Annotated in this window: 56 protein-coding genes, 3 tRNA genes and 4 rRNA genes (2 of these 63 cut by a window edge); 58 read left to right on the forward strand and 5 right to left on the reverse strand. The window is 38.1% G+C overall.

Annotated features, from left to right (window positions below):
* The 13 genes from MKZ14_RS00250 to rsmI all read left to right on the forward strand — a co-directional run.
* Positions 1-568 (forward strand): 23S ribosomal RNA (locus tag MKZ14_RS00250) (it extends 2360 nt beyond the left edge of the window).
* A 69-nt stretch (positions 569-637) separates the two neighbouring features.
* Positions 638-753, forward strand: a 5S ribosomal RNA gene (gene rrf, locus MKZ14_RS00255).
* 104 nt (positions 754-857) lie between these two features.
* Complete coding sequence (locus MKZ14_RS00260; RefSeq protein ID WP_258860518.1) at positions 858-1295, forward strand: SRPBCC domain-containing protein; 438 nt, start codon at positions 858-860, stop codon at positions 1293-1295.
* A 207-nt stretch (positions 1296-1502) separates the two neighbouring features.
* Positions 1503-2936 carry an aminotransferase class I/II-fold pyridoxal phosphate-dependent enzyme gene (locus tag MKZ14_RS00265; protein ID WP_333006342.1) on the forward strand — a complete coding sequence of 478 codons (1434 nt, stop codon included), beginning with the start codon at positions 1503-1505 and terminating at the stop codon, positions 2934-2936.
* 17 nt (positions 2937-2953) lie between these two features.
* Positions 2954-3583 (forward strand): dTMP kinase, encoded by a 630-nt coding sequence (gene tmk / locus MKZ14_RS00270; protein WP_036075713.1) that lies wholly within the window; start codon positions 2954-2956, stop codon positions 3581-3583.
* A gap of 303 nt (positions 3584-3886) precedes the next feature.
* A complete protein-coding gene (locus MKZ14_RS00275; protein ID WP_004229230.1) occupies positions 3887-4216 on the forward strand; it encodes a cyclic-di-AMP receptor in 330 nt (109 codons plus the stop codon).
* A 109-nt stretch (positions 4217-4325) separates the two neighbouring features.
* A complete protein-coding gene (locus MKZ14_RS00280; RefSeq protein ID WP_004229228.1) occupies positions 4326-4766 on the forward strand; it encodes a YaaR family protein in 441 nt (146 codons plus the stop codon).
* A 156-nt stretch (positions 4767-4922) separates the two neighbouring features.
* Positions 4923-5927, forward strand: coding sequence for a DNA polymerase III subunit delta' (gene holB / locus MKZ14_RS00285; RefSeq protein WP_016993814.1), 1005 nt, complete (start codon positions 4923-4925; stop codon positions 5925-5927).
* Positions 5920-6735 carry a stage 0 sporulation family protein gene (locus MKZ14_RS00290; protein ID WP_036075709.1) on the forward strand — a complete coding sequence of 272 codons (816 nt, stop codon included), beginning with the start codon at positions 5920-5922 and terminating at the stop codon, positions 6733-6735. The genes holB and MKZ14_RS00290 overlap by 8 nt, the downstream gene beginning before the upstream one ends.
* Positions 6736-6762: 27 nt before the next feature.
* Complete coding sequence (gene yabA, locus MKZ14_RS00295) at positions 6763-7119, forward strand: DNA replication initiation control protein YabA (RefSeq protein ID WP_004229222.1); 357 nt, start codon at positions 6763-6765, stop codon at positions 7117-7119.
* Positions 7120-7182: 63 nt separating this feature from the next.
* The gene (locus MKZ14_RS00300; RefSeq protein ID WP_339280543.1) at positions 7183-7929 is read left to right on the forward strand and encodes a tRNA1(Val) (adenine(37)-N6)-methyltransferase; all 747 of its coding nucleotides are present in this window, start codon (positions 7183-7185) and stop codon (positions 7927-7929) included.
* On the forward strand, positions 7916-8179 hold the full coding sequence (locus MKZ14_RS00305; RefSeq protein ID WP_339280544.1) for a GIY-YIG nuclease family protein: 264 nt from the start codon (positions 7916-7918) through the stop codon (positions 8177-8179). The genes MKZ14_RS00300 and MKZ14_RS00305 overlap by 14 nt, the downstream gene beginning before the upstream one ends.
* Entirely contained in the window at positions 8176-9051 is an 876-nt protein-coding gene (rsmI, locus tag MKZ14_RS00310; RefSeq protein ID WP_036075705.1) for a 16S rRNA (cytidine(1402)-2'-O)-methyltransferase, read from the forward strand. Before MKZ14_RS00305 ends, rsmI begins: the two co-directional genes overlap by 4 nt.
* A gap of 232 nt (positions 9052-9283) precedes the next feature.
* On the opposite strand, the gene MKZ14_RS00315 is transcribed toward rsmI, so the two are convergent.
* Entirely contained in the window at positions 9284-9562 is a 279-nt protein-coding gene (locus MKZ14_RS00315) for an AbrB/MazE/SpoVT family DNA-binding domain-containing protein (protein ID WP_004229214.1), read from the reverse strand.
* Between the two features lie 349 nt (positions 9563-9911).
* On the opposite strand from MKZ14_RS00315, the gene metG reads away from it, so the two are divergent.
* The 25 genes from metG to MKZ14_RS00440 all read left to right on the forward strand — a co-directional run bounded on the left by metG (position 9912) and on the right by MKZ14_RS00440 (position 34104).
* Positions 9912-11888 carry a methionine--tRNA ligase gene (gene metG / locus MKZ14_RS00320; RefSeq protein ID WP_339280545.1) on the forward strand — a complete coding sequence of 659 codons (1977 nt, stop codon included), beginning with the start codon at positions 9912-9914 and terminating at the stop codon, positions 11886-11888.
* A 252-nt stretch (positions 11889-12140) separates the two neighbouring features.
* Positions 12141-12911, forward strand: a complete 771-nt coding sequence (locus MKZ14_RS00325; RefSeq protein ID WP_036075700.1) for a TatD family hydrolase — start codon at positions 12141-12143, stop codon at positions 12909-12911.
* A 135-nt stretch (positions 12912-13046) separates the two neighbouring features.
* The gene (locus tag MKZ14_RS00330) at positions 13047-14258 is read left to right on the forward strand and encodes a ubiquitin-like domain-containing protein (protein ID WP_339280546.1); all 1212 of its coding nucleotides are present in this window, start codon (positions 13047-13049) and stop codon (positions 14256-14258) included.
* A 221-nt stretch (positions 14259-14479) separates the two neighbouring features.
* Positions 14480-15046 carry a ribonuclease M5 gene (gene rnmV, locus MKZ14_RS00335; RefSeq protein WP_036075698.1) on the forward strand — a complete coding sequence of 189 codons (567 nt, stop codon included), beginning with the start codon at positions 14480-14482 and terminating at the stop codon, positions 15044-15046.
* A complete protein-coding gene (rsmA, locus tag MKZ14_RS00340) occupies positions 15039-15920 on the forward strand; it encodes a 16S rRNA (adenine(1518)-N(6)/adenine(1519)-N(6))-dimethyltransferase RsmA (protein WP_339280547.1) in 882 nt (293 codons plus the stop codon). Before rnmV ends, rsmA begins: the two co-directional genes overlap by 8 nt.
* A gap of 156 nt (positions 15921-16076) precedes the next feature.
* The gene (locus tag MKZ14_RS00345; RefSeq protein WP_004229199.1) at positions 16077-16337 is read left to right on the forward strand and encodes a Veg family protein; all 261 of its coding nucleotides are present in this window, start codon (positions 16077-16079) and stop codon (positions 16335-16337) included.
* Positions 16338-16450: 113 nt separating this feature from the next.
* A complete protein-coding gene (locus tag MKZ14_RS00350; RefSeq protein WP_004229193.1) occupies positions 16451-16630 on the forward strand; it encodes a small, acid-soluble spore protein, alpha/beta type in 180 nt (59 codons plus the stop codon).
* Positions 16631-16851: 221 nt separating this feature from the next.
* Positions 16852-17718 carry a 4-(cytidine 5'-diphospho)-2-C-methyl-D-erythritol kinase gene (ispE, locus tag MKZ14_RS00355; protein ID WP_036075694.1) on the forward strand — a complete coding sequence of 289 codons (867 nt, stop codon included), beginning with the start codon at positions 16852-16854 and terminating at the stop codon, positions 17716-17718.
* Between the two features lie 56 nt (positions 17719-17774).
* Entirely contained in the window at positions 17775-18608 is an 834-nt protein-coding gene (gene purR / locus MKZ14_RS00360; protein ID WP_016993803.1) for a pur operon repressor, read from the forward strand.
* Entirely contained in the window at positions 18605-18979 is a 375-nt protein-coding gene (locus MKZ14_RS00365) for a RidA family protein (RefSeq protein ID WP_004229189.1), read from the forward strand. Before purR ends, MKZ14_RS00365 begins: the two co-directional genes overlap by 4 nt.
* 220 nt (positions 18980-19199) lie before the next feature.
* Entirely contained in the window at positions 19200-19502 is a 303-nt protein-coding gene (gene spoVG, locus MKZ14_RS00370; RefSeq protein ID WP_004229187.1) for a septation regulator SpoVG, read from the forward strand.
* A gap of 261 nt (positions 19503-19763) precedes the next feature.
* The gene (gene glmU / locus MKZ14_RS00375; protein ID WP_339280548.1) at positions 19764-21134 is read left to right on the forward strand and encodes a bifunctional UDP-N-acetylglucosamine diphosphorylase/glucosamine-1-phosphate N-acetyltransferase GlmU; all 1371 of its coding nucleotides are present in this window, start codon (positions 19764-19766) and stop codon (positions 21132-21134) included.
* A 24-nt stretch (positions 21135-21158) separates the two neighbouring features.
* Positions 21159-22118 carry a ribose-phosphate diphosphokinase gene (locus MKZ14_RS00380; protein WP_004229183.1) on the forward strand — a complete coding sequence of 320 codons (960 nt, stop codon included), beginning with the start codon at positions 21159-21161 and terminating at the stop codon, positions 22116-22118.
* 253 nt (positions 22119-22371) lie between these two features.
* Positions 22372-22968, forward strand: a complete 597-nt coding sequence (locus tag MKZ14_RS00385; protein ID WP_066038161.1) for a 50S ribosomal protein L25/general stress protein Ctc — start codon at positions 22372-22374, stop codon at positions 22966-22968.
* Between the two features lie 146 nt (positions 22969-23114).
* Positions 23115-23681: an aminoacyl-tRNA hydrolase gene (gene pth / locus MKZ14_RS00390; RefSeq protein WP_016993791.1), complete on the forward strand. Its 567-nt coding sequence runs from the start codon at positions 23115-23117 to the stop codon at positions 23679-23681.
* A gap of 240 nt (positions 23682-23921) precedes the next feature.
* Positions 23922-24149: an anti-sigma-F factor Fin gene (locus MKZ14_RS00395; protein WP_016993788.1), complete on the forward strand. Its 228-nt coding sequence runs from the start codon at positions 23922-23924 to the stop codon at positions 24147-24149.
* A 144-nt stretch (positions 24150-24293) separates the two neighbouring features.
* The gene (mfd, locus tag MKZ14_RS00400) at positions 24294-27806 is read left to right on the forward strand and encodes a transcription-repair coupling factor (protein ID WP_339280549.1); all 3513 of its coding nucleotides are present in this window, start codon (positions 24294-24296) and stop codon (positions 27804-27806) included.
* A 296-nt stretch (positions 27807-28102) separates the two neighbouring features.
* A complete protein-coding gene (gene spoVT, locus MKZ14_RS00405; protein ID WP_339280550.1) occupies positions 28103-28639 on the forward strand; it encodes a stage V sporulation protein T in 537 nt (178 codons plus the stop codon).
* Positions 28640-28797: 158 nt separating this feature from the next.
* The gene (locus MKZ14_RS00410) at positions 28798-30420 is read left to right on the forward strand and encodes an oligosaccharide flippase family protein (protein WP_339280551.1); all 1623 of its coding nucleotides are present in this window, start codon (positions 28798-28800) and stop codon (positions 30418-30420) included.
* A gap of 9 nt (positions 30421-30429) precedes the next feature.
* Entirely contained in the window at positions 30430-31890 is a 1461-nt protein-coding gene (mazG, locus tag MKZ14_RS00415) for a nucleoside triphosphate pyrophosphohydrolase (protein WP_339280552.1), read from the forward strand.
* A 4-nt stretch (positions 31891-31894) separates the two neighbouring features.
* Entirely contained in the window at positions 31895-32185 is a 291-nt protein-coding gene (locus MKZ14_RS00420; protein WP_004229169.1) for an RNA-binding S4 domain-containing protein, read from the forward strand.
* A gap of 146 nt (positions 32186-32331) precedes the next feature.
* The gene (gene yabP / locus MKZ14_RS00425) at positions 32332-32631 is read left to right on the forward strand and encodes a sporulation protein YabP (RefSeq protein WP_004229167.1); all 300 of its coding nucleotides are present in this window, start codon (positions 32332-32334) and stop codon (positions 32629-32631) included.
* Positions 32628-33119 (forward strand): spore cortex biosynthesis protein YabQ, encoded by a 492-nt coding sequence (gene yabQ / locus MKZ14_RS00430; protein WP_036075686.1) that lies wholly within the window; start codon positions 32628-32630, stop codon positions 33117-33119. The genes yabP and yabQ overlap by 4 nt, the downstream gene beginning before the upstream one ends.
* A gap of 17 nt (positions 33120-33136) precedes the next feature.
* Positions 33137-33541: a septum formation initiator family protein gene (locus MKZ14_RS00435; RefSeq protein ID WP_016993778.1), complete on the forward strand. Its 405-nt coding sequence runs from the start codon at positions 33137-33139 to the stop codon at positions 33539-33541.
* A gap of 134 nt (positions 33542-33675) precedes the next feature.
* Positions 33676-34104, forward strand: coding sequence for a S1 domain-containing RNA-binding protein (locus tag MKZ14_RS00440; RefSeq protein WP_004229154.1), 429 nt, complete (start codon positions 33676-33678; stop codon positions 34102-34104).
* An 86-nt stretch (positions 34105-34190) separates the two neighbouring features.
* Here the strand turns inward: MKZ14_RS00440 and MKZ14_RS00445 are convergent, their stop codons facing one another.
* The 4 genes from MKZ14_RS00445 to MKZ14_RS00460 all read right to left on the reverse strand — a co-directional run bounded on the left by MKZ14_RS00445 (position 34191) and on the right by MKZ14_RS00460 (position 34860).
* A complete protein-coding gene (locus MKZ14_RS00445; RefSeq protein ID WP_339280553.1) occupies positions 34191-34442 on the reverse strand; it encodes a hypothetical protein in 252 nt (83 codons plus the stop codon).
* 179 nt (positions 34443-34621) lie between these two features.
* Positions 34622-34693 (reverse strand) — tRNA-Glu (locus MKZ14_RS00450).
* 4 nt (positions 34694-34697) lie between these two features.
* Positions 34698-34774 (reverse strand) — tRNA-Met (locus MKZ14_RS00455).
* Between the two features lie 11 nt (positions 34775-34785).
* Positions 34786-34860: transfer RNA gene (locus MKZ14_RS00460), tRNA-Gly, on the reverse strand.
* Positions 34861-35277: 417 nt separating this feature from the next.
* Between MKZ14_RS00460 and MKZ14_RS00465 the strand changes: the two genes are divergently transcribed.
* The 20 genes from MKZ14_RS00465 to MKZ14_RS00560 form a co-directional block, all read left to right on the forward strand.
* Positions 35278-37671, forward strand: a complete 2394-nt coding sequence (locus MKZ14_RS00465) for a SpoIIE family protein phosphatase (RefSeq protein ID WP_339280554.1) — start codon at positions 35278-35280, stop codon at positions 37669-37671.
* A gap of 29 nt (positions 37672-37700) precedes the next feature.
* Positions 37701-39107 (forward strand): tRNA lysidine(34) synthetase TilS, encoded by a 1407-nt coding sequence (gene tilS, locus MKZ14_RS00470; protein WP_339280555.1) that lies wholly within the window; start codon positions 37701-37703, stop codon positions 39105-39107.
* Positions 39108-39174: 67 nt separating this feature from the next.
* A complete protein-coding gene (gene hpt / locus MKZ14_RS00475; protein WP_004229145.1) occupies positions 39175-39717 on the forward strand; it encodes a hypoxanthine phosphoribosyltransferase in 543 nt (180 codons plus the stop codon).
* A 282-nt stretch (positions 39718-39999) separates the two neighbouring features.
* Positions 40000-42027 (forward strand): ATP-dependent zinc metalloprotease FtsH, encoded by a 2028-nt coding sequence (gene ftsH, locus MKZ14_RS00480; RefSeq protein ID WP_333006334.1) that lies wholly within the window; start codon positions 40000-40002, stop codon positions 42025-42027.
* 153 nt (positions 42028-42180) lie between these two features.
* Complete coding sequence (locus tag MKZ14_RS00485) at positions 42181-43014, forward strand: aldo/keto reductase (RefSeq protein WP_333006333.1); 834 nt, start codon at positions 42181-42183, stop codon at positions 43012-43014.
* A gap of 247 nt (positions 43015-43261) precedes the next feature.
* A complete protein-coding gene (locus MKZ14_RS00490; RefSeq protein ID WP_004229137.1) occupies positions 43262-44029 on the forward strand; it encodes a type III pantothenate kinase in 768 nt (255 codons plus the stop codon).
* 21 nt (positions 44030-44050) lie between these two features.
* On the forward strand, positions 44051-44932 hold the full coding sequence (gene hslO, locus MKZ14_RS00495) for an Hsp33 family molecular chaperone HslO (protein ID WP_009373570.1): 882 nt from the start codon (positions 44051-44053) through the stop codon (positions 44930-44932).
* A complete protein-coding gene (locus MKZ14_RS00500; protein WP_333006332.1) occupies positions 44916-45887 on the forward strand; it encodes a peptidyl-prolyl cis-trans isomerase in 972 nt (323 codons plus the stop codon). The genes hslO and MKZ14_RS00500 overlap by 17 nt, the downstream gene beginning before the upstream one ends.
* Before the next feature lie 248 nt (positions 45888-46135).
* Positions 46136-47065 carry a cysteine synthase A gene (gene cysK, locus MKZ14_RS00505; RefSeq protein WP_036075678.1) on the forward strand — a complete coding sequence of 310 codons (930 nt, stop codon included), beginning with the start codon at positions 46136-46138 and terminating at the stop codon, positions 47063-47065.
* 127 nt (positions 47066-47192) lie between these two features.
* Positions 47193-48623, forward strand: a complete 1431-nt coding sequence (gene pabB / locus MKZ14_RS00510; protein ID WP_333006331.1) for an aminodeoxychorismate synthase, component I — start codon at positions 47193-47195, stop codon at positions 48621-48623.
* Positions 48620-49201: an aminodeoxychorismate/anthranilate synthase component II gene (gene pabA / locus MKZ14_RS00515; protein ID WP_036075675.1), complete on the forward strand. Its 582-nt coding sequence runs from the start codon at positions 48620-48622 to the stop codon at positions 49199-49201. The genes pabB and pabA overlap by 4 nt, the downstream gene beginning before the upstream one ends.
* Positions 49202-50041, forward strand: a complete 840-nt coding sequence (gene pabC, locus MKZ14_RS00520) for an aminodeoxychorismate lyase (RefSeq protein ID WP_312126435.1) — start codon at positions 49202-49204, stop codon at positions 50039-50041.
* Positions 50042-50054: 13 nt separating this feature from the next.
* Positions 50055-50909: a dihydropteroate synthase gene (folP, locus tag MKZ14_RS00525; RefSeq protein ID WP_036075672.1), complete on the forward strand. Its 855-nt coding sequence runs from the start codon at positions 50055-50057 to the stop codon at positions 50907-50909.
* Positions 50909-51274, forward strand: coding sequence for a dihydroneopterin aldolase (folB, locus tag MKZ14_RS00530; RefSeq protein WP_258860505.1), 366 nt, complete (start codon positions 50909-50911; stop codon positions 51272-51274). The genes folP and folB overlap by 1 nt, the downstream gene beginning before the upstream one ends.
* A complete protein-coding gene (folK, locus tag MKZ14_RS00535) occupies positions 51274-51786 on the forward strand; it encodes a 2-amino-4-hydroxy-6-hydroxymethyldihydropteridine diphosphokinase (protein WP_016993606.1) in 513 nt (170 codons plus the stop codon). Before folB ends, folK begins: the two co-directional genes overlap by 1 nt.
* Before the next feature lie 88 nt (positions 51787-51874).
* On the forward strand, positions 51875-52915 hold the full coding sequence (gene dusB, locus MKZ14_RS00540; RefSeq protein ID WP_036075670.1) for a tRNA dihydrouridine synthase DusB: 1041 nt from the start codon (positions 51875-51877) through the stop codon (positions 52913-52915).
* Positions 52916-53094: 179 nt separating this feature from the next.
* Positions 53095-54597, forward strand: coding sequence for a lysine--tRNA ligase (gene lysS, locus MKZ14_RS00545; protein ID WP_333006330.1), 1503 nt, complete (start codon positions 53095-53097; stop codon positions 54595-54597).
* 210 nt (positions 54598-54807) lie between these two features.
* Positions 54808-55089 carry a hypothetical protein gene (locus MKZ14_RS00550; RefSeq protein WP_036075669.1) on the forward strand — a complete coding sequence of 94 codons (282 nt, stop codon included), beginning with the start codon at positions 54808-54810 and terminating at the stop codon, positions 55087-55089.
* Between the two features lie 669 nt (positions 55090-55758).
* Positions 55759-57311, forward strand: a 16S ribosomal RNA gene (locus MKZ14_RS00555).
* Positions 57312-57493: 182 nt separating this feature from the next.
* Positions 57494-57671: ribosomal RNA gene (locus MKZ14_RS00560) — 23S ribosomal RNA — on the forward strand; it runs 2750 nt beyond the window's last position.
* The 16S and 23S rRNA genes sit together here, the layout of an rRNA operon.

Consider the following 57671-nt stretch of genomic DNA (forward strand, 5'->3'; position numbering starts at 1 on the left):
CACAAGGGAGCTTGACTGCGAGACCTACAAGTCGAGCAGGGTCGAAAGACGGGCTTAGTGATCCGGTGGTTCCGCATGGAAGGGCCATCGCTCAACGGATAAAAGCTACCCCGGGGATAACAGGCTTATCTCCCCCAAGAGTCCACATCGACGGGGAGGTTTGGCACCTCGATGTCGGCTCATCGCATCCTGGGGCTGTAGTCGGTCCCAAGGGTTGGGCTGTTCGCCCATTAAAGCGGTACGCGAGCTGGGTTCAGAACGTCGTGAGACAGTTCGGTCCCTATCCGTCGTGGGCGTAGGAAATTTGAGAGGAGCTGTCCTTAGTACGAGAGGACCGGGATGGACACACCGCTGGTGTACCAGTTGTCTTGCCAAAGGCATCGCTGGGTAGCTATGTGTGGACGGGATAAGTGCTGAAAGCATCTAAGCATGAAGCCCCCCTCAAGATGAGATTTCCCATTACGCAAGTAAGTAAGATCCCTCAAAGACGATGAGGTAGATAGGTTCGAGGTGGAAGTGTGGTGACACATGGAGCTGACGAATACTAATCGATCGAGGACTTAACCAATATGTTTGAAGCATTCAATGCACCGTTTATCCAGTTTTGAAAGAATAAATCTTTCAATTAAATACAAAGTCTAGTGATGATGGCAAAGAGGTCACACCCGTTCCCATACCGAACACGGAAGTTAAGCTCTTTAGCGCCGATGGTAGTTGGGGGCTTCCCCCTGTGAGAGTAGGACGTCGCTAGGCAAAAAAGGAACCACTGAGAAATCAGTGGTTTTTTTGTATGTTTTGAAACCTAGAAATGTTAAAGTTTAAGAAGGTTATCAAAATATTCAAAGGGGGTCAACAGAATGGCAACAGGGCAACATAGTAAGGAAATCAATATACAGAAAAATAAATTAGAGGATTTTATTCATCATAAGGAACAATGGGCTGTTTTAATACCAGGTTACTTACATCATGAACTACTAAATGAAGATGATATGATATGGGTTTTCCAAGGAGATTTTGGCATTATTCAAAAAGCTGTTAAAGTGAAACTTAAAGTAAAAAAATCGGATGCTCATCAATTACAATTTGATTTAGAGGGTTTATCTGATCCAATAAATGGTGATGGTTCTTTTGAAGTAAAACAAAATCAAAATGAATCACCACAGCTGACTGGTAATTTAACAATGAAAGCTAGTGGATTTTTAGCAGGAATGATGAATCCAGTATTAGATAATTTTGTACCTCGACTAGTTGAACAATTAGTGGAAGCAATGGCACTTCAAGCTGCAAAAGACTAGTTGTATGATGGAAAAATTGGAGAACCGATTATTGCTGTTATCTGTAATAATCGGTTTTATTTTGATCTAGCAACTTTTACGTGTGCAAAAAGGGCGATTTAGGTATAGAAGACCCTCCTTTTCGAATAAGATATTTTTGTTGAAAAGGGATAGCTTTTTTCTCTCCTTATAATTTCGTATAATTAAGGGAGAATCTAACGAAAATAGGTGTTTGTTTTGCAAAAGAAAAAGCCAATTATAGAAAGGTTAGAACGCTTTAGACAGCAGCAGAATATTTCTTTTCATGTCCCAGGTCATAAGCATGGCGAACTGTCTCACCTTCCGCAAGCATTTAAAGATGTTATGCGTTATGATGTAACTGAATTATCCGGTTTAGATGATTTACATTACCCTGAGGAAATGATATTAGAAGCAGAAAATTTATTGGCAGATACATATGGGGCAACGAAGAGTTTCTTTTTAGTAGGAGGGTCTACTGTTGGAAATTTAGCAATGATTTATGCTACTTGTAACAAAGGCGATACCATTATTGTTCAGCGTAATGCGCATAAATCGATTTTCCATGCTATTGAACTTACTGGGGCTAAGCCAATATTTGTGTCTCCGCTATGGGATGAACGAACGATGTCGGCGACACATGTAACATATAGAGATTTAAAGGAAGCAGTAGAAAATTATTCAGAGGCGAAAGCGGTTGTTTTAACATATCCTACTTATTATGGGATGACTTCAAATGAAATACAGCAACAAATAGCTTATTGTCATGAAAAGGGGATACCTGTATTGGTGGATGAAGCACATGGCGCACATTTTAATGCATGTACGCTATTTCAGCCATCCGCATTGACATTTGGAGCAGATGTTGTTGTTCAATCAGCTCATAAGACTCTACCTGCTATGACGATGGCTTCTTTTATGCATGTTAAGTCGGAATTAATAGAGGCTGACAAAATACATTATTACTTACGCATGTTACAATCTAGTAGCCCATCTTACTTATTATTAGCATCATTAGATGATGCTCGCTATTATGTACAGACATATATGGAGAGTGATGGGGCATATATAATAGAAAAAAAGAATCAATGGGTAGATGCATTACGATCAATTGGTTCATTGGAAGTAATTGAAGTAGATGATCCACTTAAAGTATTGTTACGTGTTAATGGTTATAGTGGCTTTCAGTTACAGGAGGCATTAGAGGCAAAGCATGTTTATGGGGAACTGGCAGATGCCAATCAAGTTTTATTTGTGTTACCTTTGCTGAAGCAAGGACATACCTATCCATTTGCTGAAATCAGGGTCCGTATAAAAGAGGCTATAACGATGCTATTAAACACAGCTAAAACAGATAGCATAACTGCTTCTCAAACAGCCTATCATTTTGTACCGATTACTGAGCCTATATATACCTTTAATGAGGTTGCATCATTAAGTAAAGAGTGGTTACCCTATATGCGTACAATGGGACGAATTTCAGCAAATATGATTATCCCTTATCCACCTGGTATACCATTATTAGTACCAGGTGAAAGAATAACAGTAGCTAAGTTAAGTCAATTGGAAGAGCTATTAGCAGCAGGTGCAACATTCCAGGGGAATCATCGATTAGCAGAAAAAATGATTCAGGTTATTAAATAGTTGGAGGCAATAACAGCATGAATAGCAATTTATTTATTACATTTGAAGGACCAGAGGGAGCAGGGAAAACAACGGTCATTCAAATGATAGCAGAGCGATTAGCAAAAAATAATATAGAAGTTCTAGCAACAAGAGAACCAGGTGGAATCGAGATTGCGGAAAAAATAAGAACGATCATTTTGAATCCTGCACATACTGCGATGGATGAACGAACAGAAGCATTATTATATGCTGCAGCAAGAAGCCAGCATTATTTTGAAAAGGTACGCCCTGCCTTAGATGCAGGGAAGTTGGTTATATGTGACCGTTTTATCGATTCCTCTTTAGCCTACCAAGGATATGCAAGAGGAATCGGTGTCAATGAGGTGCTTTCTATTAATGAGTTTGCTATTGGGAAGAAATTACCTGATCTGACCATATTATTTGATCTTGCTCCAGAGGTTGGCTTAGCGCGTATTCATGCAACAGGCAATCGGGAAGTAAACCGCTTAGATGTAGAAAGTTTGCCATTTCATCAGAAGGTACGTGAAGGATATTTACAACTAGTAGAGCAGTATCCAGAGCGAATACGTGTGGTCAACGCAGATCAAGATATTGAGAATGTTGTGGAAGATGTATGGTTATTATTATTGGAAGCAATACAGTAAATGCATGAAGTTGTCTACAACAATGTGATATAATGATACTATCCATTAATTTATCTTCGCTAGGATAGCATCAATTGGGAGTATCCATTATGTCGGAGGGCAATTACCGCTGACGCTTCGCTTTCAAGCAGATCTAATTTTAGGTTAACTAACCTGCATTGTATAGGCGGGTAACATTGGTGATATTCCTCAATTTTAATGGATGTTTAAACATCTGCAGAATCAAGATAAAATTTATAAGCTAATGCTTAGGAATAGTATTAAAACCTATATAGGTGAATTTTATAAAAGGGGTGAGTGCGAATGAAGTTAGTCGTAGCTGTAGTGCAAGATCAGGATAGCAGCCGCTTATCAAATGCTTTAACGAAAAATCAGTTTCGCGCAACTAAATTAGCGAGCACAGGAGGATTTTTACGTTCAGGAAATACGACATTTCTTATAGGAACTGAAGACTCTCTCATACCCAAACTTTTAGATATTATTCGGGATAATTGTCGGGCAAGAGAGCAAATGGTTGCACCCGTTTCTCCGTTAGGAGGAAATGCTGATTCCTATATACCTTACCCTGTGGAGGTAGAGGTGGGAGGAGCTACCGTATTTGTTTTACCGATTGAACAATTCCATCATTTTTAAAAAGTAGCCTCCGAAGCTAAATCATTGATTATTTGTTACTATTAAACATTTTATTTAAAATCGATTATGCGTAGGAGAAATAGATGAAAATTGTGGGGGCGAAACCAGCTTGAAAATTAATCAAGATATACGTGTCGGGTTAAATACAAATCGCAAAGAGCCACTACAAAATAATAATCAAAATAACCGATTTGGAGATATGGTCGTCAAGCAAGGTAATAAGTTGCAAACAGAACAACTCACACGTTTGTTAGGGGATATATCTACTGCAGGGGACCGAGTAGCTAGATCACGTAATTTACGAGAACTTGCTAGGTTTAAAATGCTTGTAAAACGATTTCTACAAGAGACAGTAGAACATGGTATGGAGTTAAAACAATCACATACCTGGAATCGTTTTGGTGAAGGAAGACGTCTGAAAATCATTGAGACCATTGATACACGTCTTGTCGAGCTTGCACAGGATCTCTTAGACGAAGAAAAAGAAGCAATAGATCTTCTTGATAAAATCGGTGAAATTAAAGGCTTATTAATTAATTTATATATGTAAAACCCGTGTCTCGTTCTCATATAGGCGCGGGCTTTTTTCAAATGTTGATGTGGCAACTCGCCATTAAAGTAGAACAACGGCAATGTTTCTTTACAGAAAACCAAAAGTGCAAGAAAGTACCACTTTTGTTGTAGAAACAGGAAGGAATTTAAATGTATGGCCAAGAATTTTGAAGAGCTACTCACACTACAACCAGTCGTAATGAAGCAACTTCAAACGATTTTTGACAAGAACAGATTAGCACATGCATATATTTTTGATGGTGAAAAAGGGACAGGCAAGGCAGATATTATGCACTTTTTTGTCAAATTGATGTTATGTGAGCAACCAAATGGAAATGTTCCATGTGAAACATGTCGAAATTGCAAACGTGTAGATTCGGGAAATCATCCAAATATTCATCAAATTTATCCAGATGGTCAATTTATAAAAATTGATCAGATGCGAGAACTCATTGGAGAAATGAAAATGATGGGTGTAGAAGAAGGACGTAAGATTTATGTGCTTCATCATGCAGACCGTCTTAATACAGCCTCTGCTAATATGATACTTAAATTTTTAGAGGAGCCAGATGGAGAGGTAACTGCTATATTACTAACGGAGCAAATGCAGTCAATACTTCCAACTATCCGTTCTCGTTGCCAACATATCAAATTTCAAAAAATGCCACGTCATGTTTTATTGAAGCATTTACAGGAAAATAATATTTCACATTCAATGGCTTCAACAGTAAGCATGATGACAAACGAGCTCGAAACAGCTATATTTTTAGCAAATGATGAGCAGTTTGCACTCGCTCGAAAAACAGTGTTAAAATTAGTAGAGGCCATTCGGCAAAATGTACATGAAGCAATGCTTATTGTGCATGAAGAGTGGTTGCCTCACTTTAAAGAAAAAAGCGAGATGGAACAAGCATTGGATTTACTACTATTTGCTTACCGTGATATAGTGTCAATAAAAGCTAATCCCGAGGCAGCTTGTACTTATCCAGACATGTTACCACTATTTAAAGAAGTTGCGTTATATTCCACTTATGATAAATTGTCAAATCAGCTGGAATCTATTTTACAAGCACGCGCATCTTTACAGCGTAACATGAATAGGACGTTATTGATGGAGCAGTTAATGCTAAATCTGCAGGAGGGATATACATTTGTATAATGTAGTAGGAGTCCGCTTTAAAAAGGCGGGTAAAATATATTATTTTGATCCGGCATCATTTCTACTAGAAGATAATCAATATGTTATTGTAGAGACAGCCCGCGGTGTAGAGTATGGAAAGGTAGTTGTCCCTCAAAAGGTAGTGGGTGATAATGATGTTGTATTACCACTAAAACAAGTACTTAGACCAGCAGATGATCGTGATCGTATACAAGTAGAGGAAAATGCAGCAGAATCAAAACGCGCATTTGAACTCGCTAGTACTAAAATTATAGAGCATAATTTAGAAATGAAACTTGTAGATGTTGAATATACATTTGATCGTAATAAAATTATTTTTTACTTTACAGCTGAAGGACGAGTTGATTTCAGGGATCTAGTAAAAGATTTAGCCTCTGTTTTTAGAACACGTATTGAACTTCGCCAAATCGGTGTGCGTGATGAAGCGAAGCTTTTAGGTGGTATCGGTCCATGTGGTAGAATGCTTTGTTGCTCCACATTTTTGGGTGATTTTGAGCCCGTTTCTATTAAAATGGCTAAAGATCAAAACTTATCATTAAATCCCTCAAAAATATCTGGCCTTTGTGGACGTTTAATGTGTTGCTTAAAGTATGAAAATGATGAATATGAAGAAGCAAAAGAGGGCATGCCAGATGTTGGTGAGATAACAATGACACCAGATGGCCGTGGGAAAGTAGTAGGGATAAATGTGCTGGAAAGACTTATTCAAGTATATTTACACGAGCAAGAACGCACAGTTGAGTATACACTAGAAGAACTGCTAGCATGCGAAAAAAATCTTATTTAAGATAGAGAATTTAACGAGGTGGCTTGGGTGAAGGACCGTAATTTCTTAGATACCGTTATGGAGTTCGAACAACAGCTCGAAGCAATGCAGGAGCAATTTGGTGCATTGAAACAATTTGTAGCGTTAATGATGGAAGAGCATAAGGCGCTTGAAACAGAAAACCATCACCTACGTACACGTCTAGAAGAACTACTTTCTAATACAAACTCCGTACAAGCTGCTGAAGTAAAGAAAGAAAGTCCGCTAGATATTGGTGAGGGATATGATAACTTAGCTCGCCTCTACCAAGAGGGCTTCCATGTTTGCCATGTTCATTTTGGAAGTTCACGTAAGGGTGAGGATTGTCTGTTTTGTCTATCATTTTTAAATAAACAGAATGTGTAATAAAAGGCTGATTCCCGCTACGGTGGTGTCAGTCTTTTGTTTTGTAGCGTAGGAGGAGTAAGCATGGAAAAATGGCTAAAAGGTGATGAGCGGTTAGATTATTTGTTGGCTGAGAATTTACGTATTATTCAAAGTCCCTCTGTCTTTTCGTTCTCATTAGATGCAGTGTTGCTTTCGAAGTTTGTCAGTATTCCTTATCATAAGGGGAAAATTGTTGATTTATGCTCAGGAAATGGTGTGATACCACTTTTTTTAAGTGCACGTACAAAGGGACAAATAACGGGAGTTGAAATTCAGCCACGTTTATTTGATATGGCTGAGAGAAGTATCCGTTATAATCAGCTAGAACAGCAAATACAAATGATTCTTGGAGATGTCAAAGAAATACCGAAACAACTAGGCATTGAAAAGTATGATGTGGTTACCTGTAATCCACCCTATTTTTTAGCACATGAAGCAAGTGATAAAAATCTTAGTGAGCATCATGCCATTGCACGACATGAATTGTATTTAACATTGGAAGAAGCGATTCAATCAGCAAGTAAATTATTAAAGCAAGGGGGCAAGGCCGCATTTGTCCACCGACCAGGGCGATTATTAGATATTGTGACAGCTATGCGAGCAAATCGCTTAGAGCCTAAACGGATGCAGCTCATTTATCCAAAGGAAGGGAAAGAGGCTAATACATTATTAATAGAAGGAATAAAAGATGGAAAGCCTGATTTGAAAATTCTGCCGCCGTTGTTTGTTTATGATGCCAATAATGAATACACGGCAGAAGTGAGAGAAATTCTTTATGGAAAAGAGTAATAATCACTACTTTTATGTGTTAGAGTGTGCTGATCAAACTCTTTATGCAGGGTATACAAATAATATAGAAAAACGTGTTGCTGTACATAACGCTGGTAAAGGAGCAAAATATACAAGAGCTAGAGGTCCAGTGAAATGTATTTATAAAGAAAAATTTGAGACAAAACAAGAAGCAATGCGTACTGAATATGCCTTTAAGCAATTAACAAGAACACAGAAAATTAATTATATAAGGAGGGGTGAATCGTGAAATCACAAAAAAGTACAATACACGATCAGACAGGTTGTTTATATCTGGTAGGAACACCTATTGGAAACTTAGAGGATATGAGTGTGCGAGCACTTCGCATTTTAAAAGAAGCCGATATTATCGCTGCAGAAGATACTAGAAACACCAAAAAGCTGTGCAACTACTTTGAGATTGAAACACCACTGATTAGCTACCATGAACATAATCTAGCCGTGGGTGGAGAAAAATTATTAACATTACTACAAGAAGGAAAAACAATTGCATTAGTAAGTGATGCAGGTTTACCTTGTATTTCTGATCCAGGTGCAGATATAGTTGAAAAAGCAATTGCTCAAAACTTTTCTGTCGTACCAGTGCCAGGGCCTAATGCAGCAATTTCAGCGTTAATTGCATCTGGGTTGTCGCCACAACCATTTTTCTTTTATGGATTTTTGAATCGTGGGAAAAAGGAACGTCGCCAGCAATTAGAACAATTAAAAAAACGCCAAGAAACGATTTTACTATATGAGGCACCACATCGCTTAAAGGATACATTAAAAGATATGGAAGCTATACTCGGGGAACGTCGTGTCGTTTTAGCTCGAGAGCTGACAAAGAAGTTTGAAGAGTTTTTACGAGGTACATTGGCTGAAGCTGTAGAATGGTCACAAACAGAGGAAATACGAGGAGAGTTTTGTATTGTTCTGGAAGGTAATAGCTGTCTAGAAGAGGAAGATCATGAAGAAGCCTATTGGCAAAACATGTCCATTGTTGAACATGTTGATTTCATTATCAATCAATCGAATGTATCCTCAAAAGAAGCCATTAAAGAAGTAGCTAAGTTAAGACAAAAGGCAAAGCGAGATGTTTATAATGAATATCATAGTGAATAATAGTAAAGAGTTACCTTATTAGGGTAGCTCTTTATTTTTATTTTGTTACTGTATCCGAAACTAAAAGTAGAAATGTAATAATTTTGAGACACAATTTTAAATTGATAATAATTGTAAATAATAGTACCCTTAAGTAGCAAGGTCTGACATGTACATTATAAGGGGTCAAGAATTTGGTTATATTAAAAACAGAAACACCTAAATCACTGTGTTGATTTAGGTGAGTAACTAATTATTTTTTTAAGTTAGATTGAATTTCTTTAACTAACATTTCAGCGCCTTCTGGACTTAAAATTAATTTGCCTCCAACTAGACGGAAGTTATCATCTGAAACTTCACCAGTAACAGCACATGTCATATTAGGCATATATTTTTTTAAGATGATTTTATCATCATCCACATAGATTTCTAAAGCGTCCTTTTCAGCAATACCTAGCGTACGGCGTAACTCGATAGGAATTACTACACGACCTAACTCATCGACTTTACGAACAATCCCTGTTGATTTCATAATAGATTTCCTCCTAATTTATAAAAGTTATATTGGTATTTCGTCAAATTTCGACATTATTTCTTTGTCTGATAGTTATCATACCAAGTAATGCCATAAACGTCAATTAATTAATGCACTAATATTATGGTTTTTGAAAAAAATTTTTGAGAAGAATGCAGGTATTTTAATTTTTTTAAAAGGTTTTTAATAAATATTTTTGTTAATAGTAAAAAAGGTTCTTATTTAAGTCATTTAATGGATTAAATATATTATTCGACAATTTTCGCGTTTAATAAACTTTCATTGAAACGAATTTCGTACTTCGTTAGAATAGAAAGTATATTGTAAAACAATGGAGGCAGTTCTTGTGAGTGAACAACAAAAAACATTCTATATAACAACACCCATCTACTATCCAAGTGGGAAATTTCATATTGGTACGGCATATACAACAGTAGCATCTGATACTATTGCACGCTATAAACGTTTAAAAGGTTATGATGTACGCTTTTTAACAGGAATGGACGAACATGGCCAAAAAATTCAAGAAAAAGCAGCTGAAGCGGGTAAACATCCTCAAGATTATGTAAATGAAATTGCAGATGCTGCGAAAAAACTTTGGGGTTTAATGGATATTTCTTATGATGACTTTATTCAAACAACGCAGGATCGACATACGAAAGCTGTCGAAAAGATTTTCCAAAAGTTTTTAGATAATGGTGATATTTATAAAGGTCAATATGAAGGCTGGTACTGTACACCGTGTGAATCATTCTTTACTGAGACTCAACTAGTTGACGGGAATTGTCCAGATTGTGGTCGTCCAGTGCACAAGGTTAAAGAAGAATCGTACTTCTTTAATATGAAGAAATATGCAGATCGTTTATTAGCTTATTATGAAGAGAACCTTGAATTCATTGAGCCAGAATCACGAAAAAATGAAATGATTAACAACTTCATTAAACCAGGGCTAGAGGATTTATCGGTATCAAGAACATCCTTCGATTGGGGAATTAAAGTACCAGGAGATCCAAAACATGTAATTTATGTATGGGTTGATGCATTAACGAATTATATTACATCCTTAGGTTATCTATCAGAAGATGAATCACTATTCAATAAATATTGGCCAGCAGATGTACATGTAGTTGGGAAGGATATTGTTCGTTTCCACACGATTTATTGGCCAATCTTCTTAATGGCATTAGATTTGCCATTACCGAAAAAAGTATTTGCACATGGTTTTATTATGATGAAGGACGGAAAAATGTCTAAATCAAAAGGCAATGTGATTTATCCAGAAATGTTAATCGAGCGTTATGGACTAGATGCGACACGTTATTTCCTATTACGTGAATTACCATTTGGATCTGATGGGGTATTTTCACCAGAATCATTTATTGAACGTACAAACTTTGATCTGGCAAATGATTTAGGGAACTTATTAAATCGTACAATTTCAATGATTAATAAGTATTTTAATGGTATTATTCCGACAGAAAATCTTCAATCGACAGAATTTGATGCAGCTTTAAAAGAGCAAGCTGAGTCAGTACGTATTAAATATGAAGAAAGTATGGAAAAAATGCAATTTAGTGTCGTTCTAGCGGACTTATGGACGCTTGTTTCACGTACAAATAAGTATATAGATGAGACACAGCCTTGGGTGTTAGCAAAAGAGGAATCAGACAAGCCAAAATTAGGTGCTGTTATGCGAAATTTGGCAGAAAGCTTACACCAAATTGCTGTCATGTTGCAACCATTTATGACAACAACTCCGAAACGTATGATCGATCAGTTAGGATTAGATGACAAATTCTTAGCATGGGATACAATTGAAACATTCGGCAATACTATTCCAGCAAACATTAAAGTGGTAGAAAAAGGGATACCAATTTTCCCCCGCTTAGAAAACGAGGTTGAGATTGCTTATATTCGTGAGGAAATGCGTGGTTCTGTGAAAACACCACAAGAGGAAGAAAGTAAAAAGGCTACAGCGACTGACGAAAATCCAGAAATTCCTGAAATTACTATTGATGATTTTATGAAAGTTGATTTGCGAGTAGCGACGGTGACTGCATGTGAAACTGTTCCAAAAGCAGACAAATTATTAAAGCTTCAAGTCGATCTAGGATATGAGCAACGCCAAGTAGTTTCAGGTATTGCAAAATTCTATACACCAGATGATTTAATAGGTCAAAAAGTGATTGTCGTAGCAAATTTAAAACCAGTAAAATTACGTGGTGAATTATCACAAGGAATGATTTTAGCTGGTGAGAAAGATGGAATTTTAAAATTAGCATCCGTTGATCCTGAACTCGAAAATGGTGCAAAAGTAAAGTAATGAACTTAAGGAGGCCTGCTGAATATGAATTATTCAGCAGGCTTTTCAAATCTGTAAGGAAAATTGAGATTAAATTATTTTGAAATAATTTAAGTTGCATAAAAAATGGGGTTTTGTGGGTTTAAAGTACTATTTCGAGCAATGTCGAATAAGTGGAATGACACAATACCAAATAGTTTGTAATGAAATTGTAATGCTTACGAAAAATATGAAATAATAAATTTTAATAAAATCAATGTTAGGAGAATGAAGATGTTTATAGATACACACGTACATTTAAACGCAGATCAGTATGAGGAAGATCTTCAAGAGGTGATTGATAGAGCCCTTGAAGCTAAAGTAGAAAGAATGGTTGTTATTGGTTTTGACCGTAAAACCATTGAGAGAACAATGCAACTAATAGAGCAATATGACTTTGTATACGGTGTCATTGGTTGGCATCCAGTAGATGCGATTGATTGTACTCAACAAGATTTAGAGTGGATTGAGGAATTAGCATCACATCCAAAAATAGTTGGCATTGGTGAAACAGGATTGGATTACTATTGGGATAAGTCTCCAAAGGATGTTCAACAGGAACTTTTTCGCAAGCAAATTCAATTAGCTCAAAAGATCAATTTGCCAATCATTATTCATAATAGGGATGCAACGGGTGATGTTGTTCAAATTTTACGTGAAGAAAATGCTGCATCTGTAGGGGGGGTTATGCACTGCTTTAGTGGAAGTGTAGAAACAGCACGTGAATGTATAGGTATGAATTTTATGATTAGTCTTGGGGGACCAGTGACATTTAAAAATGCACGCCTACCAAAGGAAGTAGCTACAGAAATAGCTCTTGAGCACTTAATGATTGAAACAGACGCTCCTTATTTAGCTCCACATCCACATCGAGGTAAGCGCAATGAGCCCGCTTTCGTGCCTTTAGTTGCTGAGGAAATCGCACGTTTGAAAGGGTTGACAATTGAGGAAATTGCACAAGCAACAACAGCCAATGCGAAAAAATTTTTTGGGATTGACAATTAACTAGCTTAGATGCCTCCAATACTGGGTTTGTGGTTGGCAAAAAACAAGAAGTCAATTTTCAAAGAAATACTTTCGGGTTGACAGTGCCAAAACTAGTCCGTATAATCCAACCTTGTATTAAGGAGGCGTTTTTTCATGTCAAATAATTCCATGAAAAACTTGTTCTTAGGATCATTGAGGAGTAAGCAAACAGTGATAAGAATTATTTCACTTGTCCTGTTTGTGTCTGTAATCTCTTTCGTGCTTTATCAAGGTACGAAAAAATCCGTTAAGCTTGAAGCGAATGGAGAAACAATCGAAGTATCAACACATGCCAAAACTGTAGAACAATTATTACAAAATCAAAATATAGATATAGCAGAGCATGACAAAATTTCACCCTCTCTGAACACCAAAATTGTTAATGGATTAGCAATTACATGGGAACAGGCAAAAGAAGTAACTATTTCAGTTGATGGAAATCAGTCAAAAGTTTGGACAACTGAAACACTTGTGAAGGACATTTTGAAGGAAGCAAATATTAAAGTATCTGAACATGACTCTTTAGCGCAAGGTCTAGATACTGAACTAGGAGCAGAAAACAAAATCGATATTCAAAAAGCGTTTCAAGTAACGCTTGTCGATGGCGTAAATAAAAGACAAGTATGGTCCACTTCGACTACGGTCGCTAACTTTTTAAAACAACAAGGAATTCAGCTAAATGAATTCGATCGTGTCGAAAATAACCTGGAGAACGTTATTACTCCGGAGAGTAAAATCACAGTAGTTCGCGTAGAAAAGGTTATCGATGTAGTGGAAGACTCTTTAGATTTCGCAGTTGAAAAGAAGCAGGATGCTTCATTGCAAAAGGGGAAACAAAAAGTAGTAGCAACAGGCGAGAAGGGCTCAATTTCTCGTACGTATGAGGTTGTCAAAGAAAATGGTAAGGTTGTGGAAAAAAACCTGCAATCTGAAAAAGTTTTAAAAGAGCCGAAGAAACAAGTGGTTGCAGTAGGCACAAAAACAATCGTTGCAAGCGCAGCAACTGTTTCACGTGGTTCTGCAGAGCCTGCTAACGGTAAAGAATTTTATGTAACGGCAACAGCTTATACACCATATTGCAACGGTTGTACAGGTACATCAGCAACTGGTATAAACCTACGTTCAAATTCTGGCTTGAAGGTGATAGCAGTTGACCCTTCTGTTATTAAGTTAGGCTCAAAGGTTTGGGTAGAAGGCTATGGTACCGCTATTGCTGGGGATACTGGTGGGTCAATTAAGGGTAATAAGATTGACATACTTGTACAAACAGATGCCCAAGCACGTAACTGGGGGCGTAAGAAAGTGCGTGTTAAAGTATTAAATTAGAAAAATTGTAAAATTAATCAAAATGTTTTTCACAAATGGAGCTTTCCTGTTTTGACTGGCGGGAAGGCTTCTTTATTATTTTTTAGCAAATAATATTTGTAAGGTATGTATAGCAGAAGTTGAATAAGATAAGTTCATCTGTACCTTGTATTCCTGTACAAATCGTATAGAGCAGTTGTAAAATGGTCAGAAGATAAGGTAGATAGAAAAGAGGAGCCTTTTTGCAAATTAAAGAAATTATTGTTGTTGAAGGAAAAGACGATACGACAGCTATTAAACGTGCTGTACAAGCAGATACTATAGAAACAAATGGATCTGCAATTTCTGAAGAAACATTAAAACGAATTCAGCACGCCCAAGAAAAACGTGGAGTTATTGTATTTACAGATCCCGACTATCCAGGACGTCGAATACGCGCCATTATAGAGGAGCGTGTACAAGGGGTGAAGCATGCCTTTTTACCAAAAGCCAAAACAATTGCTAAAAACGGTAAAGGGCTAGGTATTGAACATGCTGCTGACGATGATATACGTGAGGCACTTCAACATGTCTATACCCCTATTCATGGCGTGCTACACGAAGAGGTGATTACACTGGAAGATTTAATGACAGCTCGTTTAATTGGACATCCACAGTCAAAGCAGCGTCGTGATCGACTAGGGGAAATCTTAAATATAGGTGCTACAAATGGTAAACAACTTCATAAAAGAATGAAAATGTTTCAGATTACAGAGGAGCAATTTGGTGCGGCTATCGCACAGTTAGATCAGGAGGAAAATGATGCATAAGGATATTGCGGCACCAATTCGAACACAAGAAATTTTAAAAAAATATGGTTTTTCATTTAAAAAAAGCTTAGGTCAAAACTTCTTAATTGATCCTAACATTTTAAGAAATATAGTGAGTCACGCCCATTTAACTGAGAATAGTGGCGCAATTGAAGTTGGTCCTGGTATCGGTGCATTAACTGAACATTTGGCGAGAAGCGCTAAAAAGGTAGTTTCCTTTGAAATCGACCAACGTTTATTGCCCGTACTAGAAGACACACTTAGTCCATACAATAATGTGTCTATCATCCACTCTGACATACTTAAGGCAGATGTTGAGAAAGTAATTGCAGATGAGATGCCAGGTATTGATGATATTATGGTTGTGGCCAATTTACCGTATTATGTAACGACTCCAATTTTAATGAAATTACTCAATGACCGATTACCGATCCGTGGTTTTGTTGTGATGATGCAGAAAGAGGTAGCAGACCGTATAACGGCTAAGCCAGGGACGAAAGAATATGGTTCTTTATCAATTGCCATTCAATATTACGTGAAAGCAGATATTGCAATGACAGTGCCTAAAACAGTTTTCATGCCACAACCTAACGTCGACTCTGCTGTAATTCGTCTTATCAAGCATGAGGAACCACCAGTAAAAGTAATAGATGAGGATTTTTTATTTGTTGTAACACGGGCCTCATTCGTACAGCGAAGAAAAACGATCTATAATAACCTGCAATCTGGTTTACCAAATGGAAAGGTGAAAAAGGATCAAATTTTACAGGCATTAGAGCTAGCTAATATTGAGCCAACTCGCCGTGGAGAAACACTTTCTATTCAAGAGTTTGGGAAATTAGCTGATGCACTGCATCCTGTTTTTGCAAAGTAAAAATTTTTGTTAACATTTTTTCGGATATGTAAAAAAATAAATATTTTTTATAAAAAATAAGTTGACAAAATTTATAAGAGGCTGATAAAATATTATATTTTGTTGACATTTTTAGGCCATTAGCTTATACTTGTTATTAGTGAGGTGTAAGCGAAAATGCCAAAAACTTTAGCGGACATTAAAAAGTCGTTGGATTGTCATTTGGGTAAACGTTTGCAATTAAAAGCAAACGGTGGTCGCAAGAAAACGGTTGAGTGTGCAGGGATACTACGTGAGACATATCGCGCCATCTTTGTAGTCGAACTCGATCAAGAAGACAATACGTGCAAGCGCGTATCGTATAGCTACACAGATATTTTAACTGAAGCAGTAGAGATTACATTTTTAGACGAAGCAAAGGCTGCTGTCGCAAAATAGTTTCTAGTACTTATTTCTATATTTTAGAAACACTCATGTATGTTAAAAATACATGAGTGTTTTGCGTTTTCATGGGCATACTAAATTCGTCAGTTGTTAAAGGAGGAGTTTATATGCCTAGAAAAGGTATCATGTCACCTCGATTAAAAGAAGAGATCGCAAAAGAGCTTGGATTTTATGATGTTGTGCAAAAGGAAGGCTGGGGCGGCATAAAAGCTCGTGATGCCGGTAATATGGTCAAACGTGCCATAGAAATGGCTGAACGGGCAAGTAGTGAGCAAGAGCGTAAGTAGGCTGTTTTTGTTAAAATAGTCATCTTATCAAGTTTCATTCAGCAGGGATGAAAATCCTTACTAACACAACAAATACAACTGACGAGAGAGAGCCGTTACTCCGAATAGGGTAAACGGTTCTTTTTTTCCATTTTCGTATTCTCAATATGGTAAAATAAAATGAATAATCTTGCGCGAAAAAAAGAACTGTTTATACGTGTAGCTATAAGGGAGGAAGAAAGATGCTTTATGTAAAGGCGCCTGCAAAAATCAATTTAACATTAGATGTACTTTATAAAAGACCAGATAATTTTCACGAAGTGGAGATGGTTATGACAACAGTCGATTTAGCTGATCGTATCAGTCTTGAATCTCGAGAAGATGGTGTTATTCAAATAATTTCAACAGATAACTTTGTACCAAATGACCATCGTAATTTTGCTTATCAGGCAGCGCGTCTCATTAAAGATACATACGGCATTAGACAAGGTGTATCCATTACAATTGAAAAGGAAATACCCATAGCAGCAGGGCTCGCAGGAGGCAGTAGTGATGCAGCTGCAACATTAAAAGGGCTAAATGAACTGTGGAATTTAGGTTTATCAATAGATGAATTAGCGGAGCTTGGTGCTAAAATTGGCTCGGATGTTTCGTTTTGTGTTTACGGAGGCACGGCACTCGCTACAGGACGAGGCGAAAAAATAAAAGAATTACCAGCTCCACCTAACTGTTGGGTTGTACTAGCTAAACCTAAAATTGGTGTGTCGACAGCAGAAGTATATGGGGGTCTTAAGGTTGAAGGACTGGAACACCCAAATACAAAGCAGATGATACAAGCTATAGAGACAAAAGATTATGAGCTATTATGTTCTTCATTAGGAAATGTTTTGGAAACTGTAACATTTAAGCTCCACCCAGAAGTTGTGATGTTAAAGGAACAAATGAAGCGCTTTGGGGCAGATGCCACGTTAATGAGTGGAAGCGGTCCAACTGTATTTGGGCTTGTGGATAGTGAAGCTCGTGTAAGTCGCATTTATAATGGTTTACGTGGTTTTTGTGAGGAAGTTTATGCAGTACGAATTTTAGGTGAGCGAAATACGCTTGCTTAGAAACGCAAATTTGTGTTAATTTTACCTATAAATATTCGTGTTTAGGAGAGGGTCGCATGAAATGGAAGCGTAGTGAACGACTTGTTGATATGACGTACTACTTACTAGAACATCCACATCAGCTGATCCCGCTAACTTATTTTTCAGAACTATATCAATCTGCTAAGTCATCCATTAGTGAGGATTTAACGATTGTAAAAGAAACTTTCGAAGAAAAAGGAATCGGGTTATTGATGACAGTGCCGGGTGCTGCAGGAGGAGTAAAGTATATTCCGAAAATGTCCGAGGCAGAAGTACGTTTAGTGATTGAAGATTTAAAAGCAGAGCTAGAACATTCAGATCGATTGTTACCAGGCGGTTACTTATTTATGACAGATTTGCTTGGAAACCCAGATTTAATAAATCGAGTAGGAAAGGTCTTTGCCTCTGCCTTTGCAGATCAACAAATCGATGTCATAATGACAGTAGCAACTAAAGGGATTTCTATTGCCCATGCCATTGCAAGACATTTAAATGTACCAGTGGTTGTTGTGAGAAGAGATAGTAAAGTAACAGAAGGTTCTACAGTTAGCATTAACTATGTATCTGGTTCTTCCAGAAGAATTCAGACAATGGTATTATCAAAAAGAAGCATGAAGAGTGGACAACGTGTATTAATTACGGACGACTTTATGAAGGTCGGCGGTACTATGAATGGCATGAAAAATCTCTTAGAGGAGTTTGACTGTCAGCTAGCAGGCATTGCCGTGCTTGTGGAGGCTGAGCATGCGGACGAAACATTAGTAGATGATTATTATTCACTTGTAAAGCTTCATGAAGTTAATGAAAAAGATCGAACAATTGCATTAAGTGAAGGTAACTATTTTTCTAAAAGGGGACATGACAAATGAAAGTAGTAGCAACAACAAATGCACCAGCAGCAATCGGACCATATTCACAAGGTATTATTGTTAACGGAATGTTTTATAGCTCTGGTCAAATTCCATTAACAGCTACAGGGGATTTAGTGGAAGGCGATATAACTGTACAAACAAATCAAGTGTTTGCTAATTTAAAAGCAGTTTTAGCGGAAGCTGGAACTTCTTTAGATAATGTTGTGAAAACAACAGTATTTATGAAGGACATGAATGACTTTGTAGCGATGAATGAAGTTTATGCAAATCATTTTGGTGATCATAAACCAGCGCGTTCAGCGGTAGAGGTAGCCCGTCTTCCGAAGGATGTAAAAGTAGAAATCGAAGTAATCGCGATCGTAAAATAAATTAAGCTTGTAAAGCTCACTAAAGAGAATCTTTATTCTTTTTAGTGAGTTTTTTTAAGCTGACAAACAATTGTCAAAAATTCCGTATATAAGAAAAAATATTATTCTAATAAGTATTCAAATTTTTTAGAAAATTTGATAGACTATGAAAAGGAAAATATTCGGTAATTGAGAATATGATATTTTCATTTAGGCATCCAAGAAGAGAGGTGGTGAGAAAATGGAAGTTACTGATGTAAGGTTACGTCGGGTACAGACGGATGGTCGCATGCGTGCGATTGCTTCCATTACACTTGATAATGAGTTTGTTGTTCACGATATTCGTGTAATTGATGGAAATACTGGTTTATTTGTAGCTATGCCTAGTAAACGAACACCAGATGGGGAATTTAGAGATATTGCTCATCCAATTAATTCTGATACTCGAAATAAAATTCAGGAGATCATTTTAAACGAGTATCATAACTCTAGTGAAGTAGAGGAAGCTGGTAAAGAGGAAGAATTAGAGGGAATCGGTGTGTAATGGATAGGTAATAACTTACTTTTTAAGGATATGTTACAAACTGATGGTAAAAAAGATATCAAGAACTCTTCTAGATGGAAGGGTTCTTTTTATTTTGATAAAAAGATAATATGAGCAATTTTAGGATATACTTCATGACATTCGAGCATAAGGTGCATTGGATTTAGGAATTCATGTTTTTGTCAACTCTACATGCCTTGAAAATAGATGAATTTTGCTATATAGTCATAAGAGAAAATGAGCGTATTGGAGGACTTACAGATGAGCAATGTTTTTGCTGTCATTTTGGCTGCAGGTCAAGGTACACGTATGAAGTCCAAATTATATAAAGTGCTCCATCCAGTATGTGGGAAACCTATGGTACAACATGTGGTGGATCATATTCAAACGTTAGATGTGAAGCGCATTGTAACGGTAGTCGGACATGGTGCTGAAAAAGTGCAACAACAGCTTGGAGATAAAAGTGAGTATGTACTGCAGGCTGAACAATTAGGTACAGCGCATGCTGTGCAACAAGCAGAGGCTATTTTAGGTAATGAAGAAGGTACAACATTAGTTGTATGTGGAGATACACCACTAATTCGTCCTGAAACGATGCAAGCTCTATTCGAACATCATCAAGCAAAGAATGCTAAAGCAACTATTTTAACTGCAATTGCTGAAAATCCAACTGGCTATGGCCGTATATTACGTGGCAGTAACGGACAGGTGGAGCAAATTGTTGAACAAAAGGATGCTTCAGCAGAGCAGCAATTAGTAAAAGAAATAAACACAGGCACATATTGCTTTGATAACAAATTATTATTTGAAACATTGAAGCTTGTGAAAAATGATAATGCTCAAGGTGAATACTATTTACCAGATGTCATTGAAATTTTACAAAAGCAAGGTGATATTGTTGAAGCATATGTCACTGATGATTTTGAAGAAACACTAGGTGTTAACGATCGCGTGGCTTTATCACAAGCCGAGACATTAATGCGTACAAGAATCAACGAGAAGCATATGCGGAATGGTGTAACAATTATCCATCCTGAAACAACGCATATTAGTGCAGATGCAGTTATTGGGCGTGATACGGTGATTCAACCTGGCTCAATGATTGAAGGTGCTACTGTGATCGGTGAAGATTGCATTATCGGGCCAAACACTCAAATCATAGATAGCCGCGTTGGTGATCGTACAACTATACATTCTTCAGTTGTCCGTGAAAGCGCTATTGCAGAGGATACTGCTATTGGGCCATTTGCTCATATTCGACCACTTTCAGACATCGGTAGTCATGTCAAAATTGGTAACTTTGTAGAAGTGAAGAAAAGCAAGCTAGATAATGGCTCGAAAGTTTCACATTTAAGTTATATTGGCGATGCTGAGATCGGTAGTAACGTCAATATTGGTTGTGGTTCCATTACAGTAAACTATGATGGAAAAAACAAGTTCAAAACAATTATTGAAGATGATGTATTTGTAGGATGTAATACTAACTTAGTAGCGCCAGTGAAAGTTGGAAAAGGTTCATTTATTGCAGCAGGTTCTACAATTACAAAAGAAGTTCCTGAAGATGCACTTGCCATAGCTCGTGCAAGACAAGAAAACAAACCGAATTATGTAAGCAAATTAAATTCAAAATAATTATCAACTAAACAGGAGGCCATCATGCCGTATCATTATGCAAACTCACAATTAAAAATATTTTCACTTAACTCTAATAATCCATTAGCTCAAGAAATTGCGCAGGAAATGGGCGTAGAATTAGGTAAATCTTCTGTTAAGCACTTCAGTGATGGAGAGATTCAAATTAGCATTGAAGAAAGTATTCGAGGTTGTGATGTGTTTATCGTGCAGTCTACTTCTGCACCTGTAAACGAACATTTAATGGAGCTTTTAATTATGGTAGATGCAGTTAAACGTGCATCTGCTCGTACAGTAAACGTTGTAATGCCTTATTATGGTTATGCACGCCAAGATCGTAAAGCAAAAGCGCGCGAGCCAATTACAGCTAAATTAGTGGCAAACCTACTTGAAACTGCTGGTGCAACACGTGTTATCGTATTAGATTTACACGCACCTCAAATCCAAGGGTTCTTCGATATCCTAATCGACCACTTAATGGCAGTACCATTACTATCTGATTACTTCAAATCTAAAGGTATTCCAGGAGATGAGATCGTTATTGTTTCACCAGATCATGGTGGGGTAACACGTGCTCGTAAAATGGCTGAACGATTAAAAGCACCGATTGCAATTATTGACAAACGTCGTCCGAAACCAAACGTTGCGGAAGTGATGAACATTGTTGGTAATGTTGATGGTAAAGTGGCAATCTTGATTGATGATATTATTGATACAGCAGGTACAATTACAATTGGGGCAGATGCGTTACGTGCTGCTGGTGCAAAAGAAGTTTACGCTTGCTGTTCACACCCTGTATTATCTGGTCCAGCAATTGAACGTATTGAAAACTCTGCTATTAAAGAATTAGTGGTGACAAATACAATTCAGCTTTCAGACGAGAAAAAATCTCCAAAAATTACAGAGCTTTCTGTAGCTAAATTAATGGCGGATGCTATCTCTCGCGTTTATGAAAATAAATCTGTAAGTACTCTATTTGATTAATAAAAATTGTAAGTATAAGACCAATCTACTCTTTGAGTAGATTGGTCTTTTCTATATAAATTGGACACTATTTCATCAAGACGAAGAAATAGATGAGTGTTTTATGTGTGAGCCTTCTCACAAAGGGGTATAATAATAATGTGTCTTAATAATATTTACTCTACCTTAAACAAATAGAGCTAAGTATTATCATAGCCTACAACGAATTATTGTTGAGGCGTAAATAATTTTCTTGGAAGGGGAATAAAGAAGTATGAGTACAGTATTAAGTGTTACAAAGCGCGAAACTGGGCATCGTTCAACATTAACCCAACTTAGAAAAGGGGGAGCCATTCCTGCAGTTATTTACGGCTACAAAGTAGATTCAACCCCAATTTCTATTGCTGCAAAAGATTTTAAAAAGTCCATTCAAAAAAATGGGCAAAATAGTGTGTTTTCGCTAGAGTTAGAGGGGAAAAAGGTGAATGCTGTTGTGTCAGAGATTCAGCAATGTTCATTGAAAGATGAAGTAAATCATATTGACTTTTTAGCCATTAATATGGCGGAAGAGCTAGAAGCTGATGTCCCGATTAAATTACTTGGACAGTCAGTTGGTGTGAGTGAGGGCGGTATTTTAATGCAGCCTAACTTAGAATTAAAAGTTAAAGTAAAGCCAACAGAGTTACCCGAATCAATTGATGTGGACATTTCATCGTTGAAAATTGGGGAATCCCTAACAGTAGCAGATATTCGCGATGCTACACCTGTTGAAATTATTAGTGAAGATGATTATATGTTAGTAACCATTGTGGCGCCTGTTTCTGTAGAGGAAGAGACTACAGAAAATGAAGAAGGGCAAGAGTCAGTATAAAAGTAAATACGCTTAAGGCTAATAAGAAGGCTATAGCTTTCTTGTTAGCCTTATTTTTTATGCCTTTTAACAATTGTACAAAATGCTTTCTAGGCGTGCTATATGGTAAAATAATGACTATTAGATTTGAAAGAAGAGAGGTACTTATGAAAATTATCGTTGGTTTAGGAAACCCAGGTAAACCTTATGAGCATACAAGACATAATATCGGCTTTGATGTTATTGATGCGTTAGCAGAAAAATGGGGAACACCTTTAACAAATTCAAAATTTAACGGGATGTACACAACTGTACATCGACCAGAAGGAAAGGTTCTACTTGTTAAACCATTAACATATATGAATTTATCAGGGGAATGTGTTGGTCCCCTAATGGACTATTTTGACATAGAGGTAGAAGACTTAATTGTCATTTATGATGACTTGGATTTAGAGACAGGTAAATTACGTCTGCGACAAAAAGGGAGTGCAGGTGGTCATAACGGCATTAAATCATTAATTCAACATTTAGGCACTCAGGAATTTAATCGTATTCGAGTGGGCATTAATCGTCCACCAGCGGGCATGAAGGTAGCAGACTATGTCTTAGCTAAATTTTCGAAGGAAGACCAAGTTCTTATGCAAGACGCCATTGTAAATTCTGTAAACGCTGTTGAAGCATCTCTTTCAAAGCCGTTTCTTGATGTGATGAATCACTTTAACGCAAGCAAATAGATGGAAGAAATAAAATTTCTGTTAAAGTTTTTGGATATTGGCATAGTGTAAGGTGAGTAATCAACTGCCTTACACTATAATTACAGCTTATGCTTGTAGTGAATAGTCTTAGCTACAAGTAAAAATTAATTCTCTAATTTTCAAGTAATTGCAATGATGATGACAGTGAAAAGTGCATAATCCTTTTTATAAATGTCTATACTTTAAGTAGAAAGTTGCTTAAAGGAGGATGATTTGGAGATGTCAGTTCGCTATCGATGTCGGCATTGTGAAGTAGAAATAGGGACACTACCATTTGATGCAGATGATACAATTCGAAAGTTGCATATTTTTGAATTGGGAGAAGCGGATGATTATGTTGAGAAAGATCAGCATGGCCAAACGACTGTGCACTGCATTTGTGAGCAATGTGAGGATTCGCTGAGACAATATCCAGATTATCACGCACTCAATAAATGGATTCAATAATTGGAAGGATGCTTTGACACACTTATGTGTGTTCAAGGCTTTTTCCATTTCATAAAACAGCCATTAATAGAGATATGTAAAATAACACTAGAATAATAGAAATAAAAATAATATAGGATTTTACGCTGAAAGGAGCTTTTGACTGTGGAGGTTTTACGACAGCTTGTGTCGCAAGATAAACATATTACATCATTTTTAAAGGAAATTCAGAGCGGTCAAACTGCATCACAGCTTATTACAGGTTTAACAGGAAGCGCACGCCCCGTAATGGTCGATGTGTTATTTGAATATGTAAAGAAGCCAATCTACATTATCTCTCCTAATCTATTGCAGGCACAAAAAATGGTTGATGAGCTTGCTGGATTGTTAGGTGAGGAACATGTTCATTATTACCCAGCAGATGAATTTATTGCAGCCGATCTTTCTGTAGCTTCACCAGAACTTCGCGCGGAGCGGATTGCGACGCTTGATTGCTTAGCTAGAGGTGAGAAAGCCGTATATGTAATACCTGTGGCTGGTTTACGTAAAATAATGCAGCCTAAGGAGCACTGGCTACACTATTTTTTACAAACAGCAGTAGGCGAAGATATTGAAATTGAGATGTGGTTACAAACATTAGTTGAGATGGGCTATGTACGGAATTCAATGGTGACATCACCAGGAGAGTTCGCGTTGCGTGGGGGGATTTTAGATATTTATCCACCTTATTTAGAATCACCTATTCGTATTGAATTATTTGACACAGAGGTTGATTCCATACGAACATTTTCAGCAGATGACCAACGTTCTATTGATAAATTACAAAAAATTCGTATTCTTCCTGCTTCAGAGGTCATTCTTACTAAATCAGAAAGACATGCATTAGCAGGCCGTTTAGAAGCGGCATTAGCAGCCAGTCTAAAGAAGGTAAAAAAGCAGGAGACAAAGGAACTTCTGTATCAGCATATTCAATATGATATTGAATTGCTACAGCAAGGGAATTTACCTGATTATGTAAACAAATATGGCTCATTATTATACGATAAAACTGCCTTTTTGGGAGATTACTTTGAACATGATGGTATTGTACTTTTTGACGAGCTTGGACGTATTCAAGAGGTAATGGATGCATGGGAACGTGAAGAAGATGAATGGTTTTTATCTTTAATCGAAGAGGGGAAAATGGTTCATGATGTCAAACCTGCCTTCTCATTAAAAGAAATACTGGCGATGTTGTCACAACAAAAGCTTTCATTTTCATTATTTTCGCGAACATTTGCAGGGATTACGTTTAATAAAACAACTAACTTTTCTTGCAAGCCAATGCAGCAGTTTCATGGACAAATGTCCTTGCTTCAAAGTGAGGTTGAACGCTGGTTACTTGGCAAATTTACAGTTCTAATCGTAGCAAGGGATAAAGAACGAGTAAAAAGGGTTCAGCAAATGCTTGAAGAATACGATATTCATACGGCAATAGGTGAGCCGACAGAACCTGGTATTTATATTGTAGATGGGGGCTTGTCGAGTGGCTTTGAATTGCCTCTACAGCGTTTAGCAATTGTAACAGAAGACGAGCTTTTTAAACAGCAGGCAAAGAAAAAAGCACGTACACAAAAAATGACTAATGCTGAACGTATTAAAAGTTATACGGAAATTAAGCCAGGTGATTATGTTGTACATGTTCATCATGGGATTGGTAAATACATCGGTGTAGAGACATTAGAGGTTAATGGTACACATAAGGATTACTTGCACATACGATATCGTGCAGACGATAAATTATATGTCCCTGTAGAGCAAATAGACTTAATCCAAAAATATGTGGCGTCAGAGGATCGTGAACCAAAGCTACATAAATTAGGGGGAGCAGAGTGGAAAAAGGCGAAAGCGAAGGTATCCTCTGCTGTACAGGATATTGCAGATGATTTAATAAAGCTGTATGCAAAGCGTGAAGCAGAGAAAGGGCATGCTTTTACACCTGATAACGACGACCAACGTAATTTTGAAGCGATGTTCCCTTATGAGGAAACAGAGGATCAGCTACGTTCAATTGTTGAAGTGAAAAGAGATATGGAACGTGAACGCCCTATGGATCGTTTAGTCTGTGGCGATGTAGGCTATGGTAAGACAGAGGTAGCCATTCGTGCCGCATTTAAGGCTATTCAAGATGGAAAGCAAGTGGCATTCCTTGTCCCTACTACTATCTTGGCTCAGCAACATTATGAGACAATTCGTGAGCGCTTTCAGGATTTCGCCATTAATGTTGGATTGTTATCTCGTTTCCGTTCGAAAAAAGAGCAAACAGCCACATTAAAAGGCTTAAAAGAAGGCCGAGTCGATATAGTTATTGGAACACACCGCATTTTATCTAAAGATTTAATTTTCCAAGACCTTGGTCTGTTAATTGTGGATGAAGAGCAACGTTTTGGTGTGACACATAAGGAAAAAATTAAACAGTTAAAGACAAATGTCGATGTCTTAACTTTAACGGCTACACCAATCCCAAGGACACTTCATATGTCCATGGTAGGAGTCCGAGATTTATCTGTTATTGAAACGCCTCCTGCTAATCGCTTCCCAGTTCAAACATATGTGATGGAGCACAGTGGTGCATTAGTACGAGAAGCTATTGAGAGGGAAATGGCACGTGGCGGACAAGTATTTTATTTATATAATCGGGTTGAGGATATGGCTCGAAGGGTTGAGGAGATTCAAGTGCTTGTCCCTGAAGCACGAATAGGCTTTGCTCATGGGAAAATGACTGAGTCAGAGCTAGAATCCGTAATTTTAGCCTTTTTAGAGGGTGACTATGATGTGCTTGTCACGACAACAATTATTGAGACAGGTGTCGATATACCGAATGTAAATACGTTAATTGTCCATGATGCTGATCGTATGGGCTTAGCCCAGCTCTACCAATTACGCGGTCGCGTTGGGCGTTCTAACAGAGTAGCCTATGCGTATTTTATGTACCAACGCGACAAAGTTCTAACAGATGTAGCAGAGCAACGTTTACAAGCAATTAAAGAATTTACAGAGCTTGGCTCAGGCTTTAAAATTGCGATGCGAGATTTATCTATTCGAGGCGCAGGAAACTTACTTGGAGCGCAGCAACATGGCTTTATTGATTCAGTCGGCTTTGATTTGTATTCACAAATGCTTCAGGATGCCATCGCGGAACGTCAAACAGGCGTGAAGAAAGAAGAAAAGCCAGATATTGAAATTTTGCTAAGTATTGATGCCTATATTCCGGACGCTTATATTCCAGATGGTTATCAAAAGATCCAAATGTATAAACGAATTAAGGCCATGGATCAGGTGGAGGAGTATGACGAAATCATGGAGGAATTAGAGGATCGATTTGGCGATCTTCCAATTGAAACAGAGCGTTTACTTCGAATTGCACGAATGAAAATTTGGGGATTAGGTGCGGGAGTAGTATCTGTAAAGGAGAAGCAAAAGCTTATTACAATACTATTGTCGGAACAAGGGACAACAAATGTCGATGGCAGTAAGATTATTGAAGAGTCAATGAAGTTTGAGCGTGCTGTTGGTTTTGGTATGGATGGCATGCAGTTAAAATTAACAATAGATGAACGCAAGTGTGGCAAACATCAACCATTTGATATTTTGGAAGAATTAATGCAAATTATTGATAAAGCAAAAAAGCAGCAATAGTTAAAAGGTCATCTTATCTTTTACATGAAAAGATAAGATGGCCTTTTTTTGTTGATTCAGTAATCAAACATATTTGCTCAAGGAATAGTTGATTTTTCTAATACATTTCTTATGAATTAATTATAGAAACTTATTCCTTGGGTAATCTAATAAGGAGTTGATTGATGTAATACCGTTTTTTGAAAAAAATTGATGGTTGTGAAATCCTTTTTCTTCAGTTTTTGCATAGATTGCTTAAATAAAAACCATACTATCATTGAATAAAAATTTCATTGTAGCGAAAGCGAGGCATTAGAATGAAGGCAACAGGAATTGTTCGTCGTATTGATGATTTAGGGCGTGTAGTTATTCCAAAAGAAATTCGTAGGACGCTACGTATTCGTGAAGGCGACCCGCTTGAAATTTATACGGACCGTGAAGGCGAAGTCATTTTAAAAAAATATTCTCCCATCAATGATTTGGGGGAATTTGCAAGAGAATATGTTGAAACACTTTATGAAACAATGGGCACACCGGCATTTGTCACTGACCGTGATGAAGTAATCGCTGTTGCAGGGATTGGGAAAAAGGAATATATCAATCGTCGCATTACGTCCTTTGCGGAAAGCTTTATGGACGAACGCTCCACAAAAATAGAAAAAATGGAGACAACGATTGAAATTGTCCCTGGACAATATGAGCAAGTAAAATCATATTGTGCGTCACCTATTATGGTGAATGGTGACCCAATAGGCTGTATTATCGTCTTGTCTAAAGTACACTTTGTTGGTGAGGTAGAAGTCAAAGTAGTGGAAACAGCTGCAAACTTCTTAGCAAAACAAATGAATAGTTAATGCATGGAAAAGTTATTGCGATGACCTTTAAGGCTGAACAATAACTTTTTTGCGTACATAAGGATGAATCATTATAGGAACAGTAGTGCCACCTTGCACGTCAAACTTTTGAGATATGCTATACTATTGGCATTGTTAAGAAGGAAAGAGGGCAATTTATGTCGCAACGTTTTGGTATGAAAAGCTACATGAAGGGTGCCGCCTTATTGACGATAGCAGCCCTTATTGTAAAAGTTCTTAGTGCCATTTACCGTGTGCCTTTTCAAAATCTAGTAGGTGATGAAGGCTTTTATATCTATCAACAGGTATATCCAGTTATTTCAATCTTCGTTGTTTGGACATCTAGTGGCTTTGCTATAGCCATTTCTAAAATGCTTGCAGACAATGATTGTATTGTTGATACAATAGAACGTGATGAAAGACGTCGCACTATAACACAGGTAGTTTTCAGGTATTTAACGGTATTATCACTACTGTTTTTTGCCATTTTATTTGGAGGTGCTGAAAAGATTGCCCATTTAATGGGAGATATTCAATTAGCACCACTTATTCGTACAGGCTCCCTAGTAGTATTGGTTATGCCGGCGCTGGCTATTTTAAAAGGTAGCTTTCAATCTAGAGCAATTATGGAGCCCATTGCTTATGCCCAAGTACTTGAACAAGCAGTGAGGGTAACTGTCATATTAGTAGGTACCTTTCTTATTATGACAACGACGAAATCACTTTATGGTGCAGGAAGAATAGCTGTTATCGGTACAGTAATTGGAGAAATTACAGCCTTGTTATTACTTGCTTATATCTCGTATAAACGATTTGGTCTACTGCAAGTTAAACAGCAACTACAGCGTAATTCAAGTTTACCTATCATTAAAGAGGTCACATGGCTGAGTTTGAGCGTCAGTATGAGTGGTCTACTGCTACTTGGCTATCAATTGGTCGATTCATTTACAATCTATTGTTCATTAATTGATAATGGCCTAACGCCTACAATAGCAAAGGAAACGAAGGGTATTTATGATCGAGGACAGCCGTTAGTTCAACTGGGTGTTGTCATTGCATCTTCATTGTCGCTGGCCATTGTGCCACTTGTCGCCCATTTGTCGAAAAAGCAAGAGGGGCGAAGTGCCGTGCCATTCATACAATTAACATACAAAGCATCTGTCCTGTTCGGCTGGTCTGCTGCACTAGGCTTAATGCTAGTTATGCCTTATTTAAATGAAATGCTTTTTAAAACCAATTCCTTATCTGAGGTATTGATTGTCTATGTATTTCAAATTGTCCCGTTGTCGATTATTCTTACATTTACGGCGATCTTACAAGGCTATGGAAAATTAAAAAAACCAGCTTTATTTCTTATGTTTGGTTTTCTATTAAAAGTGATATTGAATGTACGATTAATCGGTTGGTTGGGAGTATTAGGAGCTGCCATCGCTAATGATATAGGATTATTATTAACAGCAATCTTGCTCATTATTTATTTAAAAACATTGACTGGCATTCAATTAGCTTCAGGTGCCTTTTATAAAAAAGTAGGAATAGCATCTTTTAGTATGACAATCGTCGTGCTTGTATGGTTACAGCTAGTATCGTCCGTGTTAAACCATCTGATGTCTTCACGTATGATAGCCATGGTGGCAGGTTTGACAGCAGTAGCTATTGGGGCATTTGTTATGCTAACAATTATTGCAAAGAAACGAGTATTAGTAGAAAAAGAATGGTATTTACTTCCGTTTGGACGTAGAATGGCCGTTTATCAACTTTGGCTAAATTCAAAGAAGTAGGTGTAAATATTGAATACATTATCAATTATTGGTTTAGGTGCAGGTGACTTTAATCAGCTGCAAATGGGTGTTTATAAAAAGTTAAAGGCTGCAAAAAAATTATATGTACGGACAGTGGATCATCCGGTTTTAGAGGAATTAGCAGCAGAGGGCGTGGCATTCGAAAGTTTTGACAATGTGTATGAAAAACACGATACATTTCAACCTGTTTATGCAGAAATAGCTGATTCTCTGATGAAAGCTATCGCTGTTGAGGATGTTATGTATGCTGTGCCAGGGCATCCATTAGTTGCAGAGCAAACAGTGCAATTACTTATTGCCGCAGCAAATGAAGGGAAAATTGAGCTAGTCATTGAGGGTGGTCAGAGTTTCTTAGATCCCATTTTTGGTGCATTAAAAATCGATCCAATTGAAGGCTTTCAATTACTTGATGGTACGAGCTTTTCAATGCATGACATTAACATGCGTCAGCACATCTTAATTGCTCAAGTATACGATACATTCAGTGCATCAGAAGTGAAGCTGACGTTGATGGAGAAGTATGATGATGAGTATCCTGTGACGGTTGTGACAGCTGCAGGATCCTCACAAGAACAGATTGTCACAGTGCCGCTCTATGAACTCGATCAAAGTGTAGAAGTAAATAATTTAACAACAGTCTATGTACCACCTGTAAAATCACAGGAGGAGTCATTAAGAGATTGGACAACATTCCGCCAAATCATTGCAACGCTGAGAGGCCCAAATGGCTGTCCTTGGGATCAAAAGCAAACACATGAGTCGTTGAAGAAATACTTACTTGAAGAAGCACATGAATACTTGGCAGCGGTTGATGCGGAAGATGATTTTGCCATGATTGAGGAACTTGGTGATGTGTTGTTACAAGTATTTTTACATGCACAAATAGGAGAAGATCAAGGCTACTTTACACTTGAAGATGTGTTAGCTTCAATTAGTGAAAAAATGATTCGTCGCCATCCACACGTTTTTGGGGATGTTTCAGTAGAAGATGCAGATGGTGTTGTGGCTAATTGGGAGGCCATCAAGGCTGAAGAAAAGGGAACTAGCGATAAACCGTTATTAGACGAAGAGTATAGAGCCTCTTCTGCGTTACAAACAGCCTACAATTATCAAAAAAGAGCAGCACAAGTGGGCTTTGACTGGCCAGGTGTGGAGGGAGCATGGGATAAATTTACCGAGGAATGGGAGGAATTTCGCCATGAGGTGACGAAAGGCTCTAATGCATCCCGTCTTGATGAATTTGGCGATGTATTGTTCACACTAGTAAACTTAGCACGTTTCTATAAATTATCACCAGAAGAAGCAATGCTACATGCAAATGAAAAATTTGCAAGACGTTTCGGCTATGTTGAGCAACAGGTAAAGGCAAGTGGAAAACCATTTTCCGATTTTACATTAGAACAATTAGATGCATTTTGGAATGAAGCAAAGCAACTAGAAAAGGAGTAAGAGTATGAGATTAGATAAGTTTTTAAAAGTATCCCGTTTAATAAAACGCCGTACTTTAGCCAAAGAAGTGGCAGATCAAGGACGAATCACCATCAACGAAAAGATTGCAAAAGCAAGTAGTACAGTGAAAGCTGGTGATGAGCTTGCTATCCGTTTTGGTCAAAAAATAGTAACGGCACGTGTAGAAGAAATACGTGATACGGTAAAAAAAGAAGATGCAGCAAAAATGTTTACCATTTTGAAAGAAGAACGACTTGAAAAAATTGAACCTGAATTTATTGATGATGAGGAATAAAGCTAAATTTAATTTCTAGCCCTCTAATGTTGTCCCGCCTTTCTTTCTGTGGGTGAAAGTATTACACAACTTAAATAAAGTTGTCATGCTTTGAAGGTTGTCCGCATAAAGTGAACAGAAGCTAGGACGACTAAAGGAGGAAAAAAATGACGCTACATCAAGAAAGTAATCGTTACACAATTCCATCTGGAGAGCATATTTTAACGATTCGTAATCGTAAAAGAATGGACATGACTTCTGTAAAATCAATTGAACGCTTTGATCAGGAAGAGTTTTTCATTAAGACGTCCCAAGGGCACTTGTTAATCCGTGGAGAGGAACTGCATATCGTTCATTTAGATGTTGACAAAGGATTATTGACACTTGAAGGAACTGTAAAAACCTTACAGTACGACGAGGAGGAAAGTGGCTTCTCGAAAGGTTTCCTTCATAAATTATTTGGATGATTGTCAGTGAACAATTTTATCAATTAATTGTCATGGTTTTGAGCGGTATAGCAGTTGGTTTCATTATTGATAGTATAAGGCTCATTGTTTTTTCAACTCCAAAAAGGTCAAGCCTTCGAAAGTGGATGATGGTTGTTGAGTTATTAACTTGGATTCTACTTGGAGGTTTGACATACTATTTATTATTTTGGCTAAAGGATGGCGCTTGGCGGGCTTACGACCCGCTAGCGCAGATAGCCGGAATTTTTTTGTATCAATCATTTTTTCAAACCTTTTTACGTTTCATTGCTAGAATTTTGGTGAATATAACATGGAGACCCTTTTGGTTCATTGTACGCTTCATAATTACAGTTATTCGACAAATTTTGCAATTATTAATAAATATTGTTATGTTTGTTATAAGACCTTTTGTCAAAATTTATTCGTATTTGTCCTACACTTTTTTTAAAAAATTACGATATTTGAAGTATAATAAAAAGCAACAATAATTTTCGGAGGTGCGGACATGACGAGACGTCATTCATCAAATGATGAATCACAAAATTTCACTAAGCTTGATAATGACTATGTCCGTAACACGGATAGAGCTATAAATCGCAAACAACAGGCTCGAAAACGTAAGATGCGTCGTATTGTCTTTTTTGCGATTGTACCAGTCATTATTATTGCTCTTCTCTTAAATGTGCTGCTACAACAGAATGAAACATTAGCAGCAAAAGAGAAATCCAAAGAAGAAGCGAATCGGCATCTCACTGAATTGAAAGAAGAACAAGATACATTAAATCTTAAAATCAAACAATTACAGGATGATGAATATATCGCAAAGCTATTAAGAAAAGAGTACTACTTATCGGAAAAAGGTGAGATTATTTTCATCATTCCAGATAAGGAAGATAAAAAAGACGACTGAAAAGCTATGTATTGTTGACACTCTTTTATTGTTATATATAATGAAAAGAGAAGCTTATTGCAGTAAAAAGTTTGATTAAATTGATTACATGGCTCAAAAGAGTCGCTTAATTTTTAAGGAGGAGCATTTTTTTTATGTCAATTGAAGTAGGCAGCAAGGTACAAGGTAAAGTAACAGGAATCACAAATTTTGGAGCATTCGTTGAGCTGCCAGATGGCAAAACAGGCTTAGTTCACATTAGTGAAGTTGCTGACAATTATGTAAAAGATATCAATGAGCATCTAAAAGTTGGAGATGAAGTTGAAGTAAAAGTGATGAATGTTGAAGCGGACGGAAAGATTGGTCTTTCAATCCGTAAAGCAAAGCCTCAAGCTGAGAGACCAGAGCGTCCAGCACGTCCACGTCGTGATAATCGTTCTAATGATCGCAACGAACGCCATCAGCCAAAAGAAAATTTTGAGCAAAAAATGGCACGCTTCTTAAAAGATAGTGATGAACGTCTAGCAACACTTAAACGTGCTACAGAATCAAAACGCGGAGGTCGCGGAGCTAGAAGAGGGTAGTTTGCTGACTGTTTTAATCGTAGAAAAAGTGTATGAAATAGAGTTGGGAGTAGCTTTTTAAAAAGCTACTCCCTTTTTTAATATACCTATAAAGTTGAAGAAGGTCTCTTTTTCTTTTTTGTGGGTATTACTATTTTTTCATCAGGTGGAGCTATCGATTCTTTCTTCACTGGATGGATAACCATTTTGACAAGTGAAAAAACACCATATACACTTACAGCTAGTCCACAAAGTAATAGGATTATTTGAACAAAAAACGGTAAGTTTATGAGAATTGAAATAAGAATAATCATTGAGCCACTTCCACAAATTAAAGCAGCCTTTGTTAATGCACTCAAGGGAATTAAACCTCCTAAAAACGCTGTTTTTACTAGTATGCCATACTTTTATATTCTGTCACATAGCTTTACTTAAAGCTGACGGATAGAATTTGCAAGGTAATAGATAGATGGTATAAATAGATGGATAAAATAAAAACAGGTATCTCAGAACTAGATTCTGAGATACCTGTTTGAGATGACCCGTACGGGATTCGAACCCGTGTTACCGCCGTGAAAGGGCGGTGTCTTAACCACTTGACCAACGGGCCTATTTGGTGGCGGCCGAGGGGATCGAACCCCCGACCTTACGGGTATGAACCGTACGCTCTAGCCAGCTGAGCTAGGCCGCCATATTTATAAATGGAGCGGAAGACGAGGTTCGAACTCGCGACCCCCACCTTGGCAAGGTGGTGTTCTACCACTGAACTACTTCCGCATGTCGTTTAAGCAACAAGTTAAATAATACAAGCCAATTGTGCTAGTGTCAAGTAGGTTTGTAAAAAATATTTAAAGATATTTCAGGACAGTTACATAGAAGGGTATTTTAGCGGATTTTTTGTTCTTACGTAGAAATATATCCTAGAGAATAGTTGAATTAAAGCATTGATAGTAGGTAAAATCCCTTCAAATTAGGCTTTAAGATGAATAGTAAATAATTATTATATTGATTCAATAATTGAATTTTCTAATATTTCTATTGATCAAAAGCCTTTTACTATAGAAATTGTTGCCAATTCTCGTATTTATGAATAGCTATTAGTCGAAATATTTATATTTTTTTCTGTCAACGTCAGACAATCTTTCCACACATAATTTTTTATAATAACCAAAAGTGCGGAAAGGGGATAGTTAAATGACAAGTATTGAATGGTATAATACAACGAATGTAGATGACCAAAAAATAGGTTTGAAAAAGAAGCAGATCCTAATAGGCTCTCTCTTTTTTTTAACCGCCTTTTTCTTGGCTCAATCTGTTGTATTTGAAGCGGCTGTACCGTTCTCAGTTCCTTTTTGGGCCATTATTCGAACAAAATATAGGGAGTATGCTAAATTCGTATTATTTGGGAGTTTAGCGGGTTGCTTTTTCCTAGGCTTTGGACAAGTCCTAATTCTCGCTTTACAAATTATCCTGTATGAATGTATTATGCGTTTTCGTTACTGGCAACTGCCCCAAAGTATTGCGGTGTCTTTAGCTGTATTACTAGTACAAATAATGTGGCAAGGGGTGATGTATCAAGGCTTACCACCAGTGCTTGTACAATTTTATGTGGGCTGTGAAGCAGCTTTAGCTCTTATTATGACATTGTTTATGCAAGTATTATTTGTTAATTCGTATGAATGGTTTACGACGCATTGGACATATGAAAAGCTAGGTTCAGGATTAGTTGTCTTTGCAGCCATGCTTACTGGAATGCAAACGGTTGTAATAAGCTATTTTTCACTCCCTATTTTTTTACTGCAGCTCTTTATCTGTTTTGGCGCATTGGTTGGAAGTGTGCCCTTAGCAACTGTCATTGGAGCAGTGTTAGGAACGCTTATAGGTGTGGCCAAGCTTTCGTTTACCGGTATGCTTTCGGTGGCTACCTTAACTGGATTATGTGCGGGTATGGGAGCGAAAGGTGGTAGATTTGGCGTTGCTATTGGTAGTATTTTACCTAGTGTATTTTTTTTATTTTATGACGCCACATTGCCCTTGGATAGTGTTTATTTCACCTCAATTGCCATTGGTAGTATTTTATTTCTAACCATTCCAAAGAAATATTCAGATAAGGTAAGGGACAAGCTCTTTCCACAACGAGAAGAGGTTTTACTAGCCCGACAGAATTGGTTAACAGAACATGTAACGTATAAATTAGAGCACTTTCAGCATTTTGTGCAATTCATGAAGGAACTTGTGTTTGATCGCTTTATGACAGCACCAGTTGAAGCGGCAAAGGAAGTAGCACCAATGAATACTTGTTTAAGTTGTTTCCGTTATGATCATTGCTGGGGTGCGCAAAATAATGGTATGGACAAGCTGATGACAGATTGGTTTCATATGAAAGGAGTAGGCAAGGAATCAGCTATTCATCGTGTTGAAGAACAAATACGCTATAAATGCGTGAAGTCCACGAAAATTTTTGAGGAATTAGATACAGAACTTTATAGAGAACGTATTAATGGACAATATTTCCATGGCAAAAAGATGATTGCCCTTCAACTTCGCGATATGAGCAATCATTTAAATCAGTTAATTGCTGAGATGAAGGAGGATACAATTTCTTTTGTAAGTGTTGAAAAGGACATTGTTGAACGTTTAAAGGAGGCTAATATCGAATGTTTTCAACTTGATGTTCTAAGCAATAAGCCTGGGGCAAGAAAGATTGTTTGTGCCTTAGCACCAGCACGTGTCAACTGGGAGGAAGATACAACATTAGCTGAACGTATGATTCTGCCAATTCTTTATGAGATTTTTGATGAACCTTTTGAAATTGAAAAAGTAGTAGCTTGTGAAATACCGTTTCGTCATGTTCAAATATGCTTTAGATCAGCTATTAGCTTTGAAGTAGAGTATGATATATATAGCATGTCTAAAGATGCAACTCTATATTCGGGTGATTCCCATGCTCTTTTCCAGTTGCATCCTGGATTATTTGCAATATTGCTGTCTGATGGTATGGGGCAAAGTAAAGAAGCACAACATGAAAGTAGAAAATTGATCCATTTGATGAGAGAGTGCCTAAATTACAATATGAATCCTGAAACTGCGATGCATACGCTCCATTATGTCATGGCATTAAAGCAGCAAGATGATATGTATGCAACACTTGATTTTGCACTTGTCGATTTACAGCACGGCGATTTGTGGTCGTGGAAGGCTGGTGGAATGTCTACCTACATTTTGCGTGGAAAAGAGGTACTGAAAGTTGAAAGTAATGCTGCACCTGTAGGATTCTTATCTATTTCAGCAGTCGAAGCTGAAAAAAGAAAACTGAAGGCAGGTGACGTTATTTTAATGCATTCAGATGGGCTGTTCTCAAGTGTAGCTGATTGGGATGAACAAGAGGAGACATTTTTAGCTTTCGCACAGCAGGTAGCTAGTACAAATAAAACGATTCAAGAAAAGCTAACAACCATTATGCAATCATTCCAAGGTTATTTTGAAATAGAAGATGATTGTACAGTATTAATGTTAGAGGTAACGCATGTTGTACCGACATGGGCTGTCTTTAGACCAGCTCAATATTCAATGAGTAAATCATCTTAAAATAACAACGAAAAGGGGAGGAGAAGCGTTTGTCATTTGAATTAAAGGTCAAAACATTTATTGAAGAAGAGCAATTATTACAGCAAGGCGACCATCTTCTCGTCGCCGTTTCGGGTGGGGTAGACTCTATGGCTTTACTTCATTACTTTATTCAAACCCAGGAGCAGTGGAACATTCAGGTGGAAGCCGTACATGTTGATCATATGTTGAGGGGGGAAGCCTCTGCTGAGGATAGAGCCTTTGTTCAAAAATATTGTGACGCTAATGGCATTTATCTACATGCCACGGAAATTTCAATACCTGCAATAATGGCACAGGAAAATGGTAATACACAGTTAATTTGTCGTAGGGAAAGGTATCAATATTTCAAAGAAATTCTGCAAAAAACAAATGCTAATAAGCTTGTAACTGCACATCATGCGGATGACCAACTGGAATCAGTATTAATGGCCCTTACAAAAAATGCAACAATGAATAGCATGCAGGGCATACGTCCTCAAAGACTTTTTGAAGGAAAAACATTAATTCGTCCGTTTTTAACGGTTACAAAGTCTGAAATAAGGGAATATTTACTTAGAAAAGGTTTAAATTATCGAGAAGATGCTAGCAATTCTAAAGATACCTATGTACGTAATCGTTTCAGACATCATGTGGTACCCTTACTGGAGGCAGAGAATCCGCGAGTGACTGAACAGGTGACCCATTTCACAAAGCAATTGCAAGAAGACGATACCTTTTTAATGACATTGGCCCAAGATGTATTTTCCCAAATCATCATAAGAAATAATGAAAATACATATAGCATGGAAATTGAGGCATTTCAATTGGTACCACTTGCTTTACAAAGGAGGCTCATTTTAATACTATTAAACTATCTTTACAAAGATTCAAATACGATACAAAGTTATGCCTTATTGACTTCAATTTTAAAGCTTTGTGATACAACAGCAGGGTATGCTGAAATTCACTTACCTGAAGATTTTCTAGCAGTTCGCCGTTATGGAAAATTAACGATTCAGAAAAATGAGCCGTTAGAGGGCCTAGCTTCTCCTGAGAAACAGGTTATTTTGACTGCTAATGGCTGGACAACACTGACAAATGGTGAGCGCTTACGCCTAGTCAATTTGCATGATTTATCGTCTGAATTGCTGACGGATACTGCACAACTTTTTTATTTTAACGCTAGCAAACTCCACCTACCGCTCTATGTTCGGGCACGCAAGGATGGAGATAGAATGCTGTTAAAAGGAATGGATCAGCCAAAACGCTTATCTCGCCTTTTTATAGATGAAAAGATTCCTTTAAATGAGCGAAATAGCTGGCCGTTACTGATTTCTCAATCTGATGAGGTGGTAGCGGTAATTGGTGTGCGTATGGGAATATTTTTTTCAACCACTCCGCAACCAAACGATGATACAGTGCTCATCGTAGACTAAGGTCTTTGTAAAATATTTCACCGAAATAGGGTGAAGATTTTTTGATACATCACGAGGAGGAATCGATATGTTACAAAACGACATCGAAAAAATTATGATTACAGAAGAACAACTGCAAGAAAGAATTGCAGACTTAGGCGCGCAATTAACAGAGGAATACAAAGATGCATTTCCATTAGCTGTTGGCGTACTTAAAGGGGCAATGCCATTTATGACAGACCTAATGAAACGCTTCGATTCTTTCATCGAACTTGATTTTATGGATGTGTCTAGCTATGGTAATGCTACCGTGTCGTCTGGTGAAGTAAAGATTTTAAAGGATTTGAATACAAGCGTTGAGGGGCGTGACGTATTAATTATCGAGGACATTATTGATAGTGGTTTAACTTTAAGCTATCTAGTAGATTTATTTAAATACCGCAAAGCAAAGTCCATTAAAATTGTTACATTACTTGATAAACCATCAGGCCGAAAAGTAAATTTATCTGCTGACTATGTTGGTTTTGAAGTGCCAGATGGCTTTGTTGTAGGATATGGCTTAGATTACGCTGAAAAATATCGTAACTTACCTTATATCGGTATTTTGAAGCCTGAGGTATATTCTTTCTAAGATACAAAAGACCAGCTATAAAAAGTAAAGGTCTCCAGCGCAAGTCACGTATTTTTTGTTATGTTGAACATAATTCAAAATCTTGACACAATGTTTAGCTATATCGAGCCCGAGGAACAGGTACAATTACGCTGGGACATATAAAGATGGCCTAAAAACTGTTGTGATAACGGCAATAAGTGAACGAAACATTTTTTAAGTAGGGCTTTTCGTTGTATGATGAAATCATGATATGTTAAGATTTTACTTATAATTTTTCTGTTTGTAATGAGGAGGCTGGAGATGAATCGAATATTTCGATATACCATATTCTATCTACTGATTTTCCTAGTGATTATCGGTATTTTTGGTACTTTCAATGGTGGAAATTCACCAACGAAAGAATTAACTTATCATGAGTTTCAAGAAGCTCTAGATAAGAAAGAAATAACAAGTGCTACAATTCAACCTGATAAATCAGTTTACGTCGTTGAAGGAACACTGAAGGGGTATGAAAAAGGGGAAAGTTTTACTTTAAACATCCCTCGTGAAAACCAATCTTTAATGGACCGCATCGATGAGGCTGCTAAGGATAAAAATAGTAATATTAGTTTTTTAGCAGCACCAGAAACAAGTGGATGGATTCAATTCTTCACAGGAATTATTCCTTTCATTATCATCATTTTCTTATTCTTCTTCCTAATGAGTCAATCTCAAGGTGGCGGTAATAAAGTGATGAGCTTTGGTAAAAGTAAAGCTAAACTGTATGATGATCAAAAGAAAAAAGTACGTTTTACAGATGTAGCAGGTGCTGATGAAGAGAAAGCAGAACTTGTCGAAGTGGTAGAATTCTTAAAAGACCACCGCAAATTCACTGAAATTGGTGCCCGTATTCCAAAGGGTATCTTACTTGTAGGTCCTCCAGGTACAGGTAAAACATTACTTGCACGAGCAGTAGCAGGTGAAGCAGGCGTCCCATTCTTCTCTATCTCAGGTTCTGACTTCGTAGAAATGTTTGTCGGTGTAGGTGCTTCACGTGTTCGAGATCTATTTGAAAATGCTAAGAAAAATGCTCCATGTATCATCTTTATCGATGAGATTGATGCAGTAGGTCGTCAACGTGGTGCTGGTCTCGGTGGAGGCCATGATGAGCGTGAACAAACATTAAACCAGTTATTAGTTGAAATGGATGGTTTCGGTGCCAATGAAGGGATTATTATCATTGCCGCAACAAACCGCCCAGATATTTTAGATAAAGCGTTATTACGTCCAGGCCGTTTTGACCGTCAAATTACAGTAGGACACCCTGATGTAAAAGGTCGTGAAGCAATTCTTAAAGTACATGCACGCAATAAGCCTTTAGCAGATACAGTTGATTTAGCAGCTGTTGCTCAACGTACACCAGGTTTCTCAGGTGCGGATTTAGAAAACTTACTAAACGAGGCAGCGCTTGTAGCGGCTCGAAAAAGTAAACGCACTATTAATATGGCAGATATCGATGAAGCATCAGACCGAGTAATCGCTGGTCCTGCAAAAGCCAGTCGTGTATATTCTGCCAAAGAGAAGAAACTAGTATCCTTCCATGAAGCTGGCCACGTAGTCGTTGGTCTTGAACTAGATGAGGCTGATACAGTACACAAAGTAACAATTGTTCCTCGTGGGCAAGCTGGTGGATATGCGATTATGTTACCGAAGGAAGAGCGCTTCTTTACTACCAAACAAGAGCTTTTAGATCGTATTGCAGGTCTTCTTGGTGGTCGTGTAGCTGAAGAAATTGTTCTTGGTGAAGTTTCTACTGGAGCGCATAACGATTTCCAAAAGGTAACAAGCATTGCCCGTGCTATGGTTACTGAATACGGAATGAGTGAGAATCTTGGCGCAATGCAATTTGGTTCAAGTCAAGGTGGTAATGTATTCCTTGGCCGCGACTTTAATTCTGACCAGAACTATTCTGATTCAATCGCCTATGAAATTGATAAAGAAATGCAAAAAATTATTGATACACAATATGAGCGTACTAAGCGTATCCTTACGGAAAAGCGTCACCTGCTTGATTTAATTGCCAATACACTAATGGAAAAAGAAACATTAAATGCACAGGAAATTGAGCATTTACGTGATCATGGTGTATTACCAGAACCAGAGGCTGTAGAAAAAATTGAGGAGAACACTCCAAAGATTGAAGCAAAGCCTACATTAGATACTATTGGCGAACCAGTTGTTGAAAAAGAGCTATTAAGTAAAGAGCCAAATCCAACAACTTTGGATCTAGCAAAAGAACGTAAAGAACCAAATGATGCACCTAAGGGTATCGATGAAAAACGTGATTAAAAATAGGGAAGACTGTTTACTAGTTCAGTAAGCAGTCTTTTTCTTTGCCTTTTCTTGCTAATAAGCATTAGGATAAAGTAGTAAAAAAGACAAGCTGCATGCAACTCTGCCATTTAGAGAGATGTTAGCCAAAAAAGATAGGAGTGTATATGCGTGGGAAATGTTGTATTGAATAATGGTCTTAAAATGCCTTTGGTTGGTTATGGTGTCTTTCGAGTACCCGAAGGAGATGACCTAGCTGAAGCAGTCAAAACAGCTATAGCAAAAGGCTATCGTAGTATTGATACAGCACAAGTATATCGAAACGAAGAAAGTGTTGGACGAGGAATACGAGCAGCCATTGAAGAAGGCTTGGTAACTCGTGAAGAATTATTTATCACATCCAAAGTTTGGAACGATGGACTTTCCTATGAAGAAACACTTGCGGCATATGACAGCAGTTTAGAAAAAATAGGATTAGACTATTTGGATTTATATTTAGTACATTGGCCTGGAATAGACCAAAATTATCTTGAGGTTTATAAAGCGCTAGAAAAGATTTACCAAGATGGTCGAGTACGTTCAATTGGAGTTAGTAATTTCCACGTACACCATTTAGAAAGCCTTTTGAAGGCAACGACTGTCGTCCCTGTTATTAATCAAATTGAATTCCATCCGCACTTAACACAGGAGGAAGTACGTGCTTACTGTAAGGATAAGGGGATACAGGTGGAGGCATGGTCTCCGTTGATGAATGGTTCTCTACTGGAAGAAACTTTGATTCAAGAGCTAGCCGCTAAATACGGCAAAACGCCTGCACAGATTGTATTACGCTATGATGTACAACATGATGTTGTCACGATTCCAAAAACGATGACACCTGCACGTATGACTGAAAACCTAGCTGTTTTTGACTTTGCGTTAACTGAGCAGGAAATGACACAGTTGGATGCAATGAACGATGGACTGCGTTGTGGTCCAGATCCAGAAAAATTTAATTTCAAATGATCTTAAGAGAGGCGGCCATATTTAGGTGCCTCTTTTTATGGAAGGATGAAACAATATAGTTTTGATCTCCATTTGTAGTAGACGATGCTGTACCTAGCATGCCCCCTACAGTACAAACAACATCTGCTGAATCAAGATAAAAAGTATGGTATCATTTTCTAAAGTGTTTTATCCTCATTCCAGTTAGAGAGAATGTTGTAATATGGGGATTGCGAAAGTTACAATGACGATATGGGAGGTGTCATTTTTGATTTTAGTTTTAGATGCAGGGAATTCAAATATTGTTTTAGGTGTCTATGATGACAACGATCAATTAGCCTTCCATTGGCGTATGGTGACGGATCTTCATAAAACAGAAGATGAATATGCCATGCAAGTTCTTTCCTTTTTTAATCATGCAGGCATTTCATTTGAACAAATAACAGGCATTATTATATCCTCAGTTGTGCCACCAATTATGTTTTCCCTAGAGGCGATGTGCCAGAAGTATTTTCGAAAAAAGCCTTTGGTAGTAGGACCAGGTGTAAAAACGGGTTTAAATATTAAATACGAAAATCCACGTGAGGTTGGGTCTGATCGCATAGTGAATGCCATAGCAGCTCTAGATTTATATAAGGCCCCTTGTATCATAGTTGATTTTGGGACAGCAACAACCTATTGTTATTTGAACGAAAAGGGCGATTACATGGGGGGAGCTATTGCGCCAGGCATCACTATTTCTACAGAGGCTCTTTATACACAGGCTGCAAGATTGCCGCGTATTGAAATCGTTCGACCTACACATATCGTGGGGAAAACGACCGTTTCTGCCATGCAGGCGGGAATTTTTTATGGCTTTGTCGGGCAAGTTGAGGGCATTGTTAATCGTATAAAAGCACAAAGTAAAGAGGAGCCATTAGTTATTGCTACAGGTGGATTAGCAAATCTAATTGCAGGGGAGACACAAATTATAGATGTTGTAGATCCATTTTTAACGTTAAAGGGTTTATATAAGCTCTATAAACGTAACCAATAGGAAATGAGGGACATTCCATTTATGAGTGATTATTTAGTAAGAGGTTTAGGATTTAATGGACAAGTTCGTGTGTTTGCAGCACGTACAACAGCCACAGTAGGAGAAGTGCAACGCCGTCACGATACATGGCCAGTTGTATCAGCAGCTTTAGGTCGTTCAATGACAGCGGCAGTTATGATGGGAGCCATGCTAAAAGGTGAAGAGAAAATTACTATTAAAATTGAAGGCAACGGTCCAATTGGCCCAATGGTAATTGATAGTAATGCACATGGAGAAGTGCGTGGATTTGTGACAAACCCTCATGTACACTTTGATTTAAACGAGCAAGGTAAGCTAGATGTTCGAGCAGGTGTTGGAACAGAAGGTGCTCTTACAATTGTTAAAGACCTTGGTTTAAGAGATATGTTTTCAGGACAAACACCAATTGTTTCAGGCGAAATTGCTGAAGATTTTACTTATTATTTTGCTACATCTGAGCAAGTACCATCATCTGTAGGTTTAGGCGTATTAGTTAATCCAGACAACACTATTCTTGCAGCTGGCGGATTTATACTTCAATTAATGCCAGGTTGTGAGGAAGAAACGATAACTGAAATTGAGCAACACCTTGCTACAATAGAGCCTGTTTCCAAAATGATTGAAAAAGGCTTTACACCAGAGCAAATTTTAGAAGCTGTATTAGGAAATGGACATCTACAAATTTTAGATTCCATGCCAGTTGAATTTAAATGTCAATGTTCAAAAGAGCGGTTTGGTGCGGCAATTTTAGGTCTAGGAACTGCAGAGATTAGAGAAATGATTGATGAGGACGGCGGTGCAGAGGCACAATGTCACTTCTGCTTAGAGACATATAGCTTTTCTAAAGATGAGCTAGAAGGGTTTATCGATGAGCTCAACGCGTAATCGGCGACCTTCAACCAATGTAACACCAAACCAAACTCCTTTATTGCAACGTCGTTTAAAGACAAAGCCTGCTTTAGCTGTCATAGCCGTTTTGTTATTAGGAAATGTATTATGGTTCATTAGTTGGTTGATCCCGAACAAAGGTCAGGAAATTGGTAGCGACGAACAAGTCGCTGCCATTGACGGGGATGTTATCACACGCCAAGAGTGGATGATTGCTATGGAAGAACGATATGGTAAAGAAACACTCCAAAATTTAGTAAATGAAACGGTAATGGAAAAGGCCGCAAAAACATATAAAATTAAAGTTACTGATAAAGAAATTGATCTGGAATTAGCGTTAATGCGATCTGCTCAAGATTTGTATGATACAGCCATGCAAAATCTTTCGGCAGAGCAACTACGCCAAAAGATTCGATCACAGCTTATATTGGATAAGGTACTCACGAAAGATGTAGTGATAGAGGAAGAAAACGTTGAAAAGTATTATGAGGAAAATCAAGGCTTATATAATACAAAAACAAGCTATCGTACGAATTTTATTGAGGTCGATTCAAAAAAAGCTGCTGATGAGGCACTGGGTGAATTAAAAAATGGCTCTGATTTTACAGTGCTGGCACGAGAAATTTCTGTTGATAGTGCTTCAGCGAGTTTAGGAGGGGATATTGGTTTCCTTACAGAAAATCAGGAAAATGTAGACCCTGCAATTATTAATACTGTAAAATCACTAAAGGCAGATGAGGTAAGTAAAGCCTTTAAGTTAGATAATGGTCATTATGGCATTGTTCAAGTACAAGAGATATTAGAAGGACAATCCTTTACATATGACGATGTGAAAGAACATATTGAGCGAGAATTAGCTTTAGAGCAATTACCGCAATCTGTTACGCCGGAAGCATTTTGGTCGGAATTTAATGCTACTTGGTATTATGGAGAGACTAAAAAAGAAAAATAATACATGAAGAGAGTCTGCAGGTTTTGCGGGGTAAAATGAGTCTGATCAAACTTACAGGCATTCGTAGTGAATTACCCAATAAATGCAGGTTCTTTTTCTTTAGTGAGGATAAGATTTTTCCTTTTCATAGCAATGATAAATATTCTGAAAATATTAGTTTTATTTATTGACAATCGAATGGAAAAATTGATAAAATACAAAATAAGTAAAACCTATAAAAATAGTAGGGATTGGGAGTGGATTAGTAAATGAGTAGATTAGCAAACTCGGTAGCTGAATTAGTTGGTAAAACACCAATTGTAAAATTAAATCATGCAACAAGTGAAAATGAAGGTACTGTGTATGTAAAATTAGAATATTTTAATCCGGGAAGCTCGGTGAAAGACCGTCTAGCTTTAGCTATGATTGAAGCTGCGGAAAAAGACGGGACATTAAAACCTGGTGGTACGATTATTGAGCCGACATCTGGTAATACAGGTATTGGTCTTGCGATGATTGCAGCTGCTAAAGGTTATAAAGCCATTTTAGTTATGCCAGAAACTATGAGCTTAGAGCGTCGTAATTTATTGCGAGCTTATGGTGCAGAGCTTGTATTAACACCTGGTCCAGCAGGTATGAAAGGTGCAATTGCTAAAGCAGAAGAACTGTCTGCAGAACATGGCTACTTCCTACCACAACAATTTACAAATCCTGCGAACGCGGTAATTCACCGTCTAACAACAGGACCAGAAATTGTAGAAGCATTTGATGGCCTAACACTTGATGCTTTTGTTGCTGGTGTAGGTACAGGTGGTACAATTACTGGTGCGGGTGCTGTCTTAAAAGAAAAGTATCCAAACATTGAAATCATTGCTGTAGAACCAAAAGATTCACCAGTTCTTTCTGGTGGGCAACCAGGACCACATAAAATTCAAGGAATTGGCGCTGGATTTGTACCAGCAGTTTTAGATACGGAAGTCTATTCTTCAGTATTCCCTGTTGAAAATGAGGTTGCTTTTGAAGTAGCACGTAAAGTAGCGCGTGAAGAAGGAATTCTATGTGGTATTTCATCTGGTGCTGCAATCTATGCTGCAATTGAAGCGGCAAAACGTTTAGGTAAGGGTTCGAATGTCCTTGCTATTGTGCCTTCTAATGGTGAGCGTTACCTATCAACACCTTTATATCAATTTGAAGACTAATTCAATTTTTTTATGTAAGGGCTCCTTTATAAAGGGGCCCTTTTTTAGTGTGAAAACATGGATACTATGATAATTATAAAAATATTCGCTTCTATGTAATAATCAAGTTAAGATGGAATCACATCATATGTTTAAAGGGGAAAATAACTTGAAAACAATACTTACGAAAACATTAACGATGGATGCAGATTCATTTTTTTATAGTTATAAAGAACAGTCAGAGACTCAGCAAGCACATGTATTTTTAGAAAGTGGACGTGGTGGACATTTTTCAATAGCTGCGTGGAATCCATTAGCTACCGCACGTTCAGTAGAGGGTGGGCTTTTAGTAAAATGGAGAAATGGTAGACAAGAGGTTTTACAAGGAGAGGCACTTGACTTACTAGAAGAGCTTGTGGCGGAATATCAGGTTATATATAATGCAGAGCTTCCGGTTTTTCAGGGAGGGGCTATTGGATTTGTGTCGTATGATTATGCTCGTAAAATTGAGGAGCTTCCTAATACGGCAACGGATGACCTACATGTACCAGATATTTTTTATTATATTTTTGATTGTTGGGCAGTACATGATGTAAAAACGAATATAGTGACACTTATGAAGCTAGAAGATAGTGAGGTCAGCTTGGAAGAATGGGCTAACAACTGGCAGGTTGCAGCACAGGCTGGATTAGTCTCGCGTAAATTTGAGAAAACATCTGCTGTAGAAGTTATGAATGATGAGAATGAGTTGCTTGTTTCATTTGCAGGAGCTGATTTCGAGGCAGCAGTTAAAAAAATTCAAATGTATATCTCTCAAGGCGATGTCTTTCAAGTGAATTTATCTGTTCGGCAGTCTAAGAAACTTAATGCTACTGCACTTGATGTCTATGAGGCACTTCGAGCGTTTAATCCGTCACCTTATATGGCGTATATTGAAGCACCTGATTTTTCTGTTGTTTCTGGATCACCAGAGTTACTAGTCAAGCGTCAAGGCAATGAGTTGTCAACCAGACCAATCGCAGGCACTCGACCAAGAGGAAAGTCCGAAGTGGAAGATTTAGCGTTGGCTCAAGAATTAATAGATAATGACAAAGAGCGTGCTGAGCATGTGATGTTAGTAGATTTAGAGCGCAATGATTTAGGACGTGTCTCAACCTATGGAACAGTGGAAGTGGATGAGTTCATGGTCATTGAGCGCTATTCACATGTTATGCATATCGTTTCAAATGTGCGTGGAGAAATAGCAGAAGGTAAAACGAATGCAGATGTTATTCGTGCGATGTTCCCAGGTGGGACAATTACAGGAGCGCCAAAGATTCGCACTATGGAAATCATTGAAGAACTAGAGCCTGTACGACGTGGTTTATATACAGGTTCAATTGGCTGGCTTGGCTTTAAGGGTGATATGGAACTCAATATTGTGATCCGTACAGCATTTATAAAAAATGGAGTTGCACATATTCAGGCTGGAGCAGGTATCGTCATTGACTCTGTTCCAGAAAGAGAGTATCAGGAATCTTTAAATAAAGCGAAGGCAATGTGGCAGGCGAAGGCAATGGCAGAGGAGCGAGTAAAATGATTTTAATGATCGATAATTATGATTCATTTATTTATAACATTGTCCAATATTTGGGTGAGTTTGGTCAGGATATAGTAGTAAAACGTAATGATGTTATTACAGTAGAGGAAATAGAACAACTCGCACCCGATATGATTGTTATTTCTCCAGGGCCATGTAGTCCAAATGAGGCGGGTGAAAGCCTGAACATTATTAAATATTTCGCGGGAAATATTCCGATTTTAGGAGTTTGCCTTGGTCATCAGGCACTTGCACAGGTGTTTGGCGGTCAAGTCATCCGTGCCGAACGTTTAATGCACGGTAAGACATCACCTGTACTGCATGCTGAAATAGGCTTGCATAAAGGTATGCCAAATCCGTTTCAAGCAACCCGCTATCATTCTCTTATTGTAGAGAAGGAAACCTTACCAGCGTGTCTAGAAGTAACAGCTTGGACGGAAGAGGGAGAAATTATGGGTCTTCGTCATAAGGAATATCCTATTGAGGGTGTACAATATCATCCAGAATCCATTATGACGGAGCAAGGTAAACAACTTCTTCGCCAATTTATTGAGACGTATGTAGAAGGAGTGAAATAGATGCAGTGCTGGATGAACGGGAACTATATGGCGGCGCAGGATTTACGGATTTCTCCATTTGATCATGGATTTTTATATGGATTAGGATTCTTTGAAACGTTCCGAACATATGGAGGTCAGGTATTTTACTGGGAAGCACATATGGAAAGATTACAGCATGCTTTGTCACAATATCACATTCATTTAAACTATTCTCAGAGTGTTTTACTTGAGGTTGTGCAACAACTAAATCAACTGGCGGGCGGTCAGGATGGTTACTTCCGTTTAAATGTATCTGCGGGAGAGCATAATATTGGATTACAGCCAACAGAATATAAACAACCTAATGTCATTATTTTTCGCAAGGAACTCCAAGACACACAGCGTGGAACTGAAAAGACTGCAAAATGGCTTACCATACCACGCAATACACCTGAACAAGCCTTACGCGTTAAATCGCATCATTACGGCAATAACGTACTTGGTCGCTTTGAAATGCCTTCACTGGCTCAACAAGAAGGTTTCTTTTTAACAGAAACAGGCTATGTGGCTGAAGGTGTGACATCAAATGTATTTTGGATAAAAAATGATATACTATATACGCCTTCTTTGGAGACAGGCATTTTACCGGGGATTATTCGTGCATGGGTTTTAGACAAGGCTAGTGCACTAAATCTTGACGTACGAGAAGGTTTTTATACAAAAGAGGATTTACTACAAAGTACGGAATGCTTCATTACCAATTCAGTACAAGAGATTGTGCCTATTCGGAGCTTGGAAGACCAGCATTTTTTAGGCAATAAAGGACCTATTTATTCGATTTTGCATAAGGCATATGTTCAAGAAGTCGAGCAAGGATAGAAGGAGCGTTTACATGCTAGAAAAATATACGAAACCATTAACGATTAATGGGATTACACTAGACTATACACAAGAAACATTTATTATGGGGATTCTAAATGTTACACCTGACTCCTTCTCAGATGGAGGAAAGTATAACAATGTGGAGGCTGCTGTTACCCAAGCGAAAAAAATGGTGGCTGAAGGAGCAAAAATTATTGATGTAGGTGGAGAATCTACGCGCCCTGGGTATGAACGAATTTCAGATGAAGATGAAATTGCACGTATCGTGCCTGTTATTCAAGCGTTAGCAAAGGAAGTAAAGGTCATTATTTCCGTTGATACGTATAAAGCAAGGGTAGCCCGTGCCGCAATTGAAGCGGGCGCACATATCATCAATGATATTTGGGGAGCGAAGGCTGAACCAGAAATAGCTCAGGTTGCTGCACACTTACATGTTCCGATCATTTTAATGCATAATCGCAAAAATATGGATTATGGTGTTGATTTTTGGCCGACTGCAAAGGCAGATTTAGAAGAAAGTATTACTATTGCACAGCAAGCGGGAGTTCCCGATCATCATATCATCTTAGATCCAGGTATCGGCTTTGCTAAAAACACTGCGCAAAATATTTCGATGATGCAACACTTATCAGATTTAGTGGCTATGGGCTATCCTGTATTGTTAGCAACATCTCGTAAATCAATGATTGGTAATGTCTTAAAGCTACCTGTTGAGGAGCGTCTTGAAGGGACAAGTGCAACAGTGGTTTATGGAATTGAAAAGGGCTGTCATATGATAAGAGTTCACGATGTAAAGGAAATGGCGAGGGCAACGTATATGGCGGATGTATTAGTGGGCAAACGTTTGTTCAAGGAGGAAGCATAATGGATTATATTCATTTAAAGGACATGCAGTTTTATGGTTATCATGGTGTATTAGCAGCAGAAACTACTCTAGGCCAACGCTTTCGAGCAAATGTTTCGCTTGCTGTAGACATGACAAAAGCTGGCGAAACGGATGATCTTTCTTATACCGTTAATTATGCAGAGGTGTATGCGTTATGCCGTGATATTGTAGAGGGCGAACCGTTTAAGCTTATTGAGGCTCTTGTTGTGAAAATAGCAAATGCGATTTTAGCAACCTATCCTGAAAAAGTAAAGGGAGTGCGTGTAGAGCTCATTAAGCCAGATCCACCCATTCATGGCTATTATAAAGAAGTCTCTGTTGAGGTTACGAGGGGTGATTTCTAATGAAGGATGTCTACTTATCTATCGGAACAAATATGGGAGAGAGATATGAGAATCTTCAGCATGCAGTAGCCCTTTTAAAGGAAAAGAAGGAAATTGAGCTTATTCGTGTTTCATCTGTTTATGAAACGGCTGCTGTAGGTTATACGGATCAGGCAGATTTTTTAAATATAGCTGTTCATCTAAAAACAGCTATATCGTCTATTGAGATGTTGAAGATTTGCCAAGCAATCGAACAGGAATTAGGGCGTGTAAGAGAATTCCGTTGGGGCCCAAGAGTTATTGATCTTGACATTTTACTTTACAATCAAGAGAATATTGAAACGGAGAGCTTAATTGTTCCTCATCCAAGAATGTACGAGCGAGCATTCGTCCTAGCACCGCTTGCAGAGATTACACCTTCACCACTTGATGAACAGCTACAACAAGCACATGATCTGTTACAGCAAATGGATTGTGAAAAGGAAGGCGTAATCTTCTGGCAACCCTTTAATGAGCCTTCAATTGTGAATTAAGTAATTGTGTAAGAACGAATTATCAGCGTATAGCATTAACGATAGATAGAGAAAAATAGGTAAAGCCTATAGAGGAGGAAGAAAAACGTTGGGTCAGTCAACAGAAAAGCCATTTCAAATTGGCGATATTGTCATGGACAATCGGGTAGTATTAGCGCCAATGGCTGGGATTTGCAACTCTGCTTTCCGATTAACGGTTAAGGAGTTTGGGGCAGGTCTCGTATACGCTGAAATGATTAGTGATAAGGGCATTGTCCAAAAAAATGAAAAAACATTAGGTATGCTTTATATCGATGAACGAGAAAATCCCCTGTCACTGCAAATTTTTGGTGGAGATAAAGCAACCTTAGTAGAAGCAGCAAAATATGTGGATGAAAATACGACTGCTGACATTATTGATATCAACATGGGGTGTCCTGTCAATAAAATCATAAAATGTGAAGCGGGAGCACGCTTATTACTAGATCCCAATAAAGTATATGAGATGGTAGCAGCTGTTGTGGATGCTGTTAAAAAGCCTGTTAGCGTAAAAATGCGTATTGGTTGGGATGAAGAACATATCTTTGCAATTGAAAACGCTCAAGCTGTTGAGCGTGCAGGTGCAGCTGCAGTAGCAGTTCATGGTCGTACACGTGTACAAATGTATGAAGGTAAAGCGAACTGGGATTACATTCGCCAAGTGAAGGAAAATGTCAACATTCCTGTACTTGGTAATGGGGATGTGGAAACACCACAAGACGCTAAACGTATGCTGGAAACTACAGGTGTAGATGCAGTAATGATTGGACGTGCAGCTTTAGGTAATCCATGGATGATTTATCGTACCGTTCAATACCTAGCAACAGGTGAATTAAAAGAAGAGCCAAGTGTACGTGAAAAAATGGACGTATGTTTACTACACTTTGAACGACTTCTTCAATTAAAAGGAGAAGGAATTGCAGTACGGGAAATGCGTAAGCATGCATCATGGTATTTAAAAGGAATCCGAGGCAATGGTAAGGCACGCAATGCTATTAACCAAACAGAAACTGCGGCAGAACTTCGTGCATTATTAAATGGTCTTGTACAGGAATATGAAGAGAGCGAATCAAAATTGATTGTACCGGAAGCCAAAGAATTAATAATATAGTTTTTATTATGGGCGTCTCTATAATTTAATAGAGGCGCCTTTTCAGCAGTACCTTTAATTTTTAGAATTATTAATTATTTTGTATTGGATTGAAAATAAATTGAAACAGATGATTACAGCACTAAAATTGTGTACAATAGAAATATTATGGACGTAAACGCGGACAATTTACTTAAGGAGTGAAACAAGTGTCAAATATAGAAGAATTAAATGATCAACTATTGGTGAGACGCCAAAAGATGACAACGATACAAGAAAACGGACAAGATCCATTTGGATGCCGTTTTGAGCGTACACATTTATCAACAGGAGTACGTGAGCAATTTGCAGATCAAACAAAAGAGCAGCTTGAAGAAAACCTTCAAGAGGTAATTATTGCGGGACGTATTATGACGAAACGTGGTAAAGGAAAAGCTGGCTTTGCACATATTCAAGATTTAAATGGTCAAATTCAAATTTATGTTCGTCAAGATCATGTAGGCGAAGAAGCGTATGAATTATTTAAACAAGCTGATTTAGGAGATATCGTAGGTGTGCGTGGTAACGTGTTCCGTACACAAGTGGGAGAACTTTCTGTAAAGGCTGAGGAATTCACATTCCTTACAAAAGCGCTACGTCCTATGCCAGAGAAATTCCATGGCTTACAGGATGTTGAGCAACGTTATCGCCAACGTTATCTAGATTTAATGACAAATGAAGATAGCAAAAAAACATTTATCACGCGTTCAAAAATTATTCGTGCAATCCGAAATTATTTAGATAATGCTGGATACTTAGAAGTAGAAACACCAATGCTTCACACAATTGCTGGTGGCGCGGCTGCTCGTCCGTTTATTACACATCACAATGCCCTTGATATGGAATTATATATGCGAATTGCCATCGAATTGCATTTAAAACGTTTAATAGTTGGTGGTTTAGAGAAAGTATACGAGATCGGCCGTGTGTTCCGTAATGAAGGAATCTCTACACGCCACAACCCTGAATTTACAATGATAGAACTATATGAAGCATATGCTGATTATCAAGATATCATGTCTCTAACTGAAAACCTTATTGCACATGTTGCCCAAGAAGTTCTTGGTACAACATCAGTTCAATATGGTGAAGATGAAATCAACCTTGCAGTAGGCTGGAAACGAGTTCACATGGTTGACGCTGTAAAAGAGGCAACAGGTGTAGACTTCTGGCAGTCAATGACAAAAGAACAAGCACAAGCGCTTGCTAAAGAGCATGGAGTAGAAGTGAAGGATGTTCATGAAGTAGGCCATATTATCAATGAATTCTTCGAACAAAAAGTAGAAGAGACGCTTGTACAGCCTACATTTGTATATGGTCACCCAGTAGAGATCTCACCTCTTGCGAAGAAAAATCCAGAGGACGAGCGTTTTACAGATCGCTTTGAGTTATTTATCGTTCGTCGTGAGCACGCCAATGCCTTCACAGAGTTAAATGACCCTATCGACCAACGCCAACGCTTTGAAGCGCAATTAGCAGAAAAAGAAGCAGGTAATGATGAGGCACATGAAATGGACAATGATTTCATTGAAGCATTAGAATATGGTATGCCTCCAACAGGTGGTTTAGGTATAGGTATTGACCGTTTAATCATGCTACTAACAAATTCACCATCAATTCGTGATGTATTATTATTCCCAACAATGCGTCATATTACAAAATAAATTACTGCGTAGGCTCTTTATAGAGCTACTAAGAGCAGTCAATGGATTAAGAGGAGAATTCACAGGATAGGTGAGTTCTCTTCTTTTTGCTCAATGAAAAAAATTAAGTTGTTTAAACGTAGATTATATTTAGGTTATACTTTTATAGTTCTATGTTTTTCAAATCAAATACAATAAGTATAAAAAGAAGTATTTTATTGGGGGCTTATAATGAATTACAAAATTATTAACAAACAAGTATTTGAACAGGCACAATTACGTTCTGTTTCTGATGTTCCATTTACGGAGGAAGAGCTCGAGCATGGTATGAAATTAGTCGTTGCTAAAAAAGACGAGACACTTACTTTATATTTAGTGGAAATAGATGGCCATAAGAAATTTGATGTTCGTTGGGACGATTCTTCTGAAATCTTTAGTGGCTGGTATTCAGCATGGGATAACTTCTTGTGGTGCTTAAATATAGTTGACCCTCAAGGTAATGACATAAAATAGGGACATGTTAGGAATAAGCAGGCGCTAAAGTAGAAGTACTTTAGCGCCTGCTTATTTTCATTAACAACATAATTAGATTTGTAGTTTTTATTAAGGAAGTAATTTTAAAGTTTTATGAGCTATATTTAACTTGAAAATTAAGTAGTATTTTAATTTAAGATATTGAGAATTAATAGAAAGAGATGTATAGTAAAACAAATAATAAATTAAATAAGGAAAGATACTATGATTTACAATTCTCGTAATTGCGCAAAATAGCTTATTAAAGCAAGTTTATTAAATTAAATTAGATTTTGTGTAAAAAACACTTGCGAAGGCCTCTATAACATGATAAATTATTACTTGTCGTTAAGACAACGCAATTAACAACATTAGAACTTCAAAAGCAATTTGAAATAAGATGTTGACATGGATGATTGATTATAATATACTTTAAAAGTTGTCTCCATTGATTTGAAAAAACGTTTTAAAAAAGTGTTGACAACAAAATGAAAAAGGTGTTATAATATAAAAGTTGCTGTCGAGAGATGGTTGCTAAATGAACCTTGAAAACTGAACAAGCAAAACGTAATCAATAAGTTTTAAGTAGCTAGCTTTGCTAGTGAACAAAACATAATTTTGGACATCAAACATGATGCCAGCAAAACAATTTGAGCTAATCAAATTTCTTTTATGGAGAGTTTGATCCTGGCTCAGGACGAACGCTGGCGGCGTGCCTAATACATGCAAGTCGAGCGAACAGAAAAGGAGCTTGCTCCTTTGACGTTAGCGGCGGACGGGTGAGTAACACGTGGGCAACCTACCCTATAGTTTGGGATAACTCCGGGAAACCGGGGCTAATACCGAATAATCTCTTTTGCTTCATGGCAAGAGACTGAAAGACGGCATCTCGCTGTCGCTATAGGATGGGCCCGCGGCGCATTAGCTAGTTGGTGAGGTAACGGCTCACCAAGGCGACGATGCGTAGCCGACCTGAGAGGGTGATCGGCCACACTGGGACTGAGACACGGCCCAGACTCCTACGGGAGGCAGCAGTAGGGAATCTTCCACAATGGGCGAAAGCCTGATGGAGCAACGCCGCGTGAGTGAAGAAGGTTTTCGGATCGTAAAACTCTGTTGTAAGGGAAGAACAAGTACAGTAGTAACTGGCTGTACCTTGACGGTACCTTATTAGAAAGCCACGGCTAACTACGTGCCAGCAGCCGCGGTAATACGTAGGTGGCAAGCGTTGTCCGGAATTATTGGGCGTAAAGCGCGCGCAGGCGGTCCTTTAAGTCTGATGTGAAAGCCCACGGCTCAACCGTGGAGGGTCATTGGAAACTGGGGGACTTGAGTGCAGAAGAGGAAAGTGGAATTCCAAGTGTAGCGGTGAAATGCGTAGAGATTTGGAGGAACACCAGTGGCGAAGGCGACTTTCTGGTCTGTAACTGACGCTGAGGCGCGAAAGCGTGGGGAGCAAACAGGATTAGATACCCTGGTAGTCCACGCCGTAAACGATGAGTGCTAAGTGTTAGGGGGTTTCCGCCCCTTAGTGCTGCAGCTAACGCATTAAGCACTCCGCCTGGGGAGTACGGTCGCAAGACTGAAACTCAAAGGAATTGACGGGGGCCCGCACAAGCGGTGGAGCATGTGGTTTAATTCGAAGCAACGCGAAGAACCTTACCAGGTCTTGACATCCCGTTGACCACTGTAGAGATATAGTTTCCCCTTCGGGGGCAACGGTGACAGGTGGTGCATGGTTGTCGTCAGCTCGTGTCGTGAGATGTTGGGTTAAGTCCCGCAACGAGCGCAACCCTTGATCTTAGTTGCCATCATTTAGTTGGGCACTCTAAGGTGACTGCCGGTGACAAACCGGAGGAAGGTGGGGATGACGTCAAATCATCATGCCCCTTATGACCTGGGCTACACACGTGCTACAATGGACGATACAAACGGTTGCCAACTCGCGAGAGGGAGCTAATCCGATAAAGTCGTTCTCAGTTCGGATTGTAGGCTGCAACTCGCCTACATGAAGCCGGAATCGCTAGTAATCGCGGATCAGCATGCCGCGGTGAATACGTTCCCGGGCCTTGTACACACCGCCCGTCACACCACGAGAGTTTGTAACACCCGAAGTCGGTGAGGTAACCTTTTGGAGCCAGCCGCCGAAGGTGGGATAGATGATTGGGGTGAAGTCGTAACAAGGTAGCCGTATCGGAAGGTGCGGCTGGATCACCTCCTTTCTAAGGATTATTTCGGAATACAAACCTTGGGTTTGTAAGATTACGTTTTGCGTTCAGTTTTGAAGGTTCATTCTTTCTGAATGAAATACTTCAAAACTTGTTCTTTGAAAACTGGATAAAACGACATTGAAATTGTAACAAACACATTTATTTTTTTAAGTTTTTTATAGGCTTAATAACTTGGTTAAGTTATTAAGGGCGCACGGCGAATGCCTTGGCACTAGGAGCCGAAGAAGGACGGCACTAACACCGATATGCTTCGGGGAGCTGTAAGTGAGCTTTGATCCGGAGATTTCCGAATGGGGGAACCCACTACGTTTAATCGCGTAGTATCTTGACGTGAATACATAGCGTCTTGAA

The organism is Lysinibacillus sp. FSL P2-0066 (assembly GCF_037969495.1).
Taxonomy (GTDB): Bacteria; Bacillota; Bacilli; order Bacillales_A; family Planococcaceae; genus Lysinibacillus; species Lysinibacillus boronitolerans.

Bases quoted from the DNA above. Each gene is read 5' to 3' on its own strand.
- MKZ14_RS00420 (WP_004229169.1), top strand. From the start codon at position 31,895: ATGAGATTAGATAAGTTTTTAAAAGTATCCCGTTTAATAAAACGCCGT.
- MKZ14_RS00435 (WP_016993778.1), top strand. From the start codon at position 33,137: ATGACGAGACGTCATTCATCAAATGATGAATCACAAAATTTCACTAAG.
- folP (WP_036075672.1), top strand. From the start codon at position 50,055: ATGCTAGAAAAATATACGAAACCATTAACGATTAATGGGATTACACTA.
- pabC (WP_312126435.1), top strand. From the start codon at position 49,202: ATGCAGTGCTGGATGAACGGGAACTATATGGCGGCGCAGGATTTACGG.
- MKZ14_RS00440 (WP_004229154.1), top strand. From the start codon at position 33,676: ATGTCAATTGAAGTAGGCAGCAAGGTACAAGGTAAAGTAACAGGAATC.
- glmU (WP_339280548.1), top strand. From the start codon at position 19,764: ATGAGCAATGTTTTTGCTGTCATTTTGGCTGCAGGTCAAGGTACACGT.
- ispE (WP_036075694.1), top strand. From the start codon at position 16,852: ATGCTTTATGTAAAGGCGCCTGCAAAAATCAATTTAACATTAGATGTA.
- yabQ (WP_036075686.1), top strand. From the start codon at position 32,628: ATGATTGTCAGTGAACAATTTTATCAATTAATTGTCATGGTTTTGAGC.
- MKZ14_RS00345 (WP_004229199.1), top strand. From the start codon at position 16,077: ATGCCAAAAACTTTAGCGGACATTAAAAAGTCGTTGGATTGTCATTTG.
- ftsH (WP_333006334.1), top strand. From the start codon at position 40,000: ATGAATCGAATATTTCGATATACCATATTCTATCTACTGATTTTCCTA.
- yabP (WP_004229167.1), top strand. From the start codon at position 32,332: ATGACGCTACATCAAGAAAGTAATCGTTACACAATTCCATCTGGAGAG.
- spoVT (WP_339280550.1), top strand. From the start codon at position 28,103: ATGAAGGCAACAGGAATTGTTCGTCGTATTGATGATTTAGGGCGTGTA.
- MKZ14_RS00365 (WP_004229189.1), top strand. From the start codon at position 18,605: ATGAAAGTAGTAGCAACAACAAATGCACCAGCAGCAATCGGACCATAT.
- pth (WP_016993791.1), top strand. From the start codon at position 23,115: ATGAAAATTATCGTTGGTTTAGGAAACCCAGGTAAACCTTATGAGCAT.
- MKZ14_RS00500 (WP_333006332.1), top strand. From the start codon at position 44,916: ATGAGCTCAACGCGTAATCGGCGACCTTCAACCAATGTAACACCAAAC.
- purR (WP_016993803.1), top strand. From the start codon at position 17,775: ATGAAATGGAAGCGTAGTGAACGACTTGTTGATATGACGTACTACTTA.
- MKZ14_RS00380 (WP_004229183.1), top strand. From the start codon at position 21,159: ATGCCGTATCATTATGCAAACTCACAATTAAAAATATTTTCACTTAAC.
- pabA (WP_036075675.1), top strand. From the start codon at position 48,620: ATGATTTTAATGATCGATAATTATGATTCATTTATTTATAACATTGTC.
- MKZ14_RS00410 (WP_339280551.1), top strand. From the start codon at position 28,798: ATGTCGCAACGTTTTGGTATGAAAAGCTACATGAAGGGTGCCGCCTTA.
- MKZ14_RS00550 (WP_036075669.1), top strand. From the start codon at position 54,808: ATGAATTACAAAATTATTAACAAACAAGTATTTGAACAGGCACAATTA.
- hslO (WP_009373570.1), top strand. From the start codon at position 44,051: ATGAGTGATTATTTAGTAAGAGGTTTAGGATTTAATGGACAAGTTCGT.
- rsmA (WP_339280547.1), top strand. From the start codon at position 15,039: ATGCATAAGGATATTGCGGCACCAATTCGAACACAAGAAATTTTAAAA.
- MKZ14_RS00275 (WP_004229230.1), top strand. From the start codon at position 3,887: ATGAAGTTAGTCGTAGCTGTAGTGCAAGATCAGGATAGCAGCCGCTTA.
- folB (WP_258860505.1), top strand. From the start codon at position 50,909: ATGGATTATATTCATTTAAAGGACATGCAGTTTTATGGTTATCATGGT.
- MKZ14_RS00385 (WP_066038161.1), top strand. From the start codon at position 22,372: ATGAGTACAGTATTAAGTGTTACAAAGCGCGAAACTGGGCATCGTTCA.
- MKZ14_RS00260 (WP_258860518.1), top strand. From the start codon at position 858: ATGGCAACAGGGCAACATAGTAAGGAAATCAATATACAGAAAAATAAA.
- MKZ14_RS00325 (WP_036075700.1), top strand. From the start codon at position 12,141: ATGTTTATAGATACACACGTACATTTAAACGCAGATCAGTATGAGGAA.
- MKZ14_RS00305 (WP_339280544.1), top strand. From the start codon at position 7,916: ATGGAAAAGAGTAATAATCACTACTTTTATGTGTTAGAGTGTGCTGAT.
- MKZ14_RS00300 (WP_339280543.1), top strand. From the start codon at position 7,183: ATGGAAAAATGGCTAAAAGGTGATGAGCGGTTAGATTATTTGTTGGCT.
- MKZ14_RS00315 (WP_004229214.1), bottom strand. From the start codon at position 9,562: ATGAAATCAACAGGGATTGTTCGTAAAGTCGATGAGTTAGGTCGTGTA.
- spoVG (WP_004229187.1), top strand. From the start codon at position 19,200: ATGGAAGTTACTGATGTAAGGTTACGTCGGGTACAGACGGATGGTCGC.
- hpt (WP_004229145.1), top strand. From the start codon at position 39,175: ATGTTACAAAACGACATCGAAAAAATTATGATTACAGAAGAACAACTG.
- MKZ14_RS00350 (WP_004229193.1), top strand. From the start codon at position 16,451: ATGCCTAGAAAAGGTATCATGTCACCTCGATTAAAAGAAGAGATCGCA.
- pabB (WP_333006331.1), top strand. From the start codon at position 47,193: ATGTTTAAAGGGGAAAATAACTTGAAAACAATACTTACGAAAACATTA.
- cysK (WP_036075678.1), top strand. From the start codon at position 46,136: ATGAGTAGATTAGCAAACTCGGTAGCTGAATTAGTTGGTAAAACACCA.
- MKZ14_RS00465 (WP_339280554.1), top strand. From the start codon at position 35,278: ATGACAAGTATTGAATGGTATAATACAACGAATGTAGATGACCAAAAA.
- tmk (WP_036075713.1), top strand. From the start codon at position 2,954: ATGAATAGCAATTTATTTATTACATTTGAAGGACCAGAGGGAGCAGGG.
- holB (WP_016993814.1), top strand. From the start codon at position 4,923: ATGGCCAAGAATTTTGAAGAGCTACTCACACTACAACCAGTCGTAATG.
- MKZ14_RS00330 (WP_339280546.1), top strand. From the start codon at position 13,047: ATGTCAAATAATTCCATGAAAAACTTGTTCTTAGGATCATTGAGGAGT.
- folK (WP_016993606.1), top strand. From the start codon at position 51,274: ATGAAGGATGTCTACTTATCTATCGGAACAAATATGGGAGAGAGATAT.
- MKZ14_RS00395 (WP_016993788.1), top strand. From the start codon at position 23,922: ATGTCAGTTCGCTATCGATGTCGGCATTGTGAAGTAGAAATAGGGACA.